The sequence below is a fragment of the Rhodococcus sp. 14-2470-1a genome (genome assembly GCF_002259425.1).
GTDB lineage: Bacteria > Actinomycetota > Actinomycetes > Mycobacteriales > Mycobacteriaceae > Rhodococcoides > Rhodococcoides fascians_E.
The window spans coordinates 1-57671 of record NZ_NPFZ01000034.1; the positions used below are offsets into that span (position 1 = coordinate 1).

Here is a 57671-nt window from a genome sequence, read left to right on the forward strand (position 1 = left end):
AGGCACCGACCTGTCGGTCCACTCCGCCGAAGATCTGCAGCGCGTTGCCCTGGAGCTGAACGAACGCCCCAGAGCAACGCTAGGCTACAGACCGCCGTTGGAAAAAATCGCAGAGCTGGTCGGCGCATCCACCACTAGAAACCGCCTGGAGTGACCGAACGGCACATTCGGTCTCGAAAAGGAGGGCGTCCCGCGAAAGGGGGGGTCGGAAGGGACGGGGACGGGCGTCAGCGTTCGTAGTCGGTCGGACGCCCGAGGATGGGGCCGTCCCAGCGGTTGTTCTCCTCCGCTTCGACCGATGCGGCGCGGCGGCGTTCCTGGGCGTCGAGCTGGGCGGTGGTTTTGTTCCAGACAGCCTTGAGCCAATGGAACGTCAGGGCGACGACGAGTATCCATCCGAGGACGAGGCCGATTCCGGGGCCGCTGCCGACGGAGTCGGCGGGCAGGGTCTGACGAGACCAGATGGACAGCATGCCGAAGACCGATGCCACTCCGGATCCGGCCAGTGCGATCCAGGCGAGGGCCCAGATTCGAGTGACGAGTGCGAGGACTGACATGACCACGGCGAACACGAGCACGAGCCAGACGTAGATCCGCGAGGGCAGTGCGATGGCGTCGGCGACGGCGGCGTCGTTTCCGGACAGTACGTCGAATCCGTTGACGGCGCCGGTGTGGGGCAGGGCCAGCGACAGCAACAGAAGCATCACCAGCGAGGCGACGACGACGGCGAGCACACCCGGGTCGATCTCCGAGTCGATCTGCTTTTCGGCTCGGTCGTAGTCCGGGGCCCGGTAGTCGTCGGTTGCGTGCTCGGGGGTCTTGTCGGCGTCGGTCATAGTGCGCATCCTGTCGTGGCGGGCAGCGGGGCGGGGGCGCCGATGGACGGCAACCCCAATCCGACGCCGATGGGTGCCGTCTTCGGCACGGTTCCTCGTTCGTAGGCATCGCCCGCGGCGGTCCGGCGGTGCGATGCGACGCCTGCGTCGGCGATGAGGTGATAGGGCGCGGCTGCGGTGATGGTGGTCGTCACCACGTCGCCCGGGCGGATTGCGGCGAGCTGTTCGGCTTCGCCGCTGAAGTGCACCAACCGTCCGTCCCGTGCCCGGCCGCTCTTGCGGTGGGTGGCTGCGTTCTTGCGGCCTTCACCGGTCGCGACCAGGATCTCCACGCCGGTGCCGATCAGCGCACGGTTCTCGCCGAGGACGATCTCCTCCTGCAGTGCGATCAGGCGGTTGTATCGCTCCTGCACCACTTCTTTGGGAATCTGCCCGTCCATGTCCGCGGCCGGTGTGCCCGGCCTCTTGGAGTACTGGAAGGTGTAGGCGTTGGCGAACTTCGCCCGGCGCATGACCTCGAGTGTCTGTTCGAAGTCCTCTTCGGTCTCGCCCGGAAATCCGACGATGATGTCGGTGGTGATCGCGGCGTGAGGCATCGCTGCACGCACCTTGTCGATGATTCCCAGGAACTTGCTCTGGCGGTAGGACCGGCGCATCGACTTGAGGATCCGGTCGGATCCGGACTGCAGCGGCATGTGCAGTGTGGGGCAGATATTGGACGTCGACGCCATCGCCTCGATGACGTCGTCCGTGAACTCGGCCGGATGAGGTGATGTGAACCGGACACGCTCCAGCCCGTCGATGGCTCCGCAGGCTTTCAGCAGAGCGGCGAACGCTCCGCGATCACGGGCCAGAGCCGGATCGGCGAACGACGCGCCGTACGCGTTGACGTTCTGACCGAGCAGTGTGACTTCGAGGACGCCCTGGTCGACGAGAGCCTGGACTTCGGCGAGAATGTCCCCCGGCCGTCGATCGATTTCCTTGCCACGCAGCGCGGGCACGATGCAGAAAGTGCAGGTGTTGTTGCAGCCCACGGAGATCGAGACCCATCCCGCGTACGGGGATTCACGCTTCGCCGGAAGGGTCGACGGGAACGCCTCGAGCGATTCCAGAATCTCGACCTGGGCTTCGTCGTTGTGTCGTGCGCGTTCGAGGAGGACGGGGAGGGATCCGATGTTGTGGGTGCCGAACACCACGTCCACCCAGGGAGCTTTCTTGACGACCGTGTCGCGATCCTTCTGAGCGAGGCATCCGCCGACGGCGATCTGCATCCGAGGGTTGCGCCCCTTGGCGGGCCGAAGCATTCCCAGGTTGCCGTAGAGCTTGTTGTCCGCGTTCTCGCGAACTGCGCACGTGTTGAAGACCACCAGGTCTGCGTCGGTCCCCGAGTCGGCCGGCACGTAGCCCGCCTCTTCGAGGAGTCCGGCGAGTCGCTCCGAGTCGTGCACGTTCATCTGGCAACCGTGCGTTCGTACCTCGTAGCTCCGAGCCTCGGACCGTGTAGCTTCTTCGTTCAACATCGACACACACCAGACTAACAGCGCCGTACCTCGTGCTCTGCGACGCCGGCGCGCATCGGGCCATGTCACACGTCACTCGGCACCTGGGGCGATACCGACCATCAGTAAAGTTTCCATTACATAATCCGAATCAGCGGGTGAAAACCGGTGAAGACGAGCAAACTACGAATAGGGTTCTGCTCTATGACGCACGCCACCGACGCGCCGGCTTCCGGTGCTCTTGCCGATCGACCCCCCATGATCTCTCTGAAATCGGTAGACAAGCATTTCGGTGATCTGCACGTTCTCAAGAACATCGATCTCGAGGTTCCCGCCGGACAGGTCGTCATCGTTCTCGGACCGTCCGGTTCCGGAAAGTCGACCCTGTGCCGAACGATCAACCGCCTAGAGCCCATCGACTCGGGGACCATCGAGGTCGACGGGTCCGTACTTCCCGCCGAGGGGAAGGCTCTTGCTGCCCTGCGCGCCGACGTGGGAATGGTGTTCCAGTCCTTCAATCTGTTCGCGCACAAGACGATTCTCGAGAACGTCATGCTCGCCCCGCAGAAGGTCCGCAAGCTCAAGAAGGACGAGGTACGCAAGTCCGCTCAGGCGCTTCTCGAGCGTGTCGGAATTGCCAATCAGGCCGACAAGTATCCCGCTCAACTCTCGGGCGGACAGCAGCAGCGTGTGGCCATTGCACGGTCGCTCGCAATGAACCCCAAGGTGATGCTGTTCGACGAGCCGACCTCCGCGCTCGACCCCGAGATGGTCAACGAGGTTCTCGACGTGATGACGTCCCTGGCCAAGGAAGGCATGACGATGCTCGTCGTCACGCACGAGATGGGCTTCGCCCGCAAAGCAGGTGACCGCGTCATCTTCATGGCCGACGGCGCCGTCGTCGAGGACACCGATCCCGAGACGTTCTTCACCGCCCCCGAATCCGAACGTGCCAAGGACTTCCTCGGCAAAATCCTCGGCCACTGACTTCATTCGAAACACCGACTCCGCTCGAAAACATCTTGACTCGAAACGCTCTCTCTGCTGGAACATTTCGCAGTACCAACCTCTGGAGGAACACAGTCGTGAAAATCAATCGCACACTCCGCGTCGCAGCAGGAATCGCAGCGCTCGCTGTCGTGGCCACCGCATGTGGCGGCAACGAAGAGCGCAGTGTGTCGTCGAGCGCGGAGGACGGCAACCTCATCGTCGGCATCAAGTACGACCAGCCGGGTCTCGGCCTGCGCAACCCCGACGGCACTTTCAGCGGCTTCGACGTCGAGGTCGCCAAGTACGTTGCCGGTCAGCTCGGTGTGTCCGAGGAGAACATCGAGTTCAAGGAAGCCCCGTCCGCTCAGCGCGAGACGCTGATCCAGAACGGCGAGGTCGACTACGTCGTCGCCACGTATTCGATCACCGATACTCGCAAGGAGAAGGTCGGTTTCGCCGGACCGTACTTCGTTGCAGGACAGTCACTGCTCGTCACGGACGCCAACACCGACATCACCGGTCCGGCATCGCTCGAGGGAAAGCGTCTGTGCTCGGTGTCCGGATCCACCCCCGCACAGAACATCGCCGACGAGTACCCCGGCGTTCAGCTGCAGAACTACGACACCTACTCCGCGTGCGTCGAGGGTCTGCGCAACGGTGCGATCGATGCCGTCACCACCGACGACATCATCCTCGCCGGTTACGCCGCCCAGTACCCGGGTGAGTTGAAGGTCGTCGGCGAGCCGTTCACGACGGAGAACTACGGCATCGGCTTGGCCAAGGACGACACCGAAGGCCGTAATCAGATCAACGACGCCATCGAAGAGATGATCTCGAGCGGCGCATGGGAGCAGGCGTTCAACGACACCGTCGGTGCGTCGGGGTACACGCTTCCGGCCGCGCCCACCGTCGACCGCTACTGACGCACCACCTACCTGCGGGGGCATCCGATCGTTCGGGTGCACCCGCAGGTGAGTCCGCTCCAGCCGATTGGACACCCCTGCCTTGAACCTATTGAGCAAGTACGGCGATCAACTCGTCGACGCGTTCATCATGACGATCAAACTGACGGTTCTGTCCGCGATCGGCGCCTTGATCCTCGGCACGATCATCGCCGCGATGCGCGTGTCTCCGATTCCTATCGCGCGTGCCATCGCGACCGGTTACGTCACGGTCTTCCGCAACACTCCTTTGACGCTGATCATCCTGTTCACGTCGTTCGGTCTGTACCAGACCATGGGCGTCGCCCTGGCTCCGCAGGATTCGCCGACGTTTCTCGTGGACAACAACTTCCGCCTGGCTGTGCTCGGTTTGAGCATCTACACTGCGTCGTTCGTCGCGGAGTCGCTCCGGTCCGGTATCAACACCGTCCCGGTCGGACAAGCCGAAGCCGGCCGTTCCCTCGGCATGACCTTCACCCAGAACATCACGATCATCGTGCTACCCCAGGCATTTCGTGCGGTGATCGGCCCGCTGGGCAGCGTGTTGATCGCGTTGACCAAGAACACCACCATCGCGTCGGTCATCGGTGTCGCAGAGGCGTCGTTGTTGATGAAGACGATGATCGAGAACGAGGCCGCAATCTTCGTCGTCGGTGGAATCTTCGCCCTCGGGTTCGTCGTCCTGACGCTCCCGACCGGACTGCTGTTCGGCTACCTCAGCAAGCGATTGGCGGTGAAGTGATGAGTGACGCCGTAGCCGTTCTCTACGATGTTCCCGGCCCCAAGGCCAAACTCCGGTACCGAATTCTGTCCGGTGTCGTCCTACTGGTCTCGCTGGGCATCGCCTACTTGATCTATCTCGCGCTTGATTCCAAAGGTCAGCTCACCGCGGACAAGTGGGACCCGTTCCTCGAATCCACCACGTGGACGACCTACCTGTTACCGGGCATCCAAGGGACGCTCGTAGCCGCAGCGCTGTCGATCGTGTTGGCGCTGATTCTCGGTGCGGTTCTCGGCATCGGGCGGCTCTCCGATCACCGCTCGGTACGCGTGATCAGCGGCGTCATCGTCGAGTTGTTCCGCGCCGTTCCCGTGCTGATCCTGATGATCTTTCTGTATGCGGTCTACGCCGAGTACGAAGTCTTCAAGGTCAAGTACCTGGCACTGGCCGCCGTGGTCACGGGCCTGACCCTCTACAACGGATCCGTCATCGCGGAAATCGTTCGTGCAGGCGTCAACTCGCTGCCGAAGGGTCAAACCGAAGCGGCGTCCGCCCTCGGCATGCGCAAGGGCCAGGTCATGAGTTTGATTCTGCTGCCGCAGGCCGTCACCGCGATGCTGCCCGCGATCATCTCCCAGATGGTCGTGGCATTGAAGGACTCGGCTCTCGGCTACCTGATCGGATACGTCGAGGTCGTCCGTGCCGGCCAGCAGGTCGGTGCGTTCTACGGCAACTACCTACCGTCGCTGATCATCGTCGCGATCATCATGATCGTCATCAACTCCTTGCTGACGAAGCTCGCGACCGTGGTCGAGGGTCGGATGCGACAGAAGAAGCGTAAGACCGGCGGTACCGTCGTACCGGCGGCCGACTTCGGCGGAGGACCCGCAGGCGCCGCCTGACCTCGCGTCGATCGGATACAAGACGAGGCCCGCAACACCATCGGTGTTGCGGGCCTCGTGTGTTCGACGGGACGCGCTGGTCACGGGTGGACGATCACCCGAGATCATCACCGTCGAAGTCTTCGGTTTCGGCTCCCAGACGGTCGAGCTGTTCCTTCACGACCGCAAATGCCATTCCCTGCGAGTAGCCGCGACGCGCAAGCATTCCAACGAGTCTGCGCACCACCTTGTCTCGCTCGGACCGCGCATCGGGACTCCCCGGCTCCGGGAGAGACATGGTCCGACACTTCTTCCGTACCAGTTCACTGGCGCGCTCGCGCTCGTCTTCGACATCGATCTGATCGAGTGCGATGCGAGCGAGGTCGTCGCTGACGCCCTTGGTGCGCAGTTCCCGACTCAGGACGTGTTTGCCTTTGCCGGAATACGTGTGCCGGGAATGCACCCACTGCTCCGCGAACGCTGCATCGTCGACCAATTTTGCTGTGGTCAGCCTGTCCAGCACTGCCGTTGCGACAGCGGGGGTGAATCCCTTCTTCGCCAAACGCGTTTCGAGTTCATGTCTGCTGCGTGCTCGGTCGGTCAGCAGCCGAAGGCAGACATCCTGCGCCTGCGCTTCGGTGCCACCACCTTCGCCTGAATCCACCGACAACTACCCAGACTTAGAACTCGACGGGCGCGGCTTCGTCGGTGGCCGTGACGTCGGCCCCGATCTGCAGCTTCTCCATGATCTTCTTCTCGATTTCGTCGCGGATGTCCGGGTTCTCGAGCATGAACTTACGAGCATTTTCCTTGCCCTGCCCGAGCTGATCGCCGTCGTAGGTGAACCAGGAGCCCGACTTGCGAATGAACCCGTGCTCGACGCCCATGTCGATGAGCGAGCCTTCACGGCTGATGCCCTTGCCGTACAGAATGTCGAACTCTGCCTGCTTGAACGGAGGCGCAACCTTGTTCTTCACGATCTTCACACGTGTGCGGTTGCCGACTGCGTCGGTGCCGTCCTTCAACGTCTCGATACGGCGAACATCGAGGCGAACGGACGAGTAGAACTTGAGTGCCTTACCGCCGGTGGTTGTCTCCGGGGAACCGAACATGACGCCGATCTTCTCGCGCAACTGGTTGATGAAGATGGCCGTGGTGCCGGAATTGCTGAGCGCACCGGTCATCTTTCGCAGCGCCTGGCTCATGAGGCGAGCCTGGAGACCGACGTGACTGTCTCCCATTTCGCCTTCGATCTCGGCGCGCGGCACGAGCGCAGCGACCGAGTCGATGACCAGAATGTCGAGCGCACCCGAGCGGATCAGCATGTCCGCGATTTCGAGCGCCTGCTCACCGGTGTCCGGCTGCGAGACCAACAGTGCGTCGGTGTCGACGCCCAGTTTCTGTGCGTAGTCCGGGTCCAGCGCGTGCTCGGCGTCGATGAACGCGGCGATACCGCCGTTGCGCTGCGCGTTGGCAACTGCGTGCAGTGCAACGGTGGTCTTACCCGAGGACTCCGGGCCGTAGATCTCGACGACTCGGCCACGCGGCAGTCCACCGATACCGAGCGCTACGTCCAGGGCGATCGACCCGGTGGGAATGACGGCGATCGGCTGACGAACCTCGTCACCGAGCCGCATCACCGATCCCTTGCCGAAGTTCTTGTCGATCTGCGCTAGTGCGAGATCGAGCGCTTTGTCGCGATCGTATGCAGGCATCGTGATCTCCTTGAGTGGTCTGTATCCGTGTGGTCTGTATCGGTGCGGTCTGTCAGCGTGGTTCGTAGTTCAGCGTGTTGTCGGTAACCGTAGAGCCACCCACCGACAGGTTCGATCCAGCCGCACTCGACGAGCCCAACCGAATGACACCCAGCATAGGCGAACACGTGTTCGATTGCGTCATCCGACACGCGGAAAGGCCGAGAATTGTCACCAGCGACTACGCGGCACGTCGAACTCCTTGCACAAAGCGCGCCAGACCTCACGCGGATCGACCCCGGCCTCTATCGCCTCGGCGCCGGTGAGCCCGTCGATTCCGGTGATGACGTGATCGACCAGGATCGAGTCACCCCGAATCTGGCCGAACTCCTCGACGAGCAGTTCACGGAATTCAGTCAATCGCACCGCACAACCGTACCGAAACCGTGTCAGGCGAGAGCAGCGCGGCACACCTCGACCGCATCGTCGACGTCGTGCGCGCCTGCCGCAGCGTCAGCAGCAGCGCGGGCGTAGGACGGGCCCTCCAACACTGCCCGCACGGCGGATCCGATCGACTCCGGGGTCGGCGGACGAACCACGATGGCGCTTCCCTGACGCTCGGCGCGGTTGGCCAGCTCCCATTGATCCCCGCCGCCCGGGACCGCGACCACCGGAACACCGTGGATCAGAGCCTTCGACAGGAGACCGTGCCCACTACCGCACACCACGACGTCGGCTGCGCGCAACAGCGCGTCCTGACGCCCGAGACCAGCTACGGCCCACGTCGGCAACGACGACGGAGGGTCGTCGAGTATCGACGCCACCACGCGAGTACCGCTGCCCTGCATTCCTTCCAACGTCATCTCGAGCATTCCCACCGCTCCGGTGAACGCCGTCGACGGCGCCACCATCACGACCGGACCGTCGCCGGGCGGAGGTTCGAGAACCTCGTTGGTCGGCTCCCAGTGCAAAGGGCCCACGACATGCGCCTCCGACGGCCAATCCGGCCTCGGGACTTCGAGAGCGGGGATCGTGGCGATCAGTCTGGCCTTCGGCCCCGGATCCTCCGCGGGAAGTCCGATACCGACCCGAGCCGCACTGCGCTGCGCTCGGCCTTGTGCGATCGACCGTCCGGTCGCGGCGCGCATCATCCGATCGCGAAGCCTACCGCGGAATCCGACGCCACACGCGAGACCACTTCCGATGGGCGGCAACCCTTTCGACGGCGAGTACAGCGGGTGAGGTGAGAGCTCCACCCAGGGAACACCGAGTTTCTCGGCCGCCATACCGCCTCCGGCAGTCAGTATGTCGGAGACGACGAGATCGGCCGATACAGACCGAAGATCCGGAAGAAACTCCGTCGCGACGAATGCGGCGCGCGAGTGAATTCGCTGGCCCGCGTCCATGTCGTCGTCCTCGGGCCGCGGAGCGAGACCCTCGAGCAACCGGGTGTCCACTCCGGCTGCCCGCGCACCGTCGATCCACCTGGAACCGGTGAACAACACCGGCTCGTCCCCCGCCTCGACGAACTTCAGGCACAGAGCTATCGCAGGAAAAGCATGGCCTGGGTCGGGGCCTGCCACTACCGCTACGCGCACGGGTTCAGCGTGCCACAGATGTTCACCGACGCGTGTGCAGGAACTTCTCGAGCGCTCGCTCCGCGGAGTCCACGGCTCGCGCCCGATCGACGTCCACCAGCCCGATCCTCGTGCGTCGGTCGAGGAGATCGCCCACGGACCGAGCACCCTCGTACTGCACCGAGAAGGCCAACTCCGCCTCACAGATGTCGATCCCCTCCGCTACCGGTGCCCACCCACCAGGCATCCGGTCCGCGAGCGCTCGAACGAGCATGGCGTCGGCACCGAACCGCCGGACCACGGACACCGGGGCGTCGATGGCATCGAGGGTCTGCTGCGTCGCGGCCCCCACGAGCGGAATCGATGCCGTGCGCGAAGGTCCGAGCGTCTCACCGAGAGCCGTCGCCACCACGTCGACGGCCTGCTCGGCCATCAACCGGTACGTCGTCAGCTTGCCGCCGACCACACCGACGGGTCCGGCACCGTCGTCGAGCACGGCGTGCCGACGGGACAGGTCGGCCGAAGCGCCGTCACCCGAGGCCAGCAGCGGACGCAGCCCGGCGAAGGATCCGATGACGTCGGCGCGCGTCGGCGCCGGGTCGACGACGGTGCCGAGAACTGCGAGCAGGAAGTCCACCTCCGTGTCCGAGGCGACGGGGACATCCGGTACCGGGCCCGAGGTCGCCTCGTCGGTCAATCCGACGTACACGCGGCCGAGCGGCGCTGGAAGTGCGAACACGAAGCGGTTGCGCTCACCGGGTATCGGGATGGTGAGCGAACAGTTCAGCCCGCCGAACGTCGAATCGTCGAAGACCAGGTGCGTCCCGCGGCTGGGACGCAGGGTGATTCGGGAGTCGATCTCACCAGCCCACACCCCTGCGGAGTTGACGACGATCCGCGCCCTGATGCGAGTACTCTCTCCGGACTCGGTATCGGTGATCCGAGCCGACGTTCGGTCCACGTCGGATGCGCCGAGTCCGGTCAGGACGGAGGCCCCGTACGACGCGGCTGTACGCGCAACGGCCACGACGAGTCGGGCGTCGTCGACCAACTGCCCGTCCCAGGATCGTGCGCCGCCGCGCAGTCCGCGACGCCGAACAGTGGGCGCGGCGTCGACCACGCTGCCTGCTCCGATCAGATCTGCGCGAGGCAGCAACGCCGCGGGCGTCCCGGCGGCCGCTCTGAGTGCATCTCCTGCGGCCTGCCCAGCCCTGATCACGACGGCATCGACCCGAGAGACCGACTCGTGCAACGGAATGATCGTCGGGAGGCGCCGAACCAGATGCGGCGCTGTACGGGTCATCAGGATCCCGCGCTCCACCGCACTCTCGTGGGCGATCCCGACGTGGCCCGACGCTAGATACCGCAGGCCGCCGTGGACCAGTTTGGAACTCCACCGGCTCGTCCCGAACGCCAGATCGTGCTTCTCGACGAGAGCAACGCTCAGCCCGCGCGACGCCGCGTCGAGCGCAACGCCTGCACCGGTGACGCCGCCACCCACGACCAGAACATCGACAACGTCACCGTCCCAGAGCTTTTCGAGATCGCGTTCACGTCGAGCGCCGTTCAGCGCCGAACTGCCGGAGGGGGCCGAACTGCTGGAAGGGGCCGAACTGCCGGAGGGTCTCACGGACCAGCCGGGCTGAGGTACGCGTCGACGGCGTAGGAGACTTCCGCGATCAACTCGTCACCGGGAATGCGCTGCGCGACCATGTTCGCCGATTGAACTGCGGACTGGACCATGAGAAGAACGACGGTCGCCAGATGAATCGTGTTTCCTGGGCGGATCGACGAGTCCCGTTGCCCTGCAGCCACGACGGGTGCGAGCGCGTCGATGATCAGCGACTGACTGGTGCCGAGCCGGTGGAGGATGTAGGTGGACAGGATGTCCGAGTCGGACTCGATGATCTTGACGAACAGCGGATGTGAACGCACCTTGTCCGCCACATCGCGTGCGGCGGAGGACACCTGTGGTCGGACAGGAGCGTCGAGATCGAACGACGGCATGACCGAACCGATCTCACGCGTCAGCAACGACGACACGACGGCCCGTGTGTCCGCCCAGCGCCGGTAGACCGTCGGCCGGCTGACCCCGGCACGTCGAGCGATCTCGGCGAGAGTGGTGCGCCGGACACCGTGTTCGAGGATGCAGGAACGCGCCGCGTCGAGCACCTGATCTTCGACGGAGGACGAATCCTTCACGGCAGACGAGCCTGCAACGGACTGGTCACTCACTGTCGGCACCTCGCTCGGTGGCCTCGAGAACTGAAAACCGAGACCGGGTTACAAATATGCAAGCTGTGTAACACTATAGATCATGCAGGAACATCCCCCGGTGGAGCTGCCCGGCGCGTCGCCCTCGACGATGGTCTGGGATGCGTGGGGAACCGCTGAGAACAAGCGCGTTCTGCCGTCCGAGGTTCGAGACCTGCTGCAGTCCGCGCTGGGCATCTCCCCCGCACCGGATCGGCCCGAGCGGGAGGTTGCTCCGGTGCGGCTGACTCGGTCGCGCCTGACCGACGACCGACGCCGCGGTTTCGAGGACATCGTCGGTGCCGCATACATTTCCACCGACGACGATGTTCGACTTCGGTATCTCGGCGGCAAGAGCACGACCGATCTGCTGGCCCGGCGCCGCGGCGGGGTGCAGCACGCCCCGGACGCAGTCCTCTTCCCCGCGGATACGCAGCAGGTGGAATCCCTCCTCCGGTACTGCAGCGACTTCGCGATCGCCGTCGTTCCGTTCGGCGGTGGCACCAGCGTCGTCGGCGGAGTCGACCCGGTCCGCGAATGGTTCGACACCGTGGTCACGGTCAGCACACGTCGACTCGACGCACTGACCCATCTCGACGTCGAATCTCGCACCGCAACGTTGCTGGCGGGAGTCACCGGCCCGGAAGCCGAGGAGATGCTCGGCCGTCACGGCCTGACCCTCGGTCATTTCCCGCAGTCGTTCGCCTTCGCCAGCATCGGAGGATTCGCCGCGACGCGGTCGTCGGGCCAGTCGTCCTCGGGATACGGTCGTTTCGACGACATGGTCGAGGCGATGACCGTCGTCACCCCCGTCGGCACGACCGTCTGCGGACGAGCGCCTGCGTCGGCGGCGGGACCGGACCTGCGGCAGATCTTCCTCGGTTCCGAGGGCACTCTGGGAATCGTGACGTCGGTGACCGTACGAGTGCGGCCGATCCCTCGGTACACCGAGTATCGGTGCTGGCATTTTCCGGACTTCGCCTCCGGTCTCGAGGCACTGCGGAAGCTGTCGGTGGCACCGGGCAGACCGACGGTCGTGAGGCTGTCCGACGAAGCCGAATCCGCCATCGACGCCGCGCTGGCGGGACGGGCCGGGCAGGACGCAGAGCAGGGCGGGTGCACCGCCGTGGCGACGTTCGACTGCCCCGACGGCACAGCCGCCGCGATCGACGCTGCCGCGGCCGCAGACGTGGTGGTGATCGCCGCCGGCGGACGTGTGACGGACCCCGAGGGTGCCAGGCGATGGGAAGCGAAACGTTTCGATTCGCCCTATCTGCGTGACGCGCTGCTCGACGCGGGCGCTCTGGCCGAGACTCTCGAGACAGCGACGAGCTGGTCGAATCTGAGCGCGGTTCGCGCCCGGGTCACCACCGCTCTCGTCGAGGCGCTCACCGGGCTCGGCACTCCTCCGATCGTGATGTGTCATGTGTCGCACGTGTACGCCACCGGTGCGTCGCTGTACGTCACGGTGGTCTGCGCGGCAGCACCCGATGCGACGGCTCAGTGGACTACGGCGAAGCGTGCAGCGACGGCAGCCATCGTCGACAGTGGAGCGACCGTCACACACCATCACGCCGTGGGCCGCGACCACCGATCATGGATGCCCGACGAGATCGGACCTGTCGGGTCTGCTGTCCTTCGAGCAGTGAAGGTCGCCGTCGATCCCGCGGGAATTCTGAATCCTGGCAAACTGATTCCGTGACTGTCACGGTTCTGACGAACCCCACTGCAGGCCGTGGGCGCGGAGTCCGCGTGTCCACCGCCGTCGTTGCACGATTACGCGAGCGAGGCGTCGACGTCGTCACCATCGAGGGCAGAACTCCGGGCGAAGCACTCGATCAGGCCAAAAGAGCGGTCCGCACCGGGACCGACTGTCTCGTGGCCGTCGGGGGCGACGGACTGGTCAACCTCGCTCTGCAAGCAGTCGCCACGACCACGACCCCGCTGGCTGTCGCCCCTGCCGGGACGGGCAACGACTTCGCTCGCCTCGTCGGAGTCCCGCTGGACGACCCGGTGGCGGCGGCGGACATCGTCATCGACGATCGACGCCGATCGCTCGACCTCGGGCGGGTGGGCAACAGATGGTTCGCGACCGTCCTGTCGAGCGGATTCGACAGTCTGGTCACCGAACGCGCCAACGGGATGAAGTGGCCGTCCGGCCCGTCGAAGTACAACATCGCAATGCTGTTGGAATTGAGCCGGTTTCGGACCATCAGGTACTCGGTCGAGCTCGACGGACACTCGTCGGACATCGATGCGACGCTGGTGACGGTCGGTAACGGCCCGTCCTACGGGGGCGGTATGGCGATCTGTCCCGGCGCCGTCGCCGACGACGGACTGTTCGACGTGACCATCGTCAGAGCCTCCAGCCGCAGTCGGTTGGTCCGCCTCTCCCCCACGTTGTACAAGGGCACGCACGTCGACCTTCCCGATGTCGAGACCCACCGCGCGGCCCGGGTCCGCCTCAGCGCTCCCGGCATGGTCGCGTACGCCGACGGGGAGAGGTTCACTCCGTTGCCGGTGCAGATCGACTCGATCCCCGGAGCCGTCACCGCCCTCGTGGGAACTACAGCTTGGTCAGATCGCGCTGATCGCCCGCGGTGATCGCCTTGAACAACCAGTAGATGCCGAACACGATTGCCGCTGCCACCGCCACCCAGAACAAGCCCTTGATCACCGTGCCGAGAACGGCGAACGCGAGCCAGACCAGGACGATGATGCCGAGAACTTTCCAGAACATGTGATTCCCTTTCCTTGGTGTGCTTCCGATCCTGGCATGCCGTGGACGCGAAAACACCACTCCAGCAGGGAGTTCAGGGAAAGATAGGGGAATACCCTTAAGTCTCGGAACGCGCACCCGAGGGCGCGGAAGCCTCAGGAGTGCCGGCCTCTGATCGCTGCCAGTTCTGCGAGCGCGCTGGCCCACCCCTCGAGACGATCGGTGGCAGACAACAACTCGGCTTTGCGTAGTTCCACCGCACTGCCGGGCAGGCCGCCCGGGCTCGTCAGACGTGCGGCTGCGGCGACGAGGTCCTCGAATTGGTCGACGCCCTTGTCCAACTCGACTGCGGCCGACGAAATGGTGGGCGACAGGTGCGAGGCAGCTCGGGCGCTTCCCTCCGCCGCACGTTCCAACGACGAGATGTCCGCAGCCATGTCGCGCAGCGTACGGGCGGCGGCGTCGGCGACGTCCGTGATGTCGGATACCTCTGCCGAGTCGACGAACTCGGACCGAGTGAGAATCCCCACCAGCTCGTACAAGCTGTTCTGAGCGCCCACGAGCCTGCGCACGGGTTCGTAGGACGCGGACGACTTGGGCGGCAGCGTCGCTCTGCCAGGACGCGCTGCTGGAAGGGGCTGCGCGCGTAGACGCCGGTAACGACCGAACGCCAACACCGCCGGGACGGCGAGGACGGCCGCGCCACCTCCGCCGGCGAGCAATGTCCACTCGGGAGCCGAGGCAACGGCCAGACCCGCGGTCGACGCGGCGGACACACCGGACGCGCTACCCAACCACGTGCCCCGTCGACGAGCTCGCTTGATCCGTCGGAGATGTTTCTGCCGGGGATCGTTCCATCGACCGACCGCGTCGACGGCGGACTCGACGGACCGTCGAGCCGTGTCGGTGGCTGCACGCACCATCGACACGGACTCGGACACGGGCATGGCCGACCACTTTCGTGACCGGCCATGCTGTTCGTTCGTCACGAGCTACTGGTTCTGTGCCGGGGGCTCGGGGGTGGCGTTCGGAGCCTTCTGGATCGACGGCTTGGGCGCCGCTGCGGAATTGCCGGAAGGAAGGGAATCCCCCGCCATGGATGCGCGGATCTGCTCCAGACGGCTGTGTCCGGCCATCTGCACCGACGCCTGCTGGACCTCCATCATCCGACCGGACACGGAGTTCTGTGCAAGCTCGGCGGAACCGAGTGCATCTGCGTAGCGACGCTCGATCTTGTCGCGGACCGCATCGAGGCTGGGGGTGTTGCCCGGCGCCGACAGCGTGCTGTCCATGGAGCGCAGCGATTCGCTGACCTTCTCCTGCATCTTGGCCTGTTCGAGCTGGCTGAGAAGCTTGGTGCGCTCGGCGACCTTGGCTTGCAGCGCCATCGCGTTCTGCTCGACGGCCTTCTTGGCCTGCGACGCTGCCTGCAACGACTGATCGTGCAGGACCTTGAGGTCCTCGACGCCCTGCTCGGCCGTGACGAGCTGTGCGGCGAACGCCTCGGCGGCGTTGGTGTACTGCGTTGCCTTGTCCACGTCACCGGCTGCCGCGGCCTGATCTGCCAACGTGACAGCCTGACGGGCGTTCGCGTTCAGCTTCTCGACCTCGTCGAGCTGACGGCTCAGCTTCATCTCCAGCTGACGCTGGTTGCCGATCACCGAAGCAGCCTGCTGGGACAGCGCCTGGTGCTGCCGCTGCGCGTCCTCGATGGCCTGCTGAATCTGAACCTTGGGGTCGGCCTTCTCGTCGATCTTGGAATTGAAGAGGGCCATCATGTACTTCCAGGCCTTGACGAAAGGATTAGCCATGGGTTGATCCTGCCTCCATATCGAGCGCCGGGTTCGCGCATAGGGGGTCAGCTGAGGTGTACAGCGACCGTCGAAGAACTGCCAGTGACACGAGAATACTGGTCTGGTCGGTTTGTCGTGAGTGTCGATTCCACCCTAGCGGTACCAAGCCTCATGTCTGCCGATCAGGCAGCGGCAAGAGCACGCGCGGGCGCAGGAATGACAACGCGAGTGTCGTCGGCAATCCGAGGCGACGCGGCGTCCACGCCTGCTGCCGCATCCACCCCCACGGCAGCATCCGCATCGGCGGCACGGGCTGCAAGCGTCGATTCCGACAGCGACTCGCTGACGTCGCTCATGACGTCGGCGAGGGGGACGGCCAACGCGTCGCAGATCGCGTTGAGCAGTTCACTCGACGCTTCCTTGCGGCCGCGTTCGACCTCGGAGAGGTAACCGAGGCTCACCCGTGCGGTGTTGGAGACCTCGCGCAGGGTCCGGCTTTGCGCAACGCGAGTGCGCCGCAGACTGTCGCCGAGTGCTTCACGCAATAGCAGCGCCATCTCGCTCCTCCTCGTTCTTCGTCATCTGTGGTTCTTCGTCATCTGTGGTTCTTGTTCATCTGTACGTACGGGGCGTTCATCTTCAGCTACAACGAAGGACCGTGCTCGATTGGTTCCCGACCCTATACGGCCGTGTTCTCGATTACCCGTCGAAGCACCGACGACACACCTCTTCGGACCGTATTTCGAGCGAGGGCTTCGTCAGCCCGGCTCAGGGGGTCGGTCACGAGGTGACGCCTCGCCTGAGCCTGATTGCCTGGACGATGTAATCGAGGCCCGTGTACACGGTGAGCACGACGGCGGCGCCCATCAGTGTCACCGACACGAAGCGCACGTCATCCGGGAGAGGGAACAGATAGAACCCGATCGCGAAGCTCTGCACCAGGGTCTTGATCTTGCCTCCCCGCCCCGCCGGTATCACGCCGTGACGGATCACGATGAACCGGACGAGCGTGATCCCGATTTCGCGGGCCGCGATCACGATGGTCACCCACCAGGGCAGGTCTCCCAGAATCGAGAGGCCGACGAGGGCCGCGCCGATGAGGGCCTTGTCCGCGATGGGATCAGCCATCTTGCCGAAATCGGTCACCAGTCCGTACTTGCGCGCCAGCTGGCCGTCGATTCGATCGGTGATGGCAGCCACGGCGAACACGACGGTTGCCGCGATTCGCCACGTCGTGTCGTGACCGTCGCCGGCGAACAGCACGACGAGGAACACGGGGACGAGCGCGATGCGGAGAACAGTGAGGACGTTGGCGATGTTGAGGATCGGGACGACCTCGGTACTGCCGGTCGCAGAATTGCCGTGCGGCAACTGCGGCGTCGGTGGTACGCGTTCGGTCATGCCGTACCGATCCGTCGAAGTGCGTGCTGTCGAAGTGCGTGCTGTCGGAGTACGTGTCGGCACAGGTGTCCCGGTAGTGCGACGGCGAGTTCGGAGACGGACACACCAGAAGAATATCTGCTCACCTGTTGGCTACTGTTCACCACATGACTTCTGCGCCGAACCGGGCGAGTCGAGACGATCTCGACACCTCCTCGGACCCAGCCTCGAACACCGCACAGTCTTCCCACGGAGGCGACGATCTGGTGATTCGACGAGCACGGACGTCCGACATCCCGGAGGTCAAACGACTGATCGACATCTACGCGGGCAAGATTCTCCTCGAGAAGAACCTGGTGACCCTGTACGAGGCGGTCCAGGAATTCTGGGTCGCGGAACGCGCGGGCACGGTCATCGGCTGCGGCGCGTTGCACGTGTTGTGGGCCGATCTCGGCGAAGTACGCACAGTCGCGGTCGACCCGTCGGCCAAGGGACACGGTGCGGGCCACCTGATCGTCGACAAGCTCGTGCAGGTCGCCCGCGAACTGTCGTTGCAGCGTCTGTTCGTCCTGACCTTCGAGATCGACTTCTTCGCCCGGCACGGGTTCGTCGAGATCGACGGCACGCCGGTCACCGCGGAGGTGTACGCCGAGATGTGCAGGTCCTACGACACCGGTGTCGCGGAGTTCCTCGACCTCAGCTATGTGAAGCCCAACACACTAGGCAACACCAGGATGCTGCTGTCTCTCTGACAGGATTTCATCGTCCCGCAGTTCGAAGACGAAGGAATCTCACATGGCACTGTTCGCCGTCCACTACACCTATTCGCCCAGCACCACCGACGGCCGCGACACCCACCGCGCGACGCATCGTGCGTGGCTCGCCGATCTGCTCGAGCAGAACGTGCTGGTGTCGTCCGGTCCGTACGTCGACGGTAGCGGCGCGCTCATCATCGTGGAGGGAACCGACACCGCGTCGGTGGCCACGCTGTTCGAGCAGGATCCGTTCGCCGTGGAGAACCTCGTGGAGACGTCCACGATCGTCGAGTGGAAGCCGGTCATGGGCGCCCTGTCCTGACACTGCGTCAGGACCCGCACGCTCCGCGTGCTCGGCACCCGGTGACGCGCCGTCAGTCCTCTGCCGGTGCGTCGTCCGGGTCGCCGCCCCTGATCGACCACAGCAAGCCGTCGAGCTCGTCGGGCTTGATCAACACCTCGCGGGCCTTGGAGCCTTCGCTCGGCCCGACGACGCCACGATTCTCCATGAGGTCCATCAACCGTCCCGCTTTGGCGAATCCGACGCGGAGCTTGCGCTGCAGCATCGATGTCGACCCGAACTGGCTGGTGACCACCAGCTCGACTGCCTGCAGCAACACGTCGAGATCGTCGCCGATATCCGGGTCGACGTCCTTCTTGTCCGACGCCTTGGCCGCGGTGACCGTCTCGTTGTACTCGGGCTCCGCCTGGTTCTTGGCGAAGTCGACGACGGCCGAGATCTCCTCGTCGGTGATGAACGCTCCCTGCAGCCGGGTCGGCTTGCCGGCACCCATGGGCAGGAACAACGCGTCGCCCATGCCGATGAGCTTTTCCGCACCCGCCTGATCGAGGATGACCCGCGAGTCGGTCAACGACGACGTCGCGAACGCCAGACGTGACGGCACGTTGGTCTTGATCAGACCCGTCACGACGTCCACCGACGGCCTCTGCGTGGCCAGCACCAGGTGGATGCCGGCAGCACGCGCCTTCTGGGTGATGCGGACGATCGCGTCCTCCACATCGCGGGGCGCCGTCATCATCAGGTCGGCCAGTTCGTCGACGATCGCGAGGATGTACGGGTACGGGCGGTACACCCGCTCGCTTCCCAGCGGTGCGGTGATCTCGCCCGAACGCACCTTCTTGTTGAAGTCGTCGACGTGGCGCACCTTGTTGACCTGCATGTCCTGGTAGCGCTGTTCCATTTCCTCGACCAACCACGCCAAGGCTGCCGCGGCCTTCTTGGGTTGCGTGATGATCGGGGTGATGAGGTGCGGAATGCCCTCGTACGGCGTCAACTCGACCATCTTCGGGTCGATCAGAATCATCCGAACCTCGTCGGGCGTGGCTCGCGCCAGCAACGACACGAGCATCGAGTTCACGAAGCTCGACTTACCGGAACCCGTCGAACCCGCGACCAACAGGTGCGGCATCTTCGCCAGGTTCGCGCTGACGAAATCGCCTTCAATGTCCTTGCCGAGGCCGATCACCAGAGGATGGTGGTCCTTGCGGGTCGACGGAGCGGTGAGCACGTCGGCGAGTCGCACCATCTCGCGGTCGGAGTTGGGCACCTCGATACCGACGGCGGACTTGCCGGGGATCGGGGCGAGGAGTCGGACGTTGTCCGTCGCGACTGCGTACGCGATGTTGCGGTGAAGGGCCGTGATCTTCTCGACCTTGACGCCCGGTCCCAGCTCGACTTCGTAGCGCGTCACCGTCGGACCGCGAGTGAATCCGGTGACGGCTGCGTCGATCTTGAACTGTTCGAGGACCTCGGAGATGGCCTCGATCATCGCGTCGTTCGCTTGACTGCGGGTCTTCGGCGGATCGCCGTCGATCAGCAGTGACAGCGACGGCAGCGTGTAATCGCCGTCGACGACGCGGTCGACGACGATCTTGTCCTCGTCCGCGGCGGGCTTCGGCTCGGCCGCCTTGACGATGGGCTTGGGCCGGGGCCGCGGTGGCGTCGGCGCCGTCGGTGGCTCGAGCGGAAGTTCGGGTTCCGACGCGACCGGTTCGATCACCTCGGTCGGCAGTTGCTCTGCGGCGGGCTTGCGGGCGCGGGATTTCTTGACCGGGATGTACTCCTCGGTCGGGTAGTTGCCGTAGGGGTCTCCACCGAGATGCCCGGCAGCGTTGTCCACGGGGTAGCCGTCGGCGTCGAAGGCCGCCGCGTCGTAGTCCCCGTATCGAGCGTCGCCGTAGTCGTTGTCGCCGAACTCCGAACCGTAGTCGGCCGGGTCGTAGTCGCCGTACTCGTCACCGCGGCTGTCGGTCCCGAACAGCGACCGGAGGCGATCCGGAACGTCCCGCACGGTTGTCCCGGTCAGAAGCAGCACGCCGAACAGACCGGCCAACAGCAGCAATGGCACGGCCAGCCACACGGTCAGACCGTCGGCGATCGGTCCACCTGCGACGTACCCGACGAATCCTGCCCCCGACGCGCGACCCTCGGCGTCCGTCGGCGACCCCGCCGCCATGTGCCAGAGACCGAGGATCGGGAGAACCAGCAGGATCGAGCCCAGGACCAGTCGCGGACGGATGTCCGGATTCGGTTCGGTCCGCATGAGCAGTACGGCCACGCCGACACCGAGAACCGGCACGATGTATCCGGCGTCACCGACGATCGCTCGGACAGCTATCTCGATCCACTCGCCTACCGGGCCGCCGGCCGAGAACCAGACTGCCGCGGCAACGACGACGCTGACGGCGATCAAGCCGAGAGCAAGTCCGTCACGGCGATGACCGTGCTCGATGTCCTTGGCCTTGCTGACCGTACGGGTGGTGGCCCCTACCCCCCGGGCAGCCATCGACCACCCGGACGACATACCGCGCCCGACGGCGGACATCACTCCAGCCGACTTCTTCTTGGGCGGCCGCCTCGATCCCGATCCGCGCGGCGGCGCATTCCGTGGCGCTGCGTTTCTCGGCGCCGCCTTGCGGGGCGCTGTCGGCTTTTTCGGCGTGGTCACCGTGCGTGCGGTTCGCCCTCCGGACGGCTTGCGTGATCCCCCCGAAGCACGCGATGTCGACGAACCTCCGGCGCTGCCGGCGTTCGAACTCCGTGTGCTGGTCTTTCCTGCCATGGCCCCTAGGTTAGTCGCAAGGGCCCCTTCGAAACCATCCGCAACACGAGTAACAGCCCGTCAGAAACTTCGATCCAAGCCTTCGACGGCCTCGACGGACGACGCGTTTCCGGTCCTGTCGAGGTGAACCTCGCTTCGCCCGAACGCGTGAAGCAGCAGCTCCGACGGCCGACCCACCAGCACGACCTGTTCTCCCCCGCCTCGTTTCACCGTGACCGAGCGTCCGTCGAGGGTCTCGAGCACCACGCCTACCGGCGACCGCCGATACGCGAGGCGTCCCACGACCGTCGCGAGCCTCCACAGACGATTCTGGAGATCGGCGGACAGCAACCTGGGCGACCATCCGGACTGGGCGCGCCGGACATCCTCGTGGTGAACGAACATCTCACCGACGTTGACCAGGGGGTCCAGGATCTTGAACGGCGACCACACCGGTGGCCCGGCCGCGATCTCCGCCACGAGTTCGGAGAACGGCCGGCGTGCCACCTCGTTCTGAACCTTCTGCGTGTAGGAGTCGAACAGCGGCAGGAGTATCCCGGGCGCCGCATCCAACCTCCGCTCGCGGACGACGAGATGGGCCGCGAGATCCCGCGTCGTCCAGTCGCCGCACAGCGTCGGCGCGGACTCACCCGCTGCCGTCAAACTCAGTACCAGTTCTGCGCGTTCGTGCTGTGCAAGGGTCACATCGATCCACCGTACGTGCCCGCTGCCCTGCGCGGCCGTCACGGACCGTAATCTCGGATCGGTGCCGATCTCCGAAATTCTCGTCATTCTCGTTGCCGGCTTCGGCGCAGGTGCCATCAACGCCGTGGTGGGATCGGGGACGCTGATCACGTTTCCGACTCTGGTCGCTTTCGGTTACCCGCCCGTCGTGGCCACGATGTCGAACGCAATCGGGCTGGTCGCAGGGAGCGTATCGGGTACCTGGGGCTATCGACGGGAGCTCGCGGGTCAGTGGTCGCGGATGCGATGGCAGATGCCTGCGTCGTTCTTCGGTGCGCTCGGTGGCGCGTGGCTGCTGCTTCACCTGCCCCCGTCGGTGTTCAGCGCTGTCGTTCCGGTTCTGCTGATCGGCGCACTCGTCCTGGTGGTGGCGCAGCCGAGCATCCAGGGGTGGGCCAGACGGCGTTCCGAGGCGGCGGGAGTCGCGGTGGACCACGTCAGCCGAACGAAGCTGACCCTGCTCACCATCGGGACGTTCGTGGTGGGAATCTACGGCGGCTACTTCACCGCAGCGCAGGGCATCCTCCTGATCGGCGTCATGGGAGTCCTTCTACCGGACTCGATGCAGCGCATGAATGCCGCCAAGAACTTGCTGTCGCTCATCGTGAACGTCGTCGCCGCGGTCACCTACACCATCGTGGCGTTCGACGACATCAGTTGGGCCGCGGCAGGATTGATTGCAGCTGGATCTCTCGTGGGCGGATCCGTCGGCGCACGCTACGGCCGGAAGTTGTCCCCGTGGGCGCTGCGGATCACCATCGTCGTGATCGGCCTCATCGGCCTGTGGCGGTTGCTGGCCTGACGCGTCCACGCGTCAGACCAGCAAGCGCCGGTGCAGGTCGTACGAAGTGTCGTACGACGCTACTTCTGGCCGACCGCCATGACGGTCGGGACGATCATCGGCTTGCGACGGTACTTGTCGGCAACCCACCGACCGACCACGCGGCGAACTGCCTGCGCGATGCGGTGGGTGTCGGTGACCCCGTCGGACGCCAGTCTCTGCAGTTCCGCTTCGACGAGCTGAGCCGCTTCCTTGAGCGCAGCCGGATCGTCGGAGAAGCCGCGACCGGACACCTCGGGAGTCGTGATGGCACGGCCGGTCGTCGAATCGACGGCCACGGTGATGGCGATGAATCCACCCTCACCGAGCACGAGGCGGTCGGACAGGGTCGAATCGCCGACGTCTCCGACGGACAGGCCGTCGACGTAAACGTGACCGACGGGCACCTGACCGACGATGCGGGCCAGTCCGTCGACCATGTCGACGACGACGCCGTCCTCGGCCAGAACGACACGGTCCTCGGCGACACCGGTGGCTTTGGCGAGTGCAGCGTTGGCGCGCAGGTGTCGCCATTCGCCGTGCACGGGCATCGCGTTGGTGGGGCGCACCGCGTTGTAGAGGTAGAGCAGCTCACCCGCGGATGCGTGGCCCGAAACGTGGACCTTGGCGTTCTGCTGGGTCACGACGGTCGCGCCGCGCTTGGCGAGGCCGTTGACGACCGCGAAGACGGAGTTTTCGTTGCCGGGAATCAGCGACGACGCGAGAACCACCAGATCATTGGCCTTGACGTTGATCTGACGGTGCTCACCACGGGCCATGCGCGACAATGCCGACAGTGGCTCGCCCTGTGAACCGGTGGAGATCAGCACCAGGCGATCGTCGGGGAGCGTCGCTGCGGTGTCGATGTTCACCTCCAGGCCGTCGGGCACCCGCAGGTAGCCGAGATCCTGGGCGATCTGCATGTTCCGCACCATCGACCGACCGACGAATGCGACGCGACGGTTGTATCGCTCGGCGACGTCGATGACCTGCTGGATGCGGTGCACGTGGCTCGCGAACGACGCGACGATGACTCGCTGCTTGGCCTTGCCGATGACGGTGTCGAGTACGCCACCGATCTCACGCTCGGGCGTGACGAATCCAGGCACCTCGGCGTTCGTGGAGTCCACGAGGAACAGATCGACGCCCTCGTCGCCCAGCCTGGAGAAACCTGCGAGGTCGGTGAGTCGGCCGTCGAGCGGCAGCTGGTCGAGCTTGATGTCGCCGGTGTGCAGCGCGAGACCGGCGTCGGTGCGGATCGCGATGGCGAGCGCGTCGGGAATCGAGTGGTTGACGGCGAAGTACTCGCATTCGAAGGGCCCGTGCTTGGTCTTCTGGCCTTCGATGACCTCGACGAGGTTCGGGCGCAGGCGGTGCTCGCGACATTTGGCTGCGACCAGGGCCAACGTGAACTTGGAGCCGATGACGGGCAGGTCGGGCCGCAACCGGAGAAGGAACGGGACCGCGCCGATGTGGTCTTCGTGGCCGTGGGTGAGGACGACGGCTTCGACGTCGGCCATTCGGTTCTCGATGTGCCGGAAGTCGGGCAGGATCAGGTCGACGCCTGGCTGCTGGTCCTCGGGGAACAGGACGCCGCAGTCGATGATCAGGAGTTTGCCCTGATGCTCGAACACGGTCATGTTGCGACCGATCTCACCGATTCCGCCGAGGGCGACGATGCGGAGGCCCTTGAACGGGGCCTTCGGCGGCGTCCCGAGGCGGTCGGTCGGATCGACCTCACGGCGGGTGTCCGGGCGCTGTGTGCGCGCGGAATTCTGCACCACAGGTTTTCCTGCGGATTTGGCAGGCTGCGCCGGCCGTTCCGCAGGGGGGCCCGCGCTTCGGGTTGCGCGGCCTCGTGAACGTGCTGGTCTACTCATACAAGGACTCCTGCTGCCCGCAGATCTGCTGCGAGCAATTCGATTTGGTCGATGCTCGGTGGCACCTGGGGAAGTCTGGGATCACCGACGTCGAGTCCGATGAGGCGCAGCCCGGCCTTGGATGCGGTGACGCCACCGAGGCGCGCTACCGATCGAATGACGGGGATGAGGCTTGCGTTGATGGCGCGGGCGCGGGCGACGTCGCCGACCATGAACGCGGAGTGCAGTTCCCGCAGGCGTGCGGGAACGAGATGTCCGATGACGCTGACGAATCCGGTGGCACCGACGGACAGCCACGGCAGATTGAGCGGGTCGTCGCCCGAGTAGAACTGCAAGCCGGTGGTCGCGATGAGCTCCGCGCCCGCGTTCAGGTCGCCCTTGGCGTCCTTCACCGCGATGATTCTCGGGTGCTCGGACAGGCGACGCAACGTGTCCGTCTCGATGGGTACGACCGACCGGGGTGGAATGTCGTACAGCATGACGGGCAGGTCGGTCGCGTCGGCGACCGCGGTGAAATGGGCGTACAGCCCGGCCTGAGGCGGGCGCGAGTAGTACGGCGTCACGACGAGCAGGCCGTGCGCACCTGCGCGCGCGGCGTCGCGAGCCAGTTGGACGCTGTGCGCCGTGTCGTTGCTTCCGGCACCGGCGATGATCCGTGCACGATGGCCCACCGCGGCGATGACGGCCCGCATCAGTTCGAGCTTCTCGTTCTCGGTGGTGGTCGGCGACTCTCCGGTCGTGCCGGCCAGAACCAAGCCGTCGTGGCCTTGCTCGACCAGGTGGTGTGCCAACCGGACTCCGGCGTCGACATCGAGCTTTCCGTCGGCCGTGAACGGCGTCACCATTGCGGTGAGCACCGTGCCGAACGCCGGTAGTCCTCGAGGAGCGGCATCACCGTATGTCATGGTCAGAAAGGCTACCCGGTACGCGGAGCCCTACCTGCCGGTGGGACGGGAGTTCACTTCCGTGGCGTGGCATCACACCTCGGTGACGAACGGACTGTGCGCTACTTCCGAGCCGTCGGGCAGCGTCGCGATCTCGTAGTCACCGAACACGTCGGGTGCGACGGTGGTCAGTTGCCGCAGGCATTCCACGGCGACACGGCGAATTTCGACGTCGGCGTGCTCGGATGCGCGCATCGCCACGAAGTGACGCCAGGCTCGGTAGTTACCGGTGACGACGACCTTGGTCTCGGTGGCGTTGGGAAGTACCGAACGCGCGGCCTGCCGAGCCTGCTTGCCACGTAGAGCGGCGCCGGTCACGCCGTCCAACTTCTGTTCGAGTGCGCCGAGAAGCTCGACGTATGCTGCCCGGCTCTGTTCCGTCGCCTCCAGGAAAAGCGCTTCCAGCTCCGGATCACCGTCGATGGCCGGAGGCACGATCACCTTGGCCTCACGCTCGGGTACGAATCTCTGCGAGAGCTGGGAGTAGGAGAAGTGCCTGTGACGGATCAGCTCGTGGGTACACGAGCGCGAGATCCCGGTGATGTAGAAGCTCACCGACGCGTGCTCGAGAACGGAGAGGTGGCCGACGTCGAGCAGGTGCCGGAGGTAGGACGCGTTGGTCGCGGTCCGAGGATTGGGCTTGGACCAGCTCTGGTAGCACGCCCGGCCCGCGAACTCGGCAAGCGCTTGGCCGCCGTCGGCGTCGGTCTCCCACGGAATGTCCTCCGGTGGCACGAAATCGGTCTTCGCGACCAACTGCACCTTCAGTGACACCGTCTTCGACACGTCGGTTTTCCTTTGCTCGAGCTGCACCGATACACCCGAACTCTATCGATGCGTCACACTGACGCCTTGCATGACACCATTTCTGACGCCACAATGGCGTCATGGAACTCGACACGTACACCTCGTCCCTTCGAGCCGATCTACTTGCCGCGGCAGCGCTCGGCGACGAACACACCAGGAAGACCGCCGAGGCACTCGGATCCGCGGCGCAGGCGTCGGCCAGGCTCATGCTGCTGCAAGCACTGTCCGACTTCGCCGACGAGGTCACCGCACAGCTGAACGGCCCGACGGTGCATGTGCGCATCGCCGGTACGCAGGCGGTAGCCGATGTCACCGTGGCACCCGACACCGGCACGCCGGACGATCGCGCCGCCGCCGAGGACTATCCGACGATGGACGACGTCACCGGCGAGATGCGCCGGGTGACGCTGCGGGTGGTCGAGCAGGTGAAGGAACGCGCGGAGGAAGCCGCATCGATGAACGGCGTGTCGCTCAACTCGTGGCTTTCGCAGGCAGTTCAGGGAGCGCTGCGTGATCAGATGCGCAAGGACCGCCCCTTCTGATTCACGGTCGTTCGCGCCACGCCCGTTCGAAGGGCAGCCGCCAGGCGTTGGGTGCGATCAGCTGGTGGATTGCGTTGGGCCCCCACGATCCCGGTGTGTACTGACGAACCGGGGGCGGATCCGCGAGCAGCGGCGCGGACACCTCCCACAGTCGTTCGATCCCTTCGGCCGTGGTGAACAGCGTGTGATCGCCGTGCATGGCGTCGAGTATCAGCCGCTCGTAGGCTTCGAGTACGTCGCCGACGCGCTCGGTCTCGCCGATCGCGAACTGCATGCTCAGCTTGTCCAGACGCATGCCGGGGCCCGGGCGTTTGCCGTAGAACGACAAAGACACTTTCGAGGCGTCGGCCAGGTCGAACGTGAGGTGGTCGGGGCCGTGGGCGCCGACACCGGACCCGGCAGGGAACATACTTTTCGGTGGCTCGCGGAACGCGATCGAGATGATGCGCTGGCCTTCCGCCATGCGTTTGCCCGTCCGTAGGTAGAACGGCACTCCGGCCCAACGCCAGTTGTCGATCTCGCACTGCAGCGCGACGAAGGTGTCGGTGTCGGAATCCGGCGACACTCCGGGTTCGGTCAGGTAACCCGCGTACTGTCCGCGAACCACCTTGCGGGGATCGAGCAGCTTCATCGACCGGAACACCTTGTTCTTCTCTTCACCGATCGCGCGTGGTTCGAGGGCCGTCGGAGGTTCCATCGCCATGAACGCGAGGACCTGGAACAGGTGTGTGACCACCATGTCCTTGAAGGCGCCCGTCGACTCGTAGAAGTTCGCGCGTCCGTCGAGCGCCAGCTTCTCCGGGATGTCGATCTGGATGTGGTCGATGAAATTGCGATTCCAGATAGGTTCGAACAAGCCGTTCGCGAATCTGAACGCCAGAATGTTCTGTGCCGGTTCCTTTCCCAGGAAGTGATCGATCCGGAAGATCTGGTCCTCGTCGAAGGTCTCGTGCACGGTGGCGTTCAATTCGATGGCACTGGCCAGGTCGGTACCGAAGGGTTTCTCCATGATGATGCGAGACCCCTTGACCAATCCTGCCGCGCCGAGCATCTCGACGACGGCCAGCGCGGCCTTCGGTGGCACGGACAGGTAGTGCAGCTTCCGAGTCCCCGGTCCGAGTTCCATCTCGGCGCGGGCGACGGCCTCGGCGAGCGCCGCCGGTCCCGCCTTCTGGGATACGTAACTGAGTTTTCCGGCGAATTGCCGCCACTGCTCGTCCGACACTTTCCGGCTGGAGAACTCGTCGATCGCTTCGAGCGCCATCTGCCGGAACTCGTCGCTGGACATCTCCTCCAGCGAGGTCCCGACGACGCGGATGCGCGGGGCGAGATCGGACAATGCCAGGTGCATCATTCCGGACAGCAACTTGCGTTTGGACAGATCACCGGTGGCACCGAAGAGCACCACGACCTGCGGAGGGAGTTCACTCTTGGGCGCGGTGGCCGACATCGTCACAGTGAAGATAGTGGCACCGATACTCCCGTCTCGCAGGCCGAAGCGCTGATCCTCGTCTCAGAGCGCGCGGGAGAGTGCACCCACGAGGTCCCCGCGTTCACCGACCACCACCGACTCGAGTTCGAGCCATTCGGCCATCTCCCGCAAGTGCGGAACGAGGCGATCGGCGATGGGTCCGGGATCGCGGTCCCCTTCGACGAACGCTCCGAGGACCTGCAGTTGCGACGCCGCACGGTCGCCCTTCAGGTCGACCCTGGCCACGAGGTCCCCGTCCATCAGGAACGGGAACACGTAATACCCGTGCACTCGCTTGTGCAGGGGTGTGTAGATCTCGATGCGGTAGTGGAAATCGAAGATCCGCTCGACGCGGGGACGACAGAAGATCATCGGGTCGAACGGGCACAGAAGCGCGGATCCTGTTGCCGCTCTGGGGGTTCTGGCACCGGCGTGGAGGTATGCCGCCGCTCCCCAGCCCCGGACCGCGACAGGTTCCAGTGTGCCGTCCTCGACGAGATCGACAATGGCGGCCTTCGTCTGCTTCTGAGACAAGCGATAGTAGTCACGGAGATCGGGCTCCGTTCCGATTCCGAGCGCCGACGCCGACTGTGCGACCAACTGCCGTACGGCGTCGGGTTCCGACACCACTTGCGCTGCAACATGTTCGGGTACGACACGCTCGACCAGATCGTACCGCCGGACGAATCCACTGCGGGTGGCGACCGACACCACACCCGCAGCGAACAGTTGCTCGACGACCACTTTCACGTCACTGCGGTCCCACCACGGGCCTCTTCGACCGGGACGCGGAGAGTCGAGGACTCGCTCGATGTCCCCGGCGCTCGACGGCCCCGCATCTCTCAAGACATCCAGGATGTCCTGCGACAGAGACGGATTACGCTCCAGAACGGTGTGTGCACCACCCCAACGCCCGTGCGCGTACAGCTCGGTGCGCCAGCGAAACAGTGGCCAGTCCTCGACCGGCACCAGGGCGGCCTCGTGCGCCCAGTACTCGACGAGCCTGCGCGGCCTTCGCGCGGTGTCGGTCCACGCCGCGGCGTCGAGCACCGATCGGTCGTACTTTCCGACCCGACTGAACAGTGGCGCGTAGTGGGCACGGACGAGCACGGACACCGAATCGATCTGCAGTAACCGATTTCGTTCGATGACCGTGTGCACCGCCCTCGACGACGCGCCCCGCTCCGTCACACGATGGGGGGACGCCAGACCTTGAGCCGCCAGGGCCGTACGCTTCGCCATCGCGGCACTCATCTCGCGCATGGCCCCACCCTGCCACGAAGGTCCGACAGATCGGTCAGCTCCGCCAGCCGTGCGTCCGGGCGAGGTCCTCCATCGTCGACACGAGCTGCGACAGGCCTGGTTCCTCGATCGGAAAGTGCCCGCACCCGTCGAGGTACACCAGAGTCGTGTCGGCGGCGATGCGCTCGAGGAATCGAACACTGATCTCCGGCGGAGTCCACCGATCCTCGGCGGGATGGACCAGTGTCACCCGGGGACCGCGGTACGTCTGCGGCTGCGTGTGCTCGAACGAGAAGAAGCTGTTCAGAAAGCCGAGGGGTACCGACACTCCCCCACCCAACGGATCGGATGCGCACAGCGCCGACAACTCCGGATCGGCGCTCATGTTGTCGATGTCGATCAACCATCGGATCGGTAGCCTCGTACGGCGGGACAGCCGAGCGCCGAGCTTCAGCAGCGCCGGTGACGGTCCGCCGAGGAAACCGAACCGCGCTGCCGCCGAACGCGCCTGTGGGTCGGACGGGTCGAGCAGACACGTCGCGACGACATCGGCGACCTCGCCGGTACGCGCGGCGACCTCGTAGGCCAGCATGCCGCCCATGCTGGCGCCGAACAGCACCAGCGGCCTCGGATCTCGTCGTCGTTCCGCCAGGACGAGATCGCACATCATGTCGATCCAGTCCTCGTACGTGACGCTTCCCGGATCCAGGACTGCGGTGCGGCCGTACAACGGCATGTCGGGAAACAACACTTCCGCTCCCCGGGTTGCCGCCAGCGCCGCGAACGGCCACAGCGCACCGGAATGTCCGCCCGCGCCGTGGACGGCGAGTACCTTCAGCGGCGCGTGCGCGTCGCCGGCACGGACGATGTGAACGTCGGAGTCGCGCCACTGCCATCTCGTCGAGACCGGCTGTTCGTTCGGCCGATACTTCTCGGGCAGGAACCTCGCATATCGGTCACCGGTCACGCGTGCCAGACTAGGCGAAAGACCCAGTCAGTTCATCAGAGTCGCGGCCACGGTTGCGCCGAGTTCGTAACACTTCTCCCGCGCAGTTCTGTCCACCGAGGTAATGCGGAGCGGTTGCGTGACCTTGTCCAGACTCCATCCGGTCGCGATCTTCTCGACAGCGGAAGTGGCACCGGCCGTGTCGTTGTTGCCGTGGACCCACAGCCCGTAGGGCCGACCGGCAACTGCGCCCAGGCACGGGTAGTAGGTGGTGTCGAAGAAGTGTTTGAGCGCCCCCGACATGTATCCCAGATTCGCCGGTGTTCCGAAGAGGAATCCGTCGGCTGCGAGAACATCCGGCACTGTAGCTGCCAACGCGGGCACGACCCGGGTGGTGACATCCTCGATGGCAGGGTCGGCTGCACCGGCGAGGACGGCCTCGAGCAGCTCCCGCGTCGGCGGCGACGGCGTGTGGTGCACGACGAGGAGGGTTGCCATCAGGTCGGGGTCGCCGTCATCACGAGGATTCCTGGCGCTCGAGCGCGACGGCTCGCTTCATGGTCTCGCGCGCCCGACCTCGGTCCCCCGCGTAGTCGTACGCCCTCGCCAGTCGGTAGGAGTTACGCCAGTTGTCCGGGTCCTTCTCCCATTCGGCCTTGATCGTCTGGAACAGCTCGTCCGCTGCCTCCCGGGATATCCTGCCCGAGGGCATGCGCGGCAGGTCCGTCACGTCCAGTTCGAGGCCCTCGTCGTCGACGCGTTGCGCAAGGTGCTGATGGTCGAATCCGGCTTTGAGGGTGGCCCCGACGATCCAGACGCCGATGATCGGGAGGAGGAGCACTCCGATGCCGAGCCCGATGTTGACCGGTCCGCCCGTCTGGACGAGGGAGATTCCGCGGGTTCCGAGAAGGTAGAAGTAGAACCCGAGAATCAACACCATCACGCCGATGGTCAGCAGGACTTTCGTCGCTTTGTTCATGGTCTTACAGATCGAGGAAGGAATCGAGTCCGACGGTCAGCCCCGGCCGTCCGGCGATCTCGCGGACCCCCAGCAGGACGCCCGGCGCGAACGACGTGCGATCGAGCGAGTCGTGACGGATCGTCAGTGTCTCGCCGAGGGTGCCGAGCAGAACTTCCTGATGCGCGACCAGACCGGCGAGCCTGATCGAGTGGACGCGAACTCCGTCCACCTCGGCGCCGCGGGCACCGTCGAACTCCACCGTGGTGGCATCGGGGCTCTTCGGGGTCCCTGCCTTCGCTCGTGCTTTCGCGATGAGTTCCGCAGTGCGATAGGCGGTTCCCGAGGGTGCATCGGCCTTGTTCGGGTGGTGCAGCTCGATGACCTCGACCGAGTCGAAGAAGCGTGCGGCCTGCTCCGCGAAGCGCATGGTGAGGACTGCTCCGATGGCGAAGTTGGGGGCGATCAGCACACCGGTCCGAGGCGAGGACCCCAGCCACTCCGTCACCGACGCGAGCCGTTCCTCGTCGAACCCGGTGGTTCCGACGACGGCGTGGATTCGGTTCTCCACGAGGAACTGCAGGTTGGGCATGACGACGTCGGGATGAGTGAAGTCGACGACCACCTGGGTGGCCGAGTCGACGAACAGCGAGAGCGGGTCACCGGCGTCGACGGTCGCGACCAGTTCGAGGTCCGACGCAGCCTCGACAGCGGCGCAGATCGCCTGGCCCACCTTGCCGCGGGCACCCAGTACGCCGACTCGGATAGGTGCTTCTGAACTCACGTCTGCTCCACTCTCTTCTCACCGACACGATTGGTCGTGTGAAGCCTACTGACGACCTGCGAACGCAGACCACTCAGCTGCCGAAGAGATTCTTGGCTTTGAGGATCAGCTCGTAGAGCCCGTAGACGAACGGCACGGTCACCCACAGCCAGGCCACGATCATGACGGTGTGCTGACGTGTCGAGTTCATGCGTCGACCTCCGGTTCGTGGTACTTCGAGTTCACGGGCTTGATCAGTTCGTTCGCGACGAATCCGATGGCGAGCAGGGCGATCATCACGTAGAACGCCGGTAGGTAGCGGCCGACCTGACCGTCCTCTCCGGCGTCGGCGATGGCGTTGACGATCAGCGGACCGAGGACACCTGCGACCGACCATGCCGTCAGCAATCGACCGTGGATGGCGCCGACCTGGTAGGTGCCGAACATGTCTTTCAGATACGCGGGCATCGTCGCGAATCCCGCGCCGTAGAAGGACAGAATGAGCAGCGCCGAGACGAGAAACAGAACCTTGTTGGAGTTGGTGAACAGTGCGATGTAGAGATACAGCAGCGCACCGACGCCGAGGTAGAGGCGGTAGATGTTCTTGCGGCCGACCAGGTCGGACACGGACGACCACACGAACCGTCCGATCATGTTGGTCAGCGACAGGAAGGCCACGAAACCGGCTGCAGCAGCCGCGAGTGATTCCGGGGAGGTGGCGTCGGGAAAGAAGTCCTGGTAGATCCCCGACGCGCGCTCCAGAATGCCGATTCCCGCGGTCACGTTGAAACACAGCACGATCCACAGCAGCCAGAACTGAGGCGTTTTGACCGCGTTCGCCGCCGATACGTTGTGAGTCGCGACCAACGGAGACGACGCCGAGGGGTTCCAGCCTGCGGGTTTCCAGTCGTCGGCCGGCACTCTGATCAGGACGACCCCCAGCGCCATGAACACGGCGTAGCCGACGGCCAGCACCAGGAACGTCTGTGCGATCGACGCGTCGGTGAAACCACCGAAGCCCGAAAGCAATTGGGTGGTCAACGGTGACGCGATGAGGGCACCGCCACCGAAGCCCATGATCGCGATACCCGTCGCCATCCCTGGCCGGTCCGGGAACCATTTGATCAGCGTCGAGACCGGCGAGATGTACCCGATGCCGAGTCCGATGCCGCCGACGAACCCGTACCCGAAGATCACCAGCCAGAACTGGTCGAGGCTCATTCCCAAGGCGGACAGCAACAGTCCGCTCACGAAGAAGATCAGGGACACGGTCATCGCCCAGCGGGGCCCGTTCTTCTCCACCCTGGTTCCGAACACGGCTGCGGACAGACCGAGCATGACGATGGCGAGCTGGAACGGTATGGCCGTGACCGTGCCGCTGAGATCCATGGCGGTGGGTGCGGAGATGGCGTTCTTGAAGACGCTCCACGCGTATGCGGATCCGATCGCCAGATGGATCGACAGTGCTGCGGGTGGGATGAGCCATCGGCTCCATTCCGGGGTGGCAACGATGCGTGATCGTTCGAGTATCGCGAGAGTCATCGAGATCCCTTGTTCGGTGGCAACCAGTACAACTTTCCACTGACCTGGGTGAGTCAAACATCACACGCCGGGGGCCGATCACACCGGGTCCGACCGACGGCGCTAGCGTCCTGAAGGTGAGTGACGAAACCGGTGCCGTTCTCCGAGCGGATCACGTCGACCTGGTTCGAAACGGTCGCTTCCTGCTGCGCGACGCGTCCGTCAGCATCGCCGAGGGCGAGCACTGGGTATTGCTCGGCGCGAACGGCGCAGGTAAAAGCACGTTGTTGAGCCTTCTCGGGGCGTTCGTTCATCCCACGAACGGCACCGTGCACGTCCTCGGGCATCGGCTGGGTCGGGTGGACATGCGCGAACTCCGCACGCACATAGGCCACGTCGACCCGCGTCTGAACATGGAACCGTCACTGACACTGGTACAGGCCGTGCTCACCGGGCTGACGAACACTCCGGATCTGATCCCCCGATGGTCGCCGTCGGACGGCGAGATGTCGCGCGCACAACGCCTGATCGAGTCCCTCGGCGTCGAGAACCGATCCTCGTCACCGTGGTACACGCTCTCTCAAGGCGAGCGTGGACGCGCACTCATCGCACGCGCACTACTGGCCGACCCCGCGCTGTTACTGCTCGACGAACCCGCCACCGGACTCGACCTCGCTGCACGCGAACAGCTTCTGACCGCGGTCGACAGTCTGCGACGCCAACACCCCTCGCTCGCAAGCATTCTGGTGACGCACCATCTGGAGGAGATCCCGACGTCGACGACGCATGCCGTCCTCATCCGGGACGGTCGGATCACGGCGAGCGGGGCCGTCGACGAGGTGATCACCACAGCCAACATCAGCGCGTGCTTCGATCACCCCATCGAGATCGACCGTCGAGGCGGCCGGTGGGTGGCAACCGCCGTTCAGAACGTGATCACCTGACGGATGGCTTTGCCGTCGGCCAACTCGTCCATTCCGCGATTGACGTCGGCCAGCCCGATCCGTGAGCTGATGAGCTTCTCCACCGGAAGCCGTCCCTCGCGCCACATCTGGGCGTAGAGCGGGATGTCCCGCGACGGCACCGCCGAGCCCAGGTAACTGCCGATGATCGTGCGTGCTTCGGCGACGAGACCCAACGGGGAGATCGACGACCGGGCGTCGGGCGCGGGTAGTCCGACGGTGACCGTCGTACCGCCGGGAGCCGTCGCCGCTACCGCGGCTTCGAATGCACGCGCGTTGCCGGCCGCCTCGATCACGATGTCGGCCTTGACGCCGCGTTCTTCTCGCTCTGCGGGCGAGAACGTCTGTGTTGCACCGAGCTCACGGGCAACGGCCAGTTTGTCCGGCACACCGTCGACGCCGATCACCTCACCTGCCCCCACCGACACGGCGGTCAGGATCGAGGCCATTCCGACGCCGCCGAGCCCGATCACCATCACCGATTGCCCCGGCCGCGGTCGGCCGGCGTTGAGCACCGCCCCTCCTCCGGTGAGTACCGCGCAGCCGAGCACTGCCGCGACATCGGCCGGGATGTCGTCGTCGACAGCGACGACGGACTTGCGACTGACGACGGCGTGGGTCGCGAAGCCGGAGACGCCGAGGTGGTGTTTCACCTCCGACCCGGCTCGGTCCAACCTGGCTCCACCGCCCAGCAGGGTGCCGGCGTTGTTGGCGGCACTGCCCGGGATGCAGGGCATCTGGCCGTCGGTCAGACATCCTGCGCAATCTCCGCATCGCGGCAGAAACGTCATGACCACTCGGGTCCCGACGGGCAGATCGTCGACACCGTCCCCGACGGTCTCGACTCGGCCCGCGGCCTCGTGGCCGAGCAGCATCGGTACCGGGCGAACTCGGTTGCCGTCGACGACGGACAGGTCCGAGTGGCAGAGCCCGGCTGCTTCGATCCGCACGAGCACTTCCCCCGGACCCGGTGGAGCCAGATCCAGCTCGGAGATGGAGATGGGCTTCGACTCGGCGAATGGCCGTGGTCGTCCGATTTCCTCGAGAACTGCGCCGCGGATCTTCATTCCCACACTCTAGGTGAGCGGAAATGCGCGCCCTGCCCTACTCGAGTACTCACAGGGGAAGGCGGGGCCGCAGCAGGTGCGCGACCAATCCGGTCCAGCCGGTCTGGTGGGACGCTCCGAGCCCCTCCCCGGTGTCGCCGTCGAAATACTCGTTGAACGTCGGGTGCACACTCCACAGAGGGTCGTCACTGGACTCGATGCGATCCCCGTCGGCCGGTCGTTTCCCGTCGACGGGCCGGAACAGAGCAGCCAGACCGTTGTCGATGAGATCCGCGGCGTCGGTCAGGGTGCAGTGGTTCCCCGACCCGGTGGGAATCTCGATGGTGAAGGAGTCGCCGTAGTGCCGTCCGTACGCCCGCAACTTGTCGGCCAGCAGGACGTTGACCGGGAACCAGATGGGCCCGCGCCAGTTCGAGTTGCCGCCGAACATCCCGGTGCGGGACTCCCCCGGCTCGTACTCGATCGACAGGCTCCGGCCGTCGATCTCGTACGTGACTCCGTCGCGGTAGGACGCAGACAGTGAACGTATGCCGAACCGCGACAGGAACTCCTCGGAATCGAACATTCTGGCCAGCACACGCTTGAGACGCTCCGGTTCGACGAGCGAGAGCAGCACCCGTACTTCGTCTCCGTCCTTGCGTGCGAGCAGAGGACTGATCATCTCCGGCCTGCGTCGCTGCACCCACCGGAGCCGCGCCGTCAGGTCCGGGCACTCGTCCTCCACCCACGACGGAATCTCCGTCGCCCCCAGGATCGGCAAAAGGCCCACCATCGATCTCACGCGCAGCGGGACAGCGTCACCCTCGGGCGGAACGAGGACGTCGTAGAAGAATCCGTCTTCCTCGTGCCACAGCGAAATATGCTGCGATCCGAACGATTTCACAGCTTTCGCAATCGACAGGAAGTGCGCGAAGAACTTGGTCGCCACGTCGTCCCAGGCACTGTCGTGCCGCGCGAGCTCCAACGCGATCTTGAACATCTGCTGGCAGTAGAACGCCATCCAACTGGTGGCATCGGATTGCTCGAGCCGGAACCCCGGCGGAAGAGGTGCGGATCGATTGAACAACCCGATGTTGTCCATCCCGAGAAACCCGCCCTCGAAGATGTTCGATCCCTCGGAGTCCTTGCGGTTGACCCACCAGGCGAAGTTCAGCAGCAACTTGGTGAACACGCGAACCAGGAACTCACGGTCCCGGTAACCGTCGATCCGATAGACGTGCCACGCTGCCCATGCATGTACCGGCGGGTTGACGTCACCGAACTCCCATTCGTAGGCGGGCAGTTGGCCGTTGGGATGCATGGACCACTCGCGGCACATGAGCACGAGTTGTTCCTTCGCGAAATCCGGGTCGACGTGCGCGAGCGGAATCGTGTGGAACGCAAGGTCCCACGCGGCGAACCACGGATACTCCCACTCGTCGGGCATCGAGATGACGTCGGCGAGAGCAAGGTGACGCCAATGAGTGTTGCGACCACCGGGACCCCGACGCGATTCCGGTGCAGGCTCGCCCACCCGGTCGCCTTCGAGCCATTGTTCGACGTCGTAGCGGTAGAGCTGCTTGGTCCACAGCAGGCCCGCGTAGGCGCGTCTCGCCACGTGCCGATCCTGCTCGTCGAGTTCGGGTCCGATGACGGTGGAGTAGAACTCGTCCGCCTCGGCACGTCGGTCCGCCACGACGGCGTCGAATCCGCGTCCGAATGTCTGCTCGTCGGGAATCCTCGTCGAGAGTCGGAGCTTGACCTCCACCGTCGCACCGGATGCGATGTCGTCGAACGAGAACCAGAACGCCGACTTCGTGCCGGACTTCTCCGGGTTGACCGCCTCCACGTCACCACCGACGACACGTCGGCCGATTCCGTCCTTGCTGAACGCGGAGCGGTTCTCCTGACCCCACAGTTCGGCCGCGTTGGTTTCGTTGTCGCAGAACAGGACTTCGGGGTGGCCCTCGGCGCTCAGATAGTACTTGCCGAGGAATCCGTGCTCGGCCTCGACGGCAGTCACCCCACCGACCTGCAGTTCCGGCGCTTCGACGGCCCGGAGCATCCCGGCCCTGTCGTCGCGGCCCCACGCCCAGGTGTTGCGTAGCCACAGATGGGGAAGCAAGTCGACCGACGCCGCGTCCGGTCCGTGATTGGTGATCGAGATGACGATGCACATGTCGTCCGGCGACGCCTTGGCGTAGGTCACCTGGACGTCGAAAAAGCGGTTGCCGTCCAGAATTCCGGTGTCGGACAGTTCGTATTCGCGTTCGTCTCGCCCGCGCGCCGCGTTCTCCTCACGCAACTGCCGGTACGGATATTCCGCGTGCGGGTAACGGTAGAGCCACTGCATCCAACTATGGGTCGGAGTGCCGTCGACGACCCACCAGTACTCCTTGGCGTCCTCGCCGTGGTTCCCCTCGCCGTTGGTCAGCCCGAACAGCCGCTCCTTGAGAATCGGGTCCTTGCGGTTCCACAATGCGAAGGCGAAGTTGAGAAAGCCGAAGCGGTCGCTGATTCCGCCCAATCCGTCCTCGCCCCAGCGGTAGGCTCGGGCGTGCGCCTGGTCGAAGGGGAACGACTGCCACGCATCGCCGTCGGCCGAGTAGTCCTCGCGCACCGTCCCCCACTGTCGTCCCGCAAGGTAGGGACCCCACTGGCGCCACGGGCCCGACACACCGGGCGATTCGGCAAGGCGTGAGTGTTCGGCGGTCGAAGGTGTGTCAGCGTCGTCGGTCACGCGCCCAGTCTGCTATCTCGACGTCACGGACGCACGCCGACGTTGCTCGCGAGATATCCCACACGTCGCTGAACCGCTGCGATCTCGCGGACGCCGTCTCCGAGCACACTGCGTTCGATCGCGGAGAGCTCTCCCATGACGAGTACGTCTCCCGGCGCAAGGCCTGCTTCGAGCTGTTCGATCTGATGTCCCAGCCGCAGGCGCTGCAACAGAGTGAACACCTCGGTCAGAATGTCGACGTCGCGATCGGCCAGAAACCCGTTTCCCGACGCCGCCGCCAGTCTCGCCGGGGTGGACGCGGAGGCCAGCCCGACGGACAGGCCGCCCCACCGCGCAAGATTGACGATCGGCGTGATCGCGTGAGCCTTGAGATCGAACGTGCCGCCTCGTCGCGCCAGTACGTCACGCAGCGATCGAAGCCGGGCACGCCCGGCCAGTGCGTCGCGCAGTTGAAGTCGAAGCGCGTCGGGATGATCCGCGGCCATCGTGCGGTACACGTCGGGCACCGTGTGCAGTTCGGGATTTCCCCACACCACTCGTCCGTCGACGAGTAGAGACGACATGATCAGGCCCGAATCCGACGACGGATTGCCCCGGTCACCGAAGGGGTTGCTCAGCCAGTGTCCCGCCGCGGATTGCCATTGGGTCGCCGATCTCGCAAACCTCGGCGAGCTCGCCACTGCACCGTTCGAGTCGGCCGGTAGACCGCATGCGGCAAGGGTCAGATGCACTCGCGCAGCGAGGTCCATCAGCGCGGTGTCCCGGGTTCGCCCACCGCCCGACGGATCGGGCAGTAGATCGGACCAGGACAGGGCGCTGTCCACGTCCGAGGACGGCATCGCCTCCCGACGTGCGACGCTGCCGAGCGTCAACCATGCGACGTCGGACCGCGGAACTTCGGGGTCTGTTCCCCGCTCGAGCTCGAGCGCGCGTCGGACGACGCTGTCCATGACGACCGAGAGGATGGCGCTCACCGCAGTCGGTTCCGTCCCACCACGGAACAGGTCGATTGCGAGACCGGGAATTCTCCGAGCAGCGTCGATCAGCTCGCCCGTGGTCGTGGCAAGCGCAACCGATCGTCGCAACACGAAGCTTCGCCGGGTCGACGCCGCATGCAGTTCGGAGTCCTCGATGACGCCGATCATCTCGCCTCGCCCCGACAGCACCGGCATGTGCCGCAGACCTCGATCCAGCATGTCCACCAACACGGTGGCAGCCAACCGGTCGGCGGTGACGGTCTCGGCAGGTGCGGTCATGACGGCGCCGATCGGTGTGTCGACGCCGATGCCGGCGGCGACGACTCGGATGCGGAGATCGCGGTCGGTGAAGATCCCGTAGCGGCCACTGCCCAGCTGCACCAGTACGCACGATGCCCCGCGTTCGGTCATGGCCCGCACTGCGTCGCGAACCGTGGTGTCCGCATCGACGGCGATCGCTGGACCGGACACCAGGTCGCCGACGGTTCTGCGTGTGGTTCGGTCGGTCGGACCAGCCACAGCCGCAGTGGCGGTGGTCACCGCCTCGGCAAGGAACGCCAGGCCCGCGGGTTCGGAGAACAGCGGGCGCATGAGCGTCCCGGGCAGCTGGACGACGACGCTCGGTTCCGTCGTACGAGCGACGAAGCCGAACGTCGATCCGGACAACATGGCCGAGAACCCGAACACACCGCCGACGTCGACCGTGTCGACGGGAACGGCCGTGAGCGCCGTGTCGTCCGGTTGCAGAATGACGACCCGACCGCGTCGGACCACCCACACCGAATCGACGTCGCGCATGTCGACGTCGAGAATGGTTGCCCCGGTGGGGTACTCGACGCTCCGGGCCTCGGCGCTCAGCGCGCCCAATTCTCGCGGCGTCGCGGTCCGGAACGGAGGGTAGCGGGCGAGGAAGTCAGCTGTGTCGTCCACGGATCAGGTCCGCGCATTTCTCTGCCATGGTCATGACGGTGATGTTCGGGTTGACCGAGGGCAACTTGGGCATCGCCGACGCATCCACCACACGCAGGTTGCGTACGCCCTTGACCCTCAATTCCGGGTCGAGCACCGCCGTGACGTCTGCGGCGGACCCCATCCGTGCGGTGCCCGCCGGGTGATAGACGGTGTTGTGTGTCTTGTGCACGTAGTCGAGCAGGTCGTCGTCGGTCACGGCGGCGGGTCCTGGAGCGAGTTCACGTTCGATCCAGGACGACAGCGGCCCTCGCGCGGCGATCTTCCTCGCCAGCTTCAGGCCGGCGAGCATGACTGCGTCGTCGTGTCCGTCCGGGTCGGTGAAGTATCGGGGGTCCACTTTCGCGCGGTCCCGGAAGTCACGGCTCCGTAGGCGTACCGTGCCCCGCGACCGGCCCTGAGTCACGTTGGGAGTCAGACAGAATCCGTTGTCGGTCGTCGGGTATCCCCAGCGGAGGGTGTTCATGTCGAACGGCACGCTGCCGTAGTGCATCATGACGTCGGGGTAGTCGAGGTTCGGTTCGGTCGCGGCGAAGATACCGATTTCCCACCACTGCGAGGACGTCGTCACCATGGGCCGTGACGCTTCCCAGAAGACGAGGCCTTCGACGTGGTCGTCGAGATTTTCACCGACACCGGGCGAGTCGACTCGCACATCGATTCCCATGGAGCGCAGATGATCCGCGGGTCCGATGCCGGACAACATGAGCAGTTTCGGTGTGTCGATCGCGCCTGCTGTGACAATGACTTCGCGGCGCGCGGTGATCGTGTCGTACCCCGTCAGATCAGGTCGTTGGCAGCGGATCCCGGTTGCGGTGAGTGCGTCGTCGATCAGAATCTCGCTGATCCAGCTGTGAGTCCGAACCTCGAGATTGGGGCGTGAGTCCAGAATCGGATGCAGATACGCGTGTGAGGTGGACATGCGCGTGCCGTCCTCGCCTGCGTTGATCTGAAACCACCCGGCACCGTCGATGACGGTGTCACCGCGGTTGAACTGCACGGTGGGCAGACCGACCTCGGCAGCGGACTCCAGAACCGCTGTCCCGCAGGGATCCACGGGAGGAATGTCGCGGATGCGCACGGGCCCGTCGTGACCGCGTCCGGTGTCGTTGTTCTCCACTCGCGCCACCAACGGCAGCACGTCCTTCGCTCCCCACCCCGTTGCGCCCGCGGCTTCCCAGTCGTCCAGCGTCTGCGCGGGCGGGTGAAATGCGATGCAGGAGTTGTGCGACGAACACCCTCCGAGCACTTTCGCCCGGGCATGGCGCATGAAACTGTTGCCCCGCTCCTGTGGTTCGACGGGATAGTCCCAGTCGTAACCGGAATCCAACAGGTGCATCCACTGCGACAGGTCGAGAATGCTGTCGTCGCCCACATCGGACGGACCAGCCTCGACGAGGCACACGGTCACGGACGGATCCTCGCTCAGTCTCGCTGCGAGAACACACCCTGCGGTACCGCCTCCTGCGATGACGTAATCGAATGCCGCGTCCGTCACGACGGACTCCTCTCCTCACCGGTGGATGCATGTGACTTCAACGTACCGATGTGGCGACGACCCGTCGTTCCGTACCAGGCCAGACCCAGCACCAGAATCACACCGATGTAGACGAACGCACCCCACGTGTTGTACCAGGGACTGCCGTACACCGCGACGCGCGGCCACGCCAGATTCAAGGCCATGCCTGCTCCCCATACGACGGCGACCAGATTGACGATCAGGCCGGCTCTGCCCATCGTGAAGTAGCCGCCGGGTTTCAGGTCCTTCGGTGGCCATTCTCCTTTGAACCGCTTGACGAGCAGCGGACCGGTCACCATCAGATACGCGAGGTAGATCATGATGATCGCGATCGACGTCAGCACCGTGAAGATCTGCGGCTGACCGACGTTGACGACGAGGATCGCGATGGCCAGCACGCCGATCGTCACGGCAGGCACGACCGGAGTCTGGGTCTTCGGATTGACCTTGGCCAGGCTCTCGCCGAACGGCAATGCGTTGTCGCGCGCCATCGCGAACGTCAGACGGATCGCTGCGGTGTGGACGGCCAGTGAGCAGACGACGACGGCGACGACGATGCAGATCAGGAAGACCGTGCCGAGGGGACCCCACATCACCGATTCGACTATCGACTGAAGACTTCCCTCGGGGCTGCCGAGCGAGGGATCCTCCAGGTCGGGGGCTGCCATCACCGCGAACACGAGAATCGCCCCGCCGATGACGAACGACGCGAGAATGGCGCGCAGAATCGCCTTCGGTGCCGTCCGTCTGGGCTCGACGGTTTCCTCGCCGAGCGACGACGCGGTGTCGAATCCGTACATGACGTAGCCGGACGCAAGAGATGCGACGAGGAACGCGGCAAGGAAGCCGCCGCTCTCACCTGCTCCGTATCCGTTGGTGGAGAAGAAGACCTCGGGGCCTCGTGTGATGTTGGCCGCGAGAATGACGGCGATCAGCACTGCGGCGATCAACTCGATGAACACACCGGCACTGTTGATCATTGCCATCAACTTGACACCCAGCGCGTTGATGGTCGTGGTGATCGCAATCATGATTGCGCCCAACAGGACTGCGTTGGTCGCGAAATCGTTGTCTCCGCTGCCGTCGCCGATGATCTGGAAACCGGTCCAGATTCGCGGAAGATTCAATTGCAACGCGAGAACCACGGCCGACAGCGTGACGATCGACGCCGTCAGCATCAACCAGCCCGCAGACCACCCCACGATGCGCCGCCCCAGAAGCTTGGCCCAGTTGTAGACCGATCCCGCGACCGGATATTTGGCGGCGAGCTCCATGAAACACAGTGCGACGCAGAGTTGCCCGACGAACACTGCAGGCCACGACCACAGGTAGGCGGGCCCGGCCGTACCGAACCCGAAGTAGAACAGCTGGAACGTGCCGGTCAGAATCGATATGTAGCTCACACCTGCGGCGAAGCTGGCGAACTTTCCCAGACTTCGATCGAGCGATTCCTTGTAACCGAAATCGTCCATGCCGCTGTCGGAATCGACTGTCATACTCGTACTGCCTTTCGTCCGGCAGAACTCGTGGAATCTCAGGGGGTGCTGAACCACCCGGCCGCCGTGGGCGAGGTGTTGTGCCAGATATGCTTGGCTTCTTGATATTCGGACAATCCGGACGGGCCCAGTTCTCGACCGTTTCCGGATCGTTTGAATCCGCCCCATTCGGCCGCAGCAGTGTAGATGCCGAAGTCGTTGAGCCACACCGTTCCGTGCCGCAATCCGCGCACCATACGTTCGCCCCGCGCACTGTCCGACGTTCGGACACCCGCCGCGAGACCGTAGTTCGTGTCGTTGCCGAGACGCAACGCGTCCTCCTCGGTCGTGAAACGCTCAACAGTGAGTATGGGCCCGAACGTCTCTTCCTGCACGATTTTCATCGAGCGATCGCATCTGTCGAACACCGTGGGCAGAAAGAAGCTGCCGGCAGCAAGGCGCGGATCCTCGGGCCGCCTGCCGCCGACGACGAGCTCGGCACCTTCGGAAATCCCCAGTTCGACGAAGCCCTCGATCTTCTTCAGCTGCGCCTCCGACACGAGCGGTCCGGTCTCGGAGTTCTCGTCCAGGCCCGATCCCATCGTGATGTGGCCCGCGCGTTCGGCGAGTGCAGCGACGAATCGGTCCGCTACCGACTCCTCGATGATCAGCCGGGTCCCGGCAGAACACACCTGCCCCGAGTGCAGGAACACCCCGGTCAACACATGATCCACGGAGTTCGCGAACGCGTCGTCGTCGACGAGTGCATCGGCGAACACGATGTGCGGGTTCTTTCCGCCCAGCTCGACGGCAACCTTGGTCACGTTCGCGGCCGCCGCCGCCAGGATTGTTCGGCCCGTCGCCAGTCCCCCGGTGAACGAGATGAAGTCGACGTCCGGATCGGTCGTCAACGCCTCACCGAGTACGGCCCCGCTTCCCTGCACGAGGTTGACCACACCCGCAGGCACCCCTGCCTCTTCGACCAGTTTGGCGAACGCGATGGTGCTGAGCGGGGTCACTTCGCTGGGCTTGAGCACCATCGTGCACCCGGCCGCCAGCGCCGGTGCGATCTTCCAGGAGATCTGCAGAAGCGGATAGTTCCACGGCGCGATCATGACGCACACACCGATCGGCTCGTGCACGACGCGGCTGAGAATTTCGGGCCGTCCGACGTCGACGAGCCGGTCGCTGTGCACCGCCGCGAGTTCCGCGTAGTACCGGAACACCGATGTCACGTCGTCGATGTCGATTCGGCTCTCGGCCAACGTTTTACCGGTGTCGACGGTTTCCAGGTGCGCGAGTTGCTCCTTGTCCCGTTGCAGGAGATCCGCGATCGTACTCAGCAGCGCTGCCCGCTCGGAGACAGCCGTTGCCGGCCAGGCGCCGTCGTCGAAGGTTCGACGCGCCGCCGTGACAGCGTCTCGCGCGTCCGCGGGCGTCGCTTCGTCGACGACGACGACAACGCTTCCGTTCGACGGATCGACGATCTCCCGGGTGCCCCCGTCGGACGACTCCGTCCATCGTCCGTCGATCCACAACGACGGGCGCAGATTCGCTGTATCGAGTGCTTCGTTTCCGGAGGTGGGCACGTCGGACTCCTTCTCGCTGACCGGATGACTCGTGATCAACCGTAAGCCCGCGAGGGGTCTTCGTGTGCCAGTGCCGTCAGGAGCAGGCTGCGAGCACCCGTGCGACGTCGACGTCGTCGAGTGCCGCGGGAGGATTACGGAGCAGAATTTCGCGCAGTCGGCCGACGAATGCCTGACGACTGACTCCGAACTCGTTCAACACGTCCTCGCTGGGCCCGTCGCCGTGCGGAAACTGGGCTGTCACATGATCGTGCATGGGCTTCCTCGCAGCTCGTCCGGGGTTCAGGGCTCCGGTGCGGTGCCGAGTCGGGGGTCTGCGGCACCGCGCTCCGGAGTTGCATGGTTAATCAGTCCAACGACTCGAACCGTTACACATCGATACTGAATGGAACGCAGGCATGCAGGTAGCGTGCACGTCTTGGCCATCATTCACGCCGCAGAGTTGACGCCGAGCAAGCGCGACGCTCTCCGCGCCTGGCTACCGTCGCGTCCTTGGACGAGCAGCACGGATGTCGACATCCTCGGCGCGTACAGATTCGACGATCCCGCCGGTGCCGTCGGGATCGAGACATTCTTGATCTCGACCGGCGGCCGAGTACTGCAGGTCCCGCTCACGTACCGCGGCGCACCGTGGCCCCGGTCCGACGACGCCCTCGTGACGACGATGGAGCACTCGGTCCTCGGAACGAGATGGGCGTACGACGGTGTGGCCGATCCGGTGTACGTGACCGCGCTGGTAACTGCGATCCTGACCGGTGGAACCGAGGCCGCCCTGGTGTACGACTACGAGGAGTACGACTACGAGGAGTACGACTACGAGGCTCCGCCGGAGAAGCGGGCCGTCACCACCCGAGTCGTCGGCACCGGAACCCCGGGCACCCCGGTACCTGCCTTCGACTCGGTGTCGTCGATCGATTCCGACGACTCGACGACGATCACCGCCGGGGCGACGCGCATCGACCTCGTCCGTGCCGTCGACACCACTCGATCGACCGCAGCCGGCCCGTCCCTGACCGGCATCTGGCCCGGGCAGTCCGAGCCCGTCGTCCTGGCCTGGATCAGGCCGCACGAGGATTGACAGACGACTACAGACTCGTTGTCGGACAGAGGTTTACCTAATTTTGCCGAACCGTACCCACGGCGATGGTTCGGACGTAGCATCGCTCACGTGACCGCCTCGCTGCGCATCCTCGTCTACAGCAGCAATGCGCACACGCGCGCCGACGTCACCTCGTCCATCGGACGACGCCCCGATCCATCGCTTCCGGATGTCGAATACCTCGAGGTCGCGAGCGAGCCCATGGTGGTGCATCACCTCGACGCAGGCGGAATAGACCTTGCGATCCTCGACGGAGAGGCAGCGCCGGCCGGCGGGATGGGTGTCGCCAAACAGCTGAGGGACGAGATCGAACACTGCCCGCCGCTGGTCGTTCTCACCGGTCGCCCCGACGACAGGTGGCTGGCCGAGTGGTCCGGCGCCGATGCTGCGGTGTCGCAACCCCTCGACCCTTTCGTTCTGACGAGGGCAGTGACGGATTTACTGCGCACGTCGTCGAAATCTGTCGGTCACAACTGATTTCCTTCGCCGACTCGTGACGGCGCAAGATCAACTTTTCGACCGACACGCCGATCCGACTGGCCGAAAACCGAGACAAGTCGGGGCATCGCACCGGTAGGCTGTGTTCCAGCTCACAATTTCTGTTGGCTAAGGACCTCTTGGTCGGCAGAACTCCTCATTTGCTCACAAGGCAGGCACGGAGAGGCGACACAGGTTGAACGAGTACATCCCCATTCTGGTCCTGGGCGCTGTCGCAGTCGCCTTCGCCCTCGTGTCCGTCGTCATCGCAGCAGTTGTCGGGCCCAAGCGCTACAACCGTGCCAAATTGGATGCCTACGAATGCGGAATCGAGCCGACCGCGCAGCCGATGGGAGCTGGCCGATACCCCGTCAAGTTCTACTTGACGGCCATGCTGTTCATCATCTTCGACATCGAGATCGTCTTCCTCTATCCCTGGGCTGTTCACTTCGACGCGCTCGGCATCTTCGGTCTTCTCGCAATGGGCATGTTCATCGTCAGCGCCGCCGTCGCGTACGCCTACGAATGGCGTCGAGGCGGCTTGAGCTGGGATTAGTCCGCCGACCGCGCGCCGAACAACAAGAAGGGTCCGACATGGGTCTCGAAGAGAAGCTCCCGAGCGGCTTTCTGCTGAGCACGGTGGAGGGGCTCGCCGGCTACGTTCGCAAAGGCTCGCTGTGGCCCGCGACGTTCGGACTCGCGTGCTGCGCGATCGAGATGATGGCCACCAGTTCGGGGCGGTTCGACATCGCACGTTTCGGCATGGAGGCGTTCCGCGCATCCCCTCGGCAGGCCGACCTGATGATCGTCGCCGGACGGGTCAGCCAGAAGATGGCACCGGTTCTTCGGCAGATCTACGACCAGATGGCCGAGCCGAAATGGGTTCTGGCAATGGGCGTGTGCGCATCCTCGGGCGGGATGTTCAACAACTACGCCATAGTCCAGGGCGTCGATCATGTCGTTCCGGTCGACATCTATCTGCCGGGCTGCCCGCCGCGGCCGGAGATGCTGCTCGACGCGATCCTGAAACTGCACGAGAAAATTCAGGAGATGCCGCTGGGCGTCGACCGAGAGACGGTAGCGCGTGCCGCCGAGGAAGCAGCATTGAACTCCAGGCCGACGATCGAGCTGAAGGGACTGCTTCGATGACGGTGAACAAGCGCGGGATGTTCGGCGTCCGCGGGACGGGCGACACCTCAGGGTACGGGCGGCTCGTGATACCGCCGCTGGTTCAGGGCAGCACCGAGCGGCCGTACGGAGGATTCTTCGACTCGGTCGCAGACGAACTCGCCTCCGCACTCCGAGACGACTTCGGTGTCGAGTTCGACGCCGCCGTCGAATCCGTCGTAGTCTTCCGCGGTGAATTGACCCTGCACGTCCGGCGCGAGCACCTGCGCGCAGTGGCGAGCACGCTTCGAAACGGTCCCGAGCTACGGTTCGAGATGTGCCTGGGCGTCAACGGCGTTCACTATCCACAGAACACCGGCCGGGAACTTCACGCGTGCTATCCCCTGCTCTCCATCACCCACAACCGTCGTGTTCGTCTGGAAGTGTCGGTGCCGGAATCGGATCCGCACATCCCGAGCCTCGTCGGTATCTACCCGACGAACGACTGGCACGAACGCGAAACGTTCGACTTCTTCGGCATCGAGTTCGACGGACACCCGTCGCTGACACGCATTCAGATGCCCGACGACTGGGTGGGTCATCCCCAGCGCAAGGACTATCCATTGGGTGGGATTCCCGTCGAGTACAAGGGCGCGAGCATTCCCCCACCCGATCGACGGCGGGAGTACAACTGATGACGGACACAGCAGGCCACGACACGTCGGCCCCTCCGGAGAAATCCTTCACCGTGTCCGGGCAGGACTGGGACGACATCGTGGCGGCAGCCGCCGACACGTCGACGTCCTCGGAGGAGCGGATCGTCGTCAACATGGGTCCGCAGCACCCGTCGACGCACGGTGTACTGCGTCTGATTCTGGAGATCGAAGCCGAGACCGTGACCGAGGCCAGATGCGGGATCGGCTATCTGCACACCGGGATCGAGAAGAACCTCGAGTTCCGAAACTGGACCCAGGGCGTCACGTTCGTCACGCGCATGGATTATCTGTCCCCTTTCTTCAACGAGGCTGCATATTGTCTGGGTGTCGAGAAACTCCTCGACATCACCGACGAGATTCCCGAGCGCGCGACCGTGATTCGCGTTCTGCTGATGGAACTCAACAGAATCTCGTCGCACCTCGTCGCGCTGGCGACAGGCGGGATGGAACTCGGCGCCGTGACTGCGATGCTGTTCGGATTCCGCGAACGAGAACAGATCCTCGACGTGTTCGAAACCATCACCGGCCTCAGAATGAACCACGCGTACATCAGGCCCGGTGGTCTGGCGCAGGATTTGCCCGAGGGAGCGATCCAGAAGATACGCGACCTTCTGAAGACACTGCCGTCCGGATTGACCGACATGTCGAACATGTTGGACGACAACAGGATCTGGAAGGCTCGAACCAAGGGTATCGGTTATCTCGACCTCACCGGATGCATGGCGCTCGGGATCACGGGACCGATGCTCAGGTCCACCGGCCTGCCCCACGACCTACGCGTGTCGCAGCCGTACTGCGGTTACGAGAACTACGAGTTCGATGTGTGCACCGACACCGGGTGCGACGCGTACGGCCGCTACATCATTCGGGTCGCGGAGATGCGTGAGTCGTTGAAGATCGTGGAACAGTGCCTCGATCGGCTCCGGCCGGGACCGATCATGATCGACGACAAGAAGATCGCGTGGCCGGCCGACCTGTCCGTCGGGTCCGACGGAATGGGAAATTCCGCGGACCACGTCCGGGACATCATGAACACGTCGATGGAATCGCTGATTCACCATTTCAAGCTGGTGACCGAGGGGTTCCGCGTTCCGGCCGGGCAGGTCTACGTTGCCGTCGAGTCGCCGCGCGGCGAGCTCGGCGTGCACATGGTGAGCGACGGCGGAACTCGGCCGTTCCGGGTGCACTACCGGGATCCGTCGTTCACCAACCTCCAAGCCGTGGCTGCGACGTGCGAGGGCGGGATGGTTGCCGACGTCATCGCCGCCGTCGCCAGCATCGATCCGGTGATGGGCGGTGTCGACCGATGAGCGAGAAGGTCCACCTTCGACTCCGAACCCGCCCGGCCCCGTACCCGGACGATGTCCGGGTCCGCCTCGACGAGGACGCCAGGGCGATCATCGCGAGGTACTCGCCTCCGGACGCGCCGAACCCGGCGATGGCACGGTCGGCGCTGCTGCCGTTGCTCCACCTCGTGCAGTCCCAGGACGGGTATGTTTCCCCCACCGGAATCGAATTCTGCGCCGAGCACCTCGGGTTGACGGGTGCCGAAGTCACAGCCGTGTCGAGTTTCTACTCCATGTATCGGCGCGAGCCGACGGGCGACTACCTCGTCGGCGTCTGCACCAACACTCTGTGTGCCGTGATGGGCGGAGACGCGATCATGGACGCTCTGCGCGAACACGTCGACCCCGCCGATCCGGCCGTGACCCTCACGCACGTCGAATGCAATGCGGCGTGCGACTACGCGCCGGTCGTCATGGTCAACTGGGAGTTCTTCGACAATCAGACACCGGAATCCGCTCGTGCACTGGTCGATTCGCTCCGCTCCGACACCGAGGTGGTTCCCACCCGTGGTGCATCGTTGTGCACGTTCCAGGAGACTGAGCGAATTCTCGCCGGTTTCCCCGACCAGCGGCTCGGCGCCGTGCACGCGGGTGGACGTGCGGGTGCGTCGACGCTGGCAGGTCTGCGGTTCGCTCGCGAGCACGGAATGAACGCGCCGACTGCGGACGAAGTGCGAGACAGTGGAGCCGCCCCGTTGGGCTCCGAGCAGGCCAACGCCGCCGAGACCACCAAGGACAAGCCCGCTCCTGCACCGACGGAATCGGTTCCCCCCGAGAAAGGACCGTGACGTGGCGCTGACCCCTGTCCTGAGCAGTTACTGGGACGACCCCGAATCATGGACCCTCGAAACCTACGAACGCCACGGCGGCTACGACGGCCTCCGCCGTGCACTCGAGATGCCCGCAGGCGACGTGATCGCCACGGTCAAGGACGCGGGACTTCGGGGCCGGGGAGGAGCCGGATTCCCGACGGGGATGAAGTGGAGCTTCATCCCGCAGGGTGACGGCAAGCCGCACTATCTCGTGGTCAACGCCGACGAGTCCGAGCCCGGCACGTGCAAGGACATGCCGTTGCTTCTGGCGACGCCGCAAGTCCTGATCGAGGGAATCGTGATCGCGGCGTACGCGATTCGGGCGCACCGCGCCTACATCTATCTGCGAGGCGAGGTCGTCCCCGTGCTTCGACGTGTTCAGGCTGCAGTCGAGGAGGCCTATGCCTCCGGGTATCTCGGCACGGACATCCTCGGCAGCGGATTCGATCTGGACGTCGTGGTGCACGCGGGCGCGGGCGCGTACATCTGCGGCGAGGAGACGGCTCAGCTGGACTCGCTGGAGGGTCGACGTGGGCAACCTCGACTACGGCCGCCGTTTCCTGCGGTGGCAGGTCTGTACGCGTGCCCGACGGTGGTCAACAACGTCGAGTCCATCGCGAGCGTCCCGTCGATTCTGCGCAACGGTGTCGACTGGTTCCGGTCCATGGGCAGCGAGAAGTCCCCGGGTTCCACGCTGTACTCGTTGTCGGGGCACGTGACGACTCCCGGACAGTACGAGGCTCCGCTCGGCATCACACTGCGGGAGCTTCTGGACTACGCGGGCGGTGTGCGCGAGGGTCATTCGCTGAAGTTCTGGACGCCAGGCGGGTCGTCGACGCCGATCTTCACTTCCGAGCATCTCGACGTTCCGTTGGACTACGAGGGCGTCGGTGCAGCCGGATCCATGCTGGGCACCAAGGCGTTGCAGATATTCGACGAAACGACGTGCGTCGTACGTGCGGTACGGAGATGGACGGAGTTCTACGCCCACGAATCCTGCGGCAAATGCACGCCGTGCCGCGAAGGAACGTACTGGCTCGTGCAGATCTACGAGAGGCTCGAAACCGGCCGCGGAACGGAATCGGATCTCGACACGTTGCTCGACATCGCGGACAGCATTCTCGGCAAGTCCTTCTGTGCCCTCGGCGACGGCGCAGTCAGCCCGATCACGTCGTCGCTGAAGCATTTCAGAGACGAGTACGCACAGCACATCGGCGCATCCTGCCCGTTCGATCCGCACCGCAGCACGCTGATGTCCGCCGAACTGACAGCGGGAGGGCTTTCGTCATGAGCACCTCGGTGGACACCGTCACCGTCAGCATCGACGGCCAGGAAATCCAAGTCCTTCCCGGCACCCTGGTGATACGTGCCGCGGAGCTGATCGGCATTCAGATTCCCAGGTTCTGCGACCACCCGCTCCTCGATCCGGTGGGGGCCTGCCGCCAATGTCTCGTCGAGGTGGAGGGCCAGCGCAAACCGTTGGCGTCGTGCACCACCATGGTGACCGACGGCATGATCGTTCGCACTCAGCTGAGCTCGCCGGTTGCTGCGAAGGCGCAGAAGGGCGTCATGGAGCTGTTGCTCATCAATCATCCGCTCGACTGCCCGGTGTGCGACAAGGGCGGCGAGTGCCCCCTGCAGAACCAGGCGATGTCGGCAGGCCGGTCCGAGTCACGGTTCGTCGAGGAGAAGCGCACGTATCCGAAACCGATTCCGCTGTCCACCGAGGTGCTGCTGGACCGCGAGCGGTGCGTGCTCTGCGCGCGGTGCACTCGATTCTCCTCGCAGATCGCGGGCGACCCGTTCATCGAGCTCGTCGAGCGAGGGGCGCTGCAGCAGGTCGGCATCTACGAGAACGAGCCGTTCGAGTCCTATTTCTCCGGCAACACCGTGCAGGTCTGTCCGGTCGGGGCACTGACCGGAGCGGCGTACCGATTCCGCGCTCGGCCCTACGACCTGGTGTCGACTCCGAGCGCCTGCGAGCACTGCGCCAGCGGGTGCGCGCAACGTACCGATCATCGCCGCGGAAAAGTGTTGCGCCGCCTGGCGGGAGACGACCCGACCGTCAACGAGGAATGGAACTGCGACAAGGGACGGTGGGCGTTCACGTACGCCACCGAGCCCGACAGGTTGACCACTCCGCTCGTGCGCACGGCAGACGGATCTCTGGAACCCGCGTCGTGGTCCGAGGCCATGGCAGTCGCGGCCGCGGGACTGAGCAAGGCCGATCGAGTGGGCGTGCTCGTCGGCGGCCGCGCAACCGTGGAGGATGCCTACGCGTATTCGAAGTTCACTCGGGTCACGTTGCGCACGAACGACATCGATTTCCGTGCTCGTGCACACAGCATCGAGGAGGCCGAGTTCCTCGCCTCGCATGTCGCCGGCGCCGACACGAACGTCACCTACGCGCGACTCGAGAACGCTCCCGCAGTGGTCCTGGTCGGATTCGAGCCCGAGGAAGAATCGCCCATCGTCTTCCTCAGACTGCGCAAAGCCGTCCGCACGAAGGGTCAGAAGGTGAAGGCCGTCGCGCCGTTCCTGTCGGCCGGGACGTGCAAGCTGGGCGCGTCGTTGATTTCCTGTGTGCCCGGCCAGGAGCCCGCGGCGCTCGCCGACCTCGGAGATCTGCCCGAGGGCAGTGTGATTCTGGTCGGCGAACGAGTGGCGGACACTGCTGGCGGCTACACGGCGGTCGTCGCCGCATCGCAGGAAACCGGTGCTGCCCTGGCCTGGATTCCTCGACGGGCAGGCGATCGTGGTGCGCTCGACATGGGAGCGCTGCCGACCCTTCTTCCCGGTGGGCGACCTGTCGGCGACGCAGGCGCGCGAACGGACCTCGCCGAGTTCTGGGGCACGACTGCAGTGCCCGACTCCCACGGGCTGGACACGACGGGAATCCTCGGCTCGGCGAGGTCGGGCGGCGCACTCGTGGTCGGCGGCGTCGAGCTCGCAGACCTGCCCGATCCCGCCGCCGCAGCAGCGGCGCTGAACAGCGCATCGTTCGTGGTCAGCCTCGAGATCCGCCACAGCAGCGTCACCGAACATGCGGACGTGGTGTTCCCGGTCGCTCCGGTGACCGAGAAGGCAGGGACCTATCTGGACTGGGAAGGCCGCTCGCGTTCCTTCGAGGCAGCGATTCCCGATTCGCGGTCGCTGACCGACGGCCGGGTACTCCATGCACTCGCTGCCCAGATGAACGCGCCCATCGGCCTTCCCGACGTCCAGAGCACGCGCAGCGAGATCGACAGGCTGGGATCCTGGACGGGCGCGCCTCCCCCAGCGCCGAGCCACGATCCATCTCCGACCCCGACACCGAGCGTCGGCGAAGCCGTTCTCGCCACCTGGAGAATGCTGCTGGATGCCGGCCGCATGCAGGACGGTGAACCGCATCTCGCCGGTACCGCGCGCACCCCGGTGGTGCGGCTGTCCCCCGGCACGGCGGCAGAGATAGGCGTCTCCGAAGGTGATCCGGTGACGGTGTCGTCGGGCGGGGGATCGATCACCCTCCCGCTGGCGATCACCGACCTACCCGATCGGGTGGTGTGGCTGCCGATGCGCTCGACCGGGTCCGAGGTCAACTCGGCACTCGGAGTAGGCAACGGCGCCGTCGTCCGTGTCGAAGGCGCGTCGTCGTGAGCGGGACGTTCGGGACGGACCCGTGGTGGCTCGTGGTCGCGAAGTCGCTGGCGATCTTCGTCTTCCTGATCCTGACACCGCTCGTCTGCATTCTCGTCGAACGGAAGGTCATGGCGCGTATGCAGAACCGCGTCGGACCGAACCGAGTAGGGCCGGGCGGAATGCTCCAGAGCCTCGCCGACGGCGTGAAGCTGGCGCTGAAGGAAGGGATCGTCCCCAAGGGCGTCGACAAACCGATCTACCTTCTGGCTCCGGTGATCGCGACGGTGCCCGCGTTCATGGCCTTCGCCGTGATTCCCTTCGGACCCGAAGTGTCGATCCTCGGCCACCGGGCTGCCCTGCAGCTGACGGACTTTCCGGTCGGAGTCCTGTACATCCTTGCCGTCACATCCGTCGGTGTGTACGGAATCGTGCTCGCCGGGTGGGCGTCGGGTTCGACGTACCCGTTGCTCGGAGGGTTGAGATCCACCGCGCAGGTCATCTCGTACGAGATCGCGATGGGCTTGTCCTTCACCGCGGTTTTCCTGTACGCGGGCACCATGTCGACATCCGGAATCGTTGCCGCACAGTCGAACACGTGGTACATCTTTCTGCTGTTCCCGTCGTTCGCGATCTATCTGACGTCCATGGTGGGTGAAACCAACCGCGCTCCCTTCGACCTTCCCGAGGCCGAGGGTGAGTTGGTCGGCGGATTCCACACCGAGTACTCCTCCCTGAACTTCGCGATGTTCATGCTCGCCGAGTACGTCAACATGGTCACGGTGTCCGCACTCGCGACAACACTGTTCCTCGGCGGATGGCATGCACCGTTCCCGATCAGCCTGTGGGACGGCGCGAATGCCGGGTGGTGGCCGGTTCTGTGGTTCACGCTGAAGGTGTGGCTCTTCCTGTTCGTCTTCATCTGGCTGCGAAGCACGTTGCCGCGACTGCGCTACGACCAGTTCATGAATCTCGGCTGGAAGGTTCTGATCCCGATCTCGTTGATCTGGATAATGCTCGTGGCCACCGTCCGCGCGTTCCGCATCGAAGGATACGGATCACTGGCTGTCGCGCTGGTCGTCGTCAGCGCCGTCGTGGCTCTGTCGGTAACGGTCTTCGTCCGGCGCCGGTTGCACCGCGAGCCGGACGAGCCGTCCCCACCGTCCACGCACGACGAACCGTTCGATCCGTTCGCCGGCGGTTTCCCCGTCCCACCGATGCCGGGACAGACACTGCCGACACCAGTGAAGGAGCGCAGCGATGCCTGAATTTCTCGGTCCGGTGGCAGGTTTCGGTGTCACGTTCTCGACGATGTTCAAGAAGCCGGTGACGGAGTTCTATCCCGAGGACAAGGTACCGACCGCTCAGCGTTACCACGGCAGGCACCAGCTCAATCGTTACCCCGATGGCCTCGAGAAGTGCATCGGGTGCGAGCTGTGTGCTTGGGCGTGCCCGGCGGATGCAATCTACGTCGAGGGCGCGGACAACACCGACGAGGAGCGCTGGTCCCCCGGTGAGAGATACGGGCAGGTCTATCAGATCAACTACCTCCGCTGCATCGGATGCGGGCTGTGCATCGAAGCCTGCCCGACGCGCGCGTTGACCATGACCAACGAGTACGAGTTGGCCGACGACAACCGCGCCGACCTCATCTACGAGAAGGACCGCCTCCTCGCGCCGATGGAACCGGGCATGGAACCCGCGCCACATCCCATGGCCGAGAACACGACTGCGGCCGACTACTACCGAGGGACGATCCGATGAGCACCGGAACCGCCGAGGCCGTCCAGTTCTGGCTGCTGGGCGGATTGGCGGTACTGGGTGCGATCGCGATGGTCTGCGCCACCAAAGCCGTGTACTCGGCTCTGTTCCTCGCGGTCACGATGATCATCCTGGCCGTGTTCTACATCGCGCAGGGCGCGGTGTTCCTCGGCGTCGTACAAGTCGTCGTCTACACCGGCGCGGTGATGATGCTGTTCCTGTTCGTGTTGATGCTCGTCGGGGTGGACTCGGCGGACTCGTTGACCGAAACGCTGAAAGGTCAACGGCCTGCCGCGATCGCCGCAGGCATCGGCTTCGGGCTCGTCGTCATCGGTGCGATCGGCAACGCATCGGTGGAGAGCGGGCGACCGGACTTCGTCGGACTCGACGCCGCCAATGCGGGCGGCAACGTCGAAGGCCTCGCCGAGCTCATCTTCGTTCGCTACCTCTGGGCGTTCGAACTCACCGGTGCGCTGCTGATCATCGCCACGGTCGGCGCGATGATCCTCGCCCACCGTGAGCGGTTCACCGAGCGGCAAGGTCAGCGCGAGCTGTCCGAGCAGCGCTTCCGCGACGGCACTCACGTCACGCCGATGCCGAGTCCCGGAGTGTATGCCCGGCACAACGCCGTCGACTGGCCCGCGCGTCTGCCCGACGGGTCACCGTCGGAGCTGTCCGTCAACCCGATGCACCGCGGTCACCGGGACGGTGAGATGTGAATCCCGAGAACTACCTGTATCTGTCGGTCCTCCTCTTCACGATCGGTGCGGCGGGTGTTCTGTTGCGCCGCAACGCGATCGTCGTGTTCATGTGCATCGAGCTCATGCTCAACGCCGCCAACCTCGCATTCGTGACGTTCGCCCGGATGCACGGCAATCTCGAAGGCCAGGTCTTCGCGTTCTTCACCATGGTGGTGGCTGCAGCCGAGGTGGTCGTCGGCCTCGCGATCATCATGACCATCTTCCGTGCCCGCCGCTCGGCCTCGGTCGACGACGCCAACCTGCTGAAGAACTGACATGGACGCCATCTGGCTGTTGCCGGCGCTGCCGCTGCTCGGCGCTGTCGTGCTGCTCGTCGGAGGCCGGCGAACCGATCGATGGGGACACGCGCTCGGAACCGTCATGGCCGCGGTGTCCTTCGGATTCGCCGTGGTCCTCTTCGTCGACATGCTGGGCCGGGCTGCAGACGACAGGGCCGTGACCACCACGCTGTTCAGCTGGGTTCCCGTCGAACAGTTGCAGGTGGACTTCGGCTTTCGCCTGGATCAACTGTCCATGTGCTTCGTACTTCTGATCACCGGTGTCGGCACGCTCATTCACGTCTACTCCATCGGGTACATGGCGGAGGACCCGGACCGGCGACGGTTCTTCGCGTACCTGAACCTCTTTCTCGCCGCGATGCTCCTCCTGGTGACAGCCGACAATTTCCTCGGACTGTACGTCGGCTGGGAAGGTGTGGGTCTGGCGTCCTACCTGCTGATCGGGTTCTGGCAGTACAAACCGTCGGCGGCGACGGCGGCGAAGAAGGCCTTCGTCGTCAACCGTGTCGGAGACATCGGACTGATGGTCGCGTTGATGATCATGTTCGCGAACTTCGGAAGCGTCTCGTTCACGGACGTCTTCTCCGGTACCGAGACTGCGTCCAGCGGAACACTCACCGCACTGGGCTTCGTTCTGCTCCTCGCAGCGTGTGGAAAGTCGGCCCAGGTGCCGCTGCAGTCGT

57 protein-coding genes (1 of these 57 running past the window's edge) are annotated in these 57671 nt (G+C 64.9%); 25 read left to right on the plus strand and 32 right to left on the minus strand.

The window, feature by feature from the left end:
* Window positions 1-227: 227 nt before the first annotated feature.
* Window positions 228-836, minus strand: coding sequence for a hypothetical protein (locus tag CH292_RS23860; RefSeq protein WP_094655889.1), 609 nt, complete (start codon window positions 834-836; stop codon window positions 228-230).
* Window positions 833-2356, minus strand: a complete 1524-nt coding sequence (gene miaB / locus CH292_RS23865) for a tRNA (N6-isopentenyl adenosine(37)-C2)-methylthiotransferase MiaB (protein WP_027498549.1) — start codon at window positions 2354-2356, stop codon at window positions 833-835. Before miaB ends, CH292_RS23860 begins: the two co-directional genes overlap by 4 nt.
* A gap of 237 nt (window positions 2357-2593) precedes the next feature.
* On the opposite strand from miaB, the gene CH292_RS23870 reads away from it, so the two are divergent.
* The 4 genes from CH292_RS23870 to CH292_RS23885 all read left to right on the plus strand — a co-directional run bounded on the left by CH292_RS23870 (window position 2594) and on the right by CH292_RS23885 (window position 5889).
* On the plus strand, window positions 2594-3322 hold the full coding sequence (locus tag CH292_RS23870; RefSeq protein WP_170947588.1) for an amino acid ABC transporter ATP-binding protein: 729 nt from the start codon (window positions 2594-2596) through the stop codon (window positions 3320-3322).
* 98 nt (window positions 3323-3420) lie between these two features.
* Window positions 3421-4248: a glutamate ABC transporter substrate-binding protein gene (locus CH292_RS23875; protein WP_019664106.1), complete on the plus strand. Its 828-nt coding sequence runs from the start codon at window positions 3421-3423 to the stop codon at window positions 4246-4248.
* 82 nt (window positions 4249-4330) lie between these two features.
* Window positions 4331-5008, plus strand: a complete 678-nt coding sequence (locus CH292_RS23880; RefSeq protein ID WP_026347608.1) for an amino acid ABC transporter permease — start codon at window positions 4331-4333, stop codon at window positions 5006-5008.
* On the plus strand, window positions 5008-5889 hold the full coding sequence (locus tag CH292_RS23885; RefSeq protein WP_019664108.1) for an amino acid ABC transporter permease: 882 nt from the start codon (window positions 5008-5010) through the stop codon (window positions 5887-5889). Before CH292_RS23880 ends, CH292_RS23885 begins: the two co-directional genes overlap by 1 nt.
* Before the next feature lie 94 nt (window positions 5890-5983).
* Here CH292_RS23885 and CH292_RS23890 read toward each other — a convergent pair whose 3' ends face one another.
* The 6 genes from CH292_RS23890 to CH292_RS23915 all read right to left on the minus strand — a co-directional run bounded on the left by CH292_RS23890 (window position 5984) and on the right by CH292_RS23915 (window position 11374).
* Window positions 5984-6532 carry a regulatory protein RecX gene (locus tag CH292_RS23890; RefSeq protein ID WP_019664109.1) on the minus strand — a complete coding sequence of 183 codons (549 nt, stop codon included), beginning with the start codon at window positions 6530-6532 and terminating at the stop codon, window positions 5984-5986.
* Between the two features lie 16 nt (window positions 6533-6548).
* Window positions 6549-7583 (minus strand): recombinase RecA, encoded by a 1035-nt coding sequence (gene recA / locus CH292_RS23895; RefSeq protein WP_019664110.1) that lies wholly within the window; start codon window positions 7581-7583, stop codon window positions 6549-6551.
* Between the two features lie 210 nt (window positions 7584-7793).
* Entirely contained in the window at window positions 7794-7988 is a 195-nt protein-coding gene (locus CH292_RS23900) for a DUF3046 domain-containing protein (RefSeq protein WP_019664112.1), read from the minus strand.
* Window positions 7989-8011: 23 nt separating this feature from the next.
* The gene (locus tag CH292_RS23905) at window positions 8012-9160 is read right to left on the minus strand and encodes a glycosyltransferase (protein WP_027498550.1); all 1149 of its coding nucleotides are present in this window, start codon (window positions 9158-9160) and stop codon (window positions 8012-8014) included.
* A gap of 22 nt (window positions 9161-9182) precedes the next feature.
* Window positions 9183-10769, minus strand: a complete 1587-nt coding sequence (locus tag CH292_RS23910; protein ID WP_037162968.1) for a glycerol-3-phosphate dehydrogenase/oxidase — start codon at window positions 10767-10769, stop codon at window positions 9183-9185.
* On the minus strand, window positions 10766-11374 hold the full coding sequence (locus CH292_RS23915) for a TetR/AcrR family transcriptional regulator (RefSeq protein ID WP_020110215.1): 609 nt from the start codon (window positions 11372-11374) through the stop codon (window positions 10766-10768). The genes CH292_RS23910 and CH292_RS23915 overlap by 4 nt, the downstream gene beginning before the upstream one ends.
* Window positions 11375-11504: 130 nt before the next feature.
* On the opposite strand from CH292_RS23915, the gene CH292_RS23920 reads away from it, so the two are divergent.
* A complete protein-coding gene (locus tag CH292_RS23920; RefSeq protein ID WP_094655890.1) occupies window positions 11505-13094 on the plus strand; it encodes an FAD-binding oxidoreductase in 1590 nt (529 codons plus the stop codon).
* Window positions 13091-13996: a diacylglycerol kinase gene (locus CH292_RS23925; RefSeq protein WP_170949236.1), complete on the plus strand. Its 906-nt coding sequence runs from the start codon at window positions 13091-13093 to the stop codon at window positions 13994-13996. The genes CH292_RS23920 and CH292_RS23925 overlap by 4 nt, the downstream gene beginning before the upstream one ends.
* Here CH292_RS23925 and CH292_RS29000 read toward each other — a convergent pair.
* From CH292_RS29000 to pgsA, 5 genes are all read right to left on the minus strand, one after another.
* Entirely contained in the window at window positions 13959-14132 is a 174-nt protein-coding gene (locus CH292_RS29000; RefSeq protein WP_179278063.1) for a hypothetical protein, read from the minus strand. The two genes, CH292_RS23925 and CH292_RS29000, sit on opposite strands and share 38 nt — an antisense overlap.
* A 134-nt stretch (window positions 14133-14266) precedes the next feature.
* Window positions 14267-15058 carry a hypothetical protein gene (locus CH292_RS23930; protein ID WP_052059972.1) on the minus strand — a complete coding sequence of 264 codons (792 nt, stop codon included), beginning with the start codon at window positions 15056-15058 and terminating at the stop codon, window positions 14267-14269.
* 45 nt (window positions 15059-15103) lie between these two features.
* Window positions 15104-15922, minus strand: a complete 819-nt coding sequence (locus CH292_RS23935) for a PspA/IM30 family protein (RefSeq protein WP_019664120.1) — start codon at window positions 15920-15922, stop codon at window positions 15104-15106.
* A 164-nt stretch (window positions 15923-16086) separates the two neighbouring features.
* Entirely contained in the window at window positions 16087-16461 is a 375-nt protein-coding gene (locus CH292_RS23940; protein WP_019664121.1) for a helix-turn-helix domain-containing protein, read from the minus strand.
* A gap of 223 nt (window positions 16462-16684) precedes the next feature.
* Window positions 16685-17305, minus strand: coding sequence for a CDP-diacylglycerol--glycerol-3-phosphate 3-phosphatidyltransferase (gene pgsA / locus CH292_RS23945; protein ID WP_019664122.1), 621 nt, complete (start codon window positions 17303-17305; stop codon window positions 16685-16687).
* Window positions 17306-17451: 146 nt separating this feature from the next.
* Between pgsA and CH292_RS23950 the strand changes: the two genes are divergently transcribed.
* Together CH292_RS23950 and CH292_RS23955 are read left to right on the plus strand one after the other, a co-directional pair.
* Window positions 17452-18036: an amino-acid N-acetyltransferase gene (locus tag CH292_RS23950; protein ID WP_020110219.1), complete on the plus strand. Its 585-nt coding sequence runs from the start codon at window positions 17452-17454 to the stop codon at window positions 18034-18036.
* A 43-nt stretch (window positions 18037-18079) separates the two neighbouring features.
* Window positions 18080-18361: a YciI family protein gene (locus tag CH292_RS23955; RefSeq protein ID WP_019664124.1), complete on the plus strand. Its 282-nt coding sequence runs from the start codon at window positions 18080-18082 to the stop codon at window positions 18359-18361.
* A gap of 52 nt (window positions 18362-18413) precedes the next feature.
* Here CH292_RS23955 and CH292_RS23960 read toward each other — a convergent pair whose 3' ends face one another.
* Both CH292_RS23960 and CH292_RS23970 read right to left on the minus strand, forming a co-directional pair.
* Window positions 18414-21122, minus strand: coding sequence for a DNA translocase FtsK (locus CH292_RS23960; RefSeq protein WP_179278064.1), 2709 nt, complete (start codon window positions 21120-21122; stop codon window positions 18414-18416).
* Window positions 21123-21182: 60 nt separating this feature from the next.
* The gene (locus tag CH292_RS23970) at window positions 21183-21806 is read right to left on the minus strand and encodes a TIGR03085 family metal-binding protein (protein ID WP_026347613.1); all 624 of its coding nucleotides are present in this window, start codon (window positions 21804-21806) and stop codon (window positions 21183-21185) included.
* A gap of 61 nt (window positions 21807-21867) precedes the next feature.
* Between CH292_RS23970 and CH292_RS23975 the strand changes: the two genes are divergently transcribed.
* Entirely contained in the window at window positions 21868-22647 is a 780-nt protein-coding gene (locus CH292_RS23975) for a sulfite exporter TauE/SafE family protein (protein ID WP_094655892.1), read from the plus strand.
* Between the two features lie 59 nt (window positions 22648-22706).
* Here CH292_RS23975 and CH292_RS23980 read toward each other — a convergent pair whose 3' ends face one another.
* The 3 genes from CH292_RS23980 to thyX form a co-directional block, all read right to left on the minus strand.
* The gene (locus CH292_RS23980) at window positions 22707-24545 is read right to left on the minus strand and encodes a ribonuclease J (protein ID WP_026347614.1); all 1839 of its coding nucleotides are present in this window, start codon (window positions 24543-24545) and stop codon (window positions 22707-22709) included.
* A complete protein-coding gene (gene dapA, locus CH292_RS23985) occupies window positions 24542-25450 on the minus strand; it encodes a 4-hydroxy-tetrahydrodipicolinate synthase (RefSeq protein ID WP_019664129.1) in 909 nt (302 codons plus the stop codon). Before dapA ends, CH292_RS23980 begins: the two co-directional genes overlap by 4 nt.
* Before the next feature lie 72 nt (window positions 25451-25522).
* Complete coding sequence (thyX, locus tag CH292_RS23990; RefSeq protein ID WP_026347615.1) at window positions 25523-26275, minus strand: FAD-dependent thymidylate synthase; 753 nt, start codon at window positions 26273-26275, stop codon at window positions 25523-25525.
* A 101-nt stretch (window positions 26276-26376) separates the two neighbouring features.
* Here thyX and CH292_RS23995 point away from each other — a divergent pair, with 101 nt between their 5' ends.
* Window positions 26377-26838, plus strand: coding sequence for a toxin-antitoxin system HicB family antitoxin (locus CH292_RS23995; RefSeq protein ID WP_019664131.1), 462 nt, complete (start codon window positions 26377-26379; stop codon window positions 26836-26838).
* 1 nt (window position 26839) lies between these two features.
* On the opposite strand, the gene zwf is transcribed toward CH292_RS23995, so the two are convergent.
* The 7 genes from zwf to CH292_RS24030 all read right to left on the minus strand — a co-directional run bounded on the left by zwf (window position 26840) and on the right by CH292_RS24030 (window position 33760).
* Window positions 26840-28288 carry a glucose-6-phosphate dehydrogenase gene (gene zwf, locus CH292_RS24000; protein WP_256978495.1) on the minus strand — a complete coding sequence of 483 codons (1449 nt, stop codon included), beginning with the start codon at window positions 28286-28288 and terminating at the stop codon, window positions 26840-26842.
* A gap of 63 nt (window positions 28289-28351) precedes the next feature.
* Window positions 28352-29572, minus strand: coding sequence for a winged helix-turn-helix domain-containing protein (locus tag CH292_RS24005; RefSeq protein ID WP_094655893.1), 1221 nt, complete (start codon window positions 29570-29572; stop codon window positions 28352-28354).
* A gap of 34 nt (window positions 29573-29606) precedes the next feature.
* Window positions 29607-30518 (minus strand): alpha/beta hydrolase, encoded by a 912-nt coding sequence (locus tag CH292_RS24010; protein WP_094655894.1) that lies wholly within the window; start codon window positions 30516-30518, stop codon window positions 29607-29609.
* 27 nt (window positions 30519-30545) lie between these two features.
* Complete coding sequence (locus CH292_RS24015; protein ID WP_037162950.1) at window positions 30546-30995, minus strand: flavodoxin family protein; 450 nt, start codon at window positions 30993-30995, stop codon at window positions 30546-30548.
* Between the two features lie 19 nt (window positions 30996-31014).
* Window positions 31015-31476 carry a hypothetical protein gene (locus tag CH292_RS24020; protein WP_094655895.1) on the minus strand — a complete coding sequence of 154 codons (462 nt, stop codon included), beginning with the start codon at window positions 31474-31476 and terminating at the stop codon, window positions 31015-31017.
* Window positions 31477-31480: 4 nt separating this feature from the next.
* A complete protein-coding gene (dapB, locus tag CH292_RS24025) occupies window positions 31481-32239 on the minus strand; it encodes a 4-hydroxy-tetrahydrodipicolinate reductase (RefSeq protein ID WP_218830198.1) in 759 nt (252 codons plus the stop codon).
* A 186-nt stretch (window positions 32240-32425) separates the two neighbouring features.
* Entirely contained in the window at window positions 32426-33760 is a 1335-nt protein-coding gene (locus tag CH292_RS24030) for an OFA family MFS transporter (RefSeq protein WP_019664139.1), read from the minus strand.
* Window positions 33761-33876: 116 nt separating this feature from the next.
* Between CH292_RS24030 and CH292_RS24035 the strand changes: the two genes are divergently transcribed.
* Complete coding sequence (locus tag CH292_RS24035; protein ID WP_094655896.1) at window positions 33877-34683, plus strand: ABC transporter ATP-binding protein; 807 nt, start codon at window positions 33877-33879, stop codon at window positions 34681-34683.
* On the opposite strand, the gene CH292_RS24040 is transcribed toward CH292_RS24035, so the two are convergent.
* From CH292_RS24040 to CH292_RS24070, 7 genes are all read right to left on the minus strand, one after another.
* The gene (locus CH292_RS24040) at window positions 34665-35768 is read right to left on the minus strand and encodes an alcohol dehydrogenase catalytic domain-containing protein (RefSeq protein WP_033189729.1); all 1104 of its coding nucleotides are present in this window, start codon (window positions 35766-35768) and stop codon (window positions 34665-34667) included. The genes CH292_RS24035 and CH292_RS24040 overlap by 19 nt on opposite strands.
* Window positions 35769-35817: 49 nt before the next feature.
* The gene (locus tag CH292_RS24045) at window positions 35818-38487 is read right to left on the minus strand and encodes a hypothetical protein (protein WP_020110229.1); all 2670 of its coding nucleotides are present in this window, start codon (window positions 38485-38487) and stop codon (window positions 35818-35820) included.
* Window positions 38488-38510: 23 nt separating this feature from the next.
* Window positions 38511-40394, minus strand: a complete 1884-nt coding sequence (locus CH292_RS24050) for a putative nucleotidyltransferase substrate binding domain-containing protein (protein ID WP_094655897.1) — start codon at window positions 40392-40394, stop codon at window positions 38511-38513.
* Window positions 40378-41931 carry a GMC family oxidoreductase gene (locus CH292_RS24055; protein ID WP_094627175.1) on the minus strand — a complete coding sequence of 518 codons (1554 nt, stop codon included), beginning with the start codon at window positions 41929-41931 and terminating at the stop codon, window positions 40378-40380. Before CH292_RS24055 ends, CH292_RS24050 begins: the two co-directional genes overlap by 17 nt.
* Window positions 41928-43448, minus strand: coding sequence for an APC family permease (locus CH292_RS24060; RefSeq protein WP_019664145.1), 1521 nt, complete (start codon window positions 43446-43448; stop codon window positions 41928-41930). The genes CH292_RS24055 and CH292_RS24060 overlap by 4 nt, the downstream gene beginning before the upstream one ends.
* A 38-nt stretch (window positions 43449-43486) precedes the next feature.
* Window positions 43487-45016 carry an aldehyde dehydrogenase family protein gene (locus CH292_RS24065; protein WP_179275203.1) on the minus strand — a complete coding sequence of 510 codons (1530 nt, stop codon included), beginning with the start codon at window positions 45014-45016 and terminating at the stop codon, window positions 43487-43489.
* A 76-nt stretch (window positions 45017-45092) separates the two neighbouring features.
* Window positions 45093-45272, minus strand: coding sequence for a hypothetical protein (locus CH292_RS24070; RefSeq protein ID WP_019664147.1), 180 nt, complete (start codon window positions 45270-45272; stop codon window positions 45093-45095).
* Between the two features lie 153 nt (window positions 45273-45425).
* On the opposite strand from CH292_RS24070, the gene CH292_RS24075 reads away from it, so the two are divergent.
* From CH292_RS24075 to nuoL, 14 genes are all read left to right on the plus strand, one after another.
* The gene (locus CH292_RS24075) at window positions 45426-46094 is read left to right on the plus strand and encodes a hypothetical protein (RefSeq protein WP_094655898.1); all 669 of its coding nucleotides are present in this window, start codon (window positions 45426-45428) and stop codon (window positions 46092-46094) included.
* A gap of 90 nt (window positions 46095-46184) precedes the next feature.
* Complete coding sequence (locus CH292_RS24080) at window positions 46185-46592, plus strand: hypothetical protein (protein WP_020110236.1); 408 nt, start codon at window positions 46185-46187, stop codon at window positions 46590-46592.
* Between the two features lie 196 nt (window positions 46593-46788).
* Window positions 46789-47148, plus strand: coding sequence for an NADH-quinone oxidoreductase subunit A (locus tag CH292_RS24085; protein ID WP_019664150.1), 360 nt, complete (start codon window positions 46789-46791; stop codon window positions 47146-47148).
* Window positions 47149-47186: 38 nt separating this feature from the next.
* Window positions 47187-47741 carry an NADH-quinone oxidoreductase subunit B family protein gene (locus tag CH292_RS24090; RefSeq protein WP_019664151.1) on the plus strand — a complete coding sequence of 185 codons (555 nt, stop codon included), beginning with the start codon at window positions 47187-47189 and terminating at the stop codon, window positions 47739-47741.
* Complete coding sequence (locus tag CH292_RS24095) at window positions 47738-48394, plus strand: NADH-quinone oxidoreductase subunit C (protein WP_256978498.1); 657 nt, start codon at window positions 47738-47740, stop codon at window positions 48392-48394. The genes CH292_RS24090 and CH292_RS24095 overlap by 4 nt, the downstream gene beginning before the upstream one ends.
* Entirely contained in the window at window positions 48394-49725 is a 1332-nt protein-coding gene (gene nuoD, locus CH292_RS24100) for an NADH dehydrogenase (quinone) subunit D (RefSeq protein WP_019664153.1), read from the plus strand. Before CH292_RS24095 ends, nuoD begins: the two co-directional genes overlap by 1 nt.
* Window positions 49722-50549, plus strand: coding sequence for an NADH-quinone oxidoreductase subunit NuoE (nuoE, locus tag CH292_RS24105; protein ID WP_094655899.1), 828 nt, complete (start codon window positions 49722-49724; stop codon window positions 50547-50549). The genes nuoD and nuoE overlap by 4 nt, the downstream gene beginning before the upstream one ends.
* Before the next feature lies 1 nt (window position 50550).
* Window positions 50551-51864, plus strand: a complete 1314-nt coding sequence (gene nuoF / locus CH292_RS24110; RefSeq protein ID WP_094655900.1) for an NADH-quinone oxidoreductase subunit NuoF — start codon at window positions 50551-50553, stop codon at window positions 51862-51864.
* Window positions 51861-54209, plus strand: a complete 2349-nt coding sequence (locus tag CH292_RS24115; protein ID WP_019664156.1) for an NADH-quinone oxidoreductase subunit G — start codon at window positions 51861-51863, stop codon at window positions 54207-54209. Before nuoF ends, CH292_RS24115 begins: the two co-directional genes overlap by 4 nt.
* Window positions 54206-55456, plus strand: a complete 1251-nt coding sequence (nuoH, locus tag CH292_RS24120) for an NADH-quinone oxidoreductase subunit NuoH (protein ID WP_094655901.1) — start codon at window positions 54206-54208, stop codon at window positions 55454-55456. The genes CH292_RS24115 and nuoH overlap by 4 nt, the downstream gene beginning before the upstream one ends.
* Window positions 55449-55952, plus strand: coding sequence for an NADH-quinone oxidoreductase subunit NuoI (gene nuoI / locus CH292_RS24125; protein ID WP_019664158.1), 504 nt, complete (start codon window positions 55449-55451; stop codon window positions 55950-55952). Before nuoH ends, nuoI begins: the two co-directional genes overlap by 8 nt.
* A complete protein-coding gene (locus CH292_RS24130; protein WP_019664159.1) occupies window positions 55949-56668 on the plus strand; it encodes an NADH-quinone oxidoreductase subunit J in 720 nt (239 codons plus the stop codon). The genes nuoI and CH292_RS24130 overlap by 4 nt, the downstream gene beginning before the upstream one ends.
* Window positions 56665-56964 carry an NADH-quinone oxidoreductase subunit NuoK gene (gene nuoK, locus CH292_RS24135; RefSeq protein ID WP_020110242.1) on the plus strand — a complete coding sequence of 100 codons (300 nt, stop codon included), beginning with the start codon at window positions 56665-56667 and terminating at the stop codon, window positions 56962-56964. The genes CH292_RS24130 and nuoK overlap by 4 nt, the downstream gene beginning before the upstream one ends.
* A gap of 1 nt (window position 56965) precedes the next feature.
* A protein-coding gene (gene nuoL, locus CH292_RS24140) for an NADH-quinone oxidoreductase subunit L (protein ID WP_037181424.1) crosses the window boundary here: on the plus strand, window positions 56966-57671 show its 5' portion. Its footprint extends 1175 nt past the window's final position; 706 of the gene's 1881 nt are visible here — the first part of the coding sequence; the start codon lies at window positions 56966-56968; its stop codon lies off the right edge, out of view.

What these genes read in the sequence shown, in the direction of transcription:
- CH292_RS23885 (WP_019664108.1), top strand. Translation starts at nt 5,008, where the DNA reads ATGAGTGACGCCGTAGCCGTTCTCTACGATGTTCCCGGCCCCAAGGCC.
- CH292_RS24060 (WP_019664145.1), bottom strand. Translation starts at nt 43,448, where the DNA reads ATGACAGTCGATTCCGACAGCGGCATGGACGATTTCGGTTACAAGGAA.
- CH292_RS23920 (WP_094655890.1), top strand. Translation starts at nt 11,505, where the DNA reads ATGGTCTGGGATGCGTGGGGAACCGCTGAGAACAAGCGCGTTCTGCCG.
- CH292_RS23935 (WP_019664120.1), bottom strand. Translation starts at nt 15,922, where the DNA reads ATGGCTAATCCTTTCGTCAAGGCCTGGAAGTACATGATGGCCCTCTTC.
- CH292_RS23870 (WP_170947588.1), top strand. Translation starts at nt 2,594, where the DNA reads ATGATCTCTCTGAAATCGGTAGACAAGCATTTCGGTGATCTGCACGTT.
- CH292_RS23930 (WP_052059972.1), bottom strand. Translation starts at nt 15,058, where the DNA reads ATGCCCGTGTCCGAGTCCGTGTCGATGGTGCGTGCAGCCACCGACACG.
- recA (WP_019664110.1), bottom strand. Translation starts at nt 7,583, where the DNA reads ATGCCTGCATACGATCGCGACAAAGCGCTCGATCTCGCACTAGCGCAG.
- CH292_RS24115 (WP_019664156.1), top strand. Translation starts at nt 51,861, where the DNA reads ATGAGCACCTCGGTGGACACCGTCACCGTCAGCATCGACGGCCAGGAA.
- CH292_RS24070 (WP_019664147.1), bottom strand. Translation starts at nt 45,272, where the DNA reads ATGCACGATCATGTGACAGCCCAGTTTCCGCACGGCGACGGGCCCAGC.
- CH292_RS24030 (WP_019664139.1), bottom strand. Translation starts at nt 33,760, where the DNA reads ATGACTCTCGCGATACTCGAACGATCACGCATCGTTGCCACCCCGGAA.
- nuoD (WP_019664153.1), top strand. Translation starts at nt 48,394, where the DNA reads ATGACGGACACAGCAGGCCACGACACGTCGGCCCCTCCGGAGAAATCC.
- CH292_RS23980 (WP_026347614.1), bottom strand. Translation starts at nt 24,545, where the DNA reads ATGAGTAGACCAGCACGTTCACGAGGCCGCGCAACCCGAAGCGCGGGC.
- dapA (WP_019664129.1), bottom strand. Translation starts at nt 25,450, where the DNA reads ATGACATACGGTGATGCCGCTCCTCGAGGACTACCGGCGTTCGGCACG.
- CH292_RS29000 (WP_179278063.1), bottom strand. Translation starts at nt 14,132, where the DNA reads ATGTTCTGGAAAGTTCTCGGCATCATCGTCCTGGTCTGGCTCGCGTTC.
- zwf (WP_256978495.1), bottom strand. Translation starts at nt 28,288, where the DNA reads ATGTCGGCCACCGCGCCCAAGAGTGAACTCCCTCCGCAGGTCGTGGTG.
- CH292_RS23955 (WP_019664124.1), top strand. Translation starts at nt 18,080, where the DNA reads ATGGCACTGTTCGCCGTCCACTACACCTATTCGCCCAGCACCACCGAC.
- CH292_RS24040 (WP_033189729.1), bottom strand. Translation starts at nt 35,768, where the DNA reads ATGAAGATCCGCGGCGCAGTTCTCGAGGAAATCGGACGACCACGGCCA.
- nuoI (WP_019664158.1), top strand. Translation starts at nt 55,449, where the DNA reads ATGCCTGAATTTCTCGGTCCGGTGGCAGGTTTCGGTGTCACGTTCTCG.
- pgsA (WP_019664122.1), bottom strand. Translation starts at nt 17,305, where the DNA reads ATGACCGAACGCGTACCACCGACGCCGCAGTTGCCGCACGGCAATTCT.
- miaB (WP_027498549.1), bottom strand. Translation starts at nt 2,356, where the DNA reads ATGTTGAACGAAGAAGCTACACGGTCCGAGGCTCGGAGCTACGAGGTA.
- CH292_RS23960 (WP_179278064.1), bottom strand. Translation starts at nt 21,122, where the DNA reads ATGGCAGGAAAGACCAGCACACGGAGTTCGAACGCCGGCAGCGCCGGA.
- CH292_RS24095 (WP_256978498.1), top strand. Translation starts at nt 47,738, where the DNA reads ATGACGGTGAACAAGCGCGGGATGTTCGGCGTCCGCGGGACGGGCGAC.
- nuoE (WP_094655899.1), top strand. Translation starts at nt 49,722, where the DNA reads ATGAGCGAGAAGGTCCACCTTCGACTCCGAACCCGCCCGGCCCCGTAC.
- CH292_RS24090 (WP_019664151.1), top strand. Translation starts at nt 47,187, where the DNA reads ATGGGTCTCGAAGAGAAGCTCCCGAGCGGCTTTCTGCTGAGCACGGTG.
- CH292_RS24015 (WP_037162950.1), bottom strand. Translation starts at nt 30,995, where the DNA reads ATGGCAACCCTCCTCGTCGTGCACCACACGCCGTCGCCGCCGACGCGG.
- CH292_RS24005 (WP_094655893.1), bottom strand. Translation starts at nt 29,572, where the DNA reads ATGCGCGAGATGAGTGCCGCGATGGCGAAGCGTACGGCCCTGGCGGCT.
- CH292_RS23860 (WP_094655889.1), bottom strand. Translation starts at nt 836, where the DNA reads ATGACCGACGCCGACAAGACCCCCGAGCACGCAACCGACGACTACCGG.
- CH292_RS24020 (WP_094655895.1), bottom strand. Translation starts at nt 31,476, where the DNA reads ATGAACAAAGCGACGAAAGTCCTGCTGACCATCGGCGTGATGGTGTTG.
- CH292_RS23995 (WP_019664131.1), top strand. Translation starts at nt 26,377, where the DNA reads ATGGAACTCGACACGTACACCTCGTCCCTTCGAGCCGATCTACTTGCC.
- CH292_RS24130 (WP_019664159.1), top strand. Translation starts at nt 55,949, where the DNA reads ATGAGCACCGGAACCGCCGAGGCCGTCCAGTTCTGGCTGCTGGGCGGA.
- CH292_RS23940 (WP_019664121.1), bottom strand. Translation starts at nt 16,461, where the DNA reads ATGGCGCTGCTATTGCGTGAAGCACTCGGCGACAGTCTGCGGCGCACT.
- CH292_RS23950 (WP_020110219.1), top strand. Translation starts at nt 17,452, where the DNA reads ATGACTTCTGCGCCGAACCGGGCGAGTCGAGACGATCTCGACACCTCC.